The organism is Streptomyces sp. NPDC059255, from assembly GCF_042752355.1.
Classification (GTDB): Bacteria; Actinomycetota; Actinomycetes; order Streptomycetales; family Streptomycetaceae; genus Streptomyces.
In genome coordinates this window covers 1-42216 of sequence record NZ_JBHYZP010000058.1, presented here as the reverse complement: position 1 = coordinate 42216, position 42216 = coordinate 1, and the positions used below count along the sequence as shown (strand labels likewise).

General features: G+C 70.8%; 31 protein-coding genes, 1 tRNA gene and 1 pseudogene. 13 read left to right on the top strand and 20 right to left on the bottom strand.

Annotated elements, in window-relative coordinates; translation table 11 throughout:
* Nucleotides 1-86: 86 nt before the first annotated feature.
* Nucleotides 87-329, top strand: a complete 243-nt coding sequence (locus tag ACFXKG_RS39075) for an antitoxin (protein ID WP_365817747.1) — start codon at nt 87-89, stop codon at nt 327-329.
* A 72-nt stretch (nt 330-401) separates the two neighbouring features.
* Here ACFXKG_RS39075 and ACFXKG_RS39070 read toward each other — a convergent pair whose 3' ends face one another.
* Both ACFXKG_RS39070 and miaB read right to left on the bottom strand, forming a co-directional pair.
* The gene (locus ACFXKG_RS39070; protein WP_384849684.1) at nt 402-1124 is read right to left on the bottom strand and encodes a hypothetical protein; all 723 of its coding nucleotides are present in this window, start codon (nt 1122-1124) and stop codon (nt 402-404) included.
* Between the two features lie 129 nt (nt 1125-1253).
* Entirely contained in the window at nt 1254-2771 is a 1518-nt protein-coding gene (gene miaB, locus ACFXKG_RS39065) for a tRNA (N6-isopentenyl adenosine(37)-C2)-methylthiotransferase MiaB (RefSeq protein WP_384849681.1), read from the bottom strand.
* A gap of 92 nt (nt 2772-2863) precedes the next feature.
* Between miaB and ACFXKG_RS39060 the strand changes: the two genes are divergently transcribed.
* Nucleotides 2864-3862 carry a TAXI family TRAP transporter solute-binding subunit gene (locus tag ACFXKG_RS39060; protein WP_384849678.1) on the top strand — a complete coding sequence of 333 codons (999 nt, stop codon included), beginning with the start codon at nt 2864-2866 and terminating at the stop codon, nt 3860-3862.
* Nucleotides 3863-3872: 10 nt separating this feature from the next.
* Here ACFXKG_RS39060 and ACFXKG_RS39055 read toward each other — a convergent pair whose 3' ends face one another.
* Nucleotides 3873-5276, bottom strand: a complete 1404-nt coding sequence (locus ACFXKG_RS39055) for a sensor histidine kinase (RefSeq protein ID WP_384849675.1) — start codon at nt 5274-5276, stop codon at nt 3873-3875.
* Nucleotides 5273-5980, bottom strand: coding sequence for a response regulator transcription factor (locus ACFXKG_RS39050; RefSeq protein ID WP_365817737.1), 708 nt, complete (start codon nt 5978-5980; stop codon nt 5273-5275). Before ACFXKG_RS39050 ends, ACFXKG_RS39055 begins: the two co-directional genes overlap by 4 nt.
* A 278-nt stretch (nt 5981-6258) precedes the next feature.
* Between ACFXKG_RS39050 and ACFXKG_RS39045 the strand changes: the two genes are divergently transcribed.
* The 8 genes from ACFXKG_RS39045 (at nt 6259) to ACFXKG_RS39010 (ending at nt 12827) form a co-directional block, all read left to right on the top strand.
* Complete coding sequence (locus ACFXKG_RS39045; protein ID WP_382893601.1) at nt 6259-7044, top strand: amino acid ABC transporter ATP-binding protein; 786 nt, start codon at nt 6259-6261, stop codon at nt 7042-7044.
* 242 nt (nt 7045-7286) lie between these two features.
* Nucleotides 7287-8126 (top strand): glutamate ABC transporter substrate-binding protein, encoded by an 840-nt coding sequence (locus ACFXKG_RS39040; RefSeq protein ID WP_384849671.1) that lies wholly within the window; start codon nt 7287-7289, stop codon nt 8124-8126.
* A gap of 75 nt (nt 8127-8201) precedes the next feature.
* Nucleotides 8202-8876, top strand: coding sequence for an amino acid ABC transporter permease (locus ACFXKG_RS39035; protein WP_384849668.1), 675 nt, complete (start codon nt 8202-8204; stop codon nt 8874-8876).
* Nucleotides 8873-9784, top strand: coding sequence for an amino acid ABC transporter permease (locus ACFXKG_RS39030; RefSeq protein WP_384849665.1), 912 nt, complete (start codon nt 8873-8875; stop codon nt 9782-9784). The genes ACFXKG_RS39035 and ACFXKG_RS39030 overlap by 4 nt, the downstream gene beginning before the upstream one ends.
* 149 nt (nt 9785-9933) lie before the next feature.
* Nucleotides 9934-11646, top strand: a complete 1713-nt coding sequence (locus tag ACFXKG_RS39025) for an FAD-dependent monooxygenase (RefSeq protein WP_384849662.1) — start codon at nt 9934-9936, stop codon at nt 11644-11646.
* A 32-nt stretch (nt 11647-11678) separates the two neighbouring features.
* Entirely contained in the window at nt 11679-11765 is an 87-nt protein-coding gene (locus ACFXKG_RS39020; protein WP_311605579.1) for a putative leader peptide, read from the top strand.
* 61 nt (nt 11766-11826) lie between these two features.
* Nucleotides 11827-12384: a cysteine dioxygenase gene (locus ACFXKG_RS39015; RefSeq protein ID WP_384849659.1), complete on the top strand. Its 558-nt coding sequence runs from the start codon at nt 11827-11829 to the stop codon at nt 12382-12384.
* Between the two features lie 2 nt (nt 12385-12386).
* Entirely contained in the window at nt 12387-12827 is a 441-nt protein-coding gene (locus ACFXKG_RS39010; RefSeq protein WP_384849656.1) for a rhodanese-like domain-containing protein, read from the top strand.
* Between the two features lie 387 nt (nt 12828-13214).
* On the opposite strand, the pseudogene recX reads toward ACFXKG_RS39010, so the two are convergent.
* The 6 genes and pseudogenes from recX to ACFXKG_RS38980 all read right to left on the bottom strand — a co-directional run.
* Nucleotides 13215-13886 (bottom strand): annotated as a pseudogene (gene recX, locus ACFXKG_RS39005) (recombination regulator RecX); the annotation flags it as partial.
* Nucleotides 13805-14932, bottom strand: coding sequence for a recombinase RecA (recA, locus tag ACFXKG_RS39000; protein ID WP_384849653.1), 1128 nt, complete (start codon nt 14930-14932; stop codon nt 13805-13807). The pseudogene recX and the gene recA, both read right to left, overlap by 82 nt.
* Nucleotides 14933-15468: 536 nt before the next feature.
* Nucleotides 15469-16752: an AI-2E family transporter gene (locus ACFXKG_RS38995; protein ID WP_384849650.1), complete on the bottom strand. Its 1284-nt coding sequence runs from the start codon at nt 16750-16752 to the stop codon at nt 15469-15471.
* A gap of 145 nt (nt 16753-16897) precedes the next feature.
* Entirely contained in the window at nt 16898-17092 is a 195-nt protein-coding gene (locus tag ACFXKG_RS38990; protein ID WP_384849647.1) for a DUF3046 domain-containing protein, read from the bottom strand.
* A gap of 51 nt (nt 17093-17143) precedes the next feature.
* On the bottom strand, nt 17144-17452 hold the full coding sequence (locus ACFXKG_RS38985; RefSeq protein WP_384849645.1) for an AzlD domain-containing protein: 309 nt from the start codon (nt 17450-17452) through the stop codon (nt 17144-17146).
* On the bottom strand, nt 17449-18312 hold the full coding sequence (locus ACFXKG_RS38980; RefSeq protein WP_384849690.1) for an AzlC family ABC transporter permease: 864 nt from the start codon (nt 18310-18312) through the stop codon (nt 17449-17451). Before ACFXKG_RS38980 ends, ACFXKG_RS38985 begins: the two co-directional genes overlap by 4 nt.
* 231 nt (nt 18313-18543) lie before the next feature.
* On the opposite strand from ACFXKG_RS38980, the gene ACFXKG_RS38975 reads away from it, so the two are divergent.
* Both ACFXKG_RS38975 and ACFXKG_RS38970 read left to right on the top strand, forming a co-directional pair.
* Nucleotides 18544-23175 carry an ATP-dependent helicase gene (locus tag ACFXKG_RS38975; RefSeq protein WP_384849642.1) on the top strand — a complete coding sequence of 1544 codons (4632 nt, stop codon included), beginning with the start codon at nt 18544-18546 and terminating at the stop codon, nt 23173-23175.
* A 93-nt stretch (nt 23176-23268) separates the two neighbouring features.
* The gene (locus tag ACFXKG_RS38970) at nt 23269-24027 is read left to right on the top strand and encodes an Fpg/Nei family DNA glycosylase (RefSeq protein ID WP_384849639.1); all 759 of its coding nucleotides are present in this window, start codon (nt 23269-23271) and stop codon (nt 24025-24027) included.
* Nucleotides 24028-24097: 70 nt separating this feature from the next.
* On the opposite strand, the gene ACFXKG_RS38965 is transcribed toward ACFXKG_RS38970, so the two are convergent.
* The 9 genes from ACFXKG_RS38965 to ACFXKG_RS38925 form a co-directional block, all read right to left on the bottom strand.
* The gene (locus tag ACFXKG_RS38965) at nt 24098-24568 is read right to left on the bottom strand and encodes a Dps family protein (protein ID WP_384849636.1); all 471 of its coding nucleotides are present in this window, start codon (nt 24566-24568) and stop codon (nt 24098-24100) included.
* Nucleotides 24569-24820: 252 nt separating this feature from the next.
* Nucleotides 24821-25204 carry a helix-turn-helix transcriptional regulator gene (locus ACFXKG_RS38960; protein ID WP_365817698.1) on the bottom strand — a complete coding sequence of 128 codons (384 nt, stop codon included), beginning with the start codon at nt 25202-25204 and terminating at the stop codon, nt 24821-24823.
* Between the two features lie 109 nt (nt 25205-25313).
* Complete coding sequence (locus ACFXKG_RS38955) at nt 25314-25835, bottom strand: CinA family protein (RefSeq protein ID WP_384849633.1); 522 nt, start codon at nt 25833-25835, stop codon at nt 25314-25316.
* 32 nt (nt 25836-25867) lie between these two features.
* Nucleotides 25868-26536 carry a CDP-diacylglycerol--glycerol-3-phosphate 3-phosphatidyltransferase gene (gene pgsA, locus ACFXKG_RS38950; protein ID WP_382893634.1) on the bottom strand — a complete coding sequence of 223 codons (669 nt, stop codon included), beginning with the start codon at nt 26534-26536 and terminating at the stop codon, nt 25868-25870.
* Complete coding sequence (gene rimO / locus ACFXKG_RS38945) at nt 26533-28050, bottom strand: 30S ribosomal protein S12 methylthiotransferase RimO (protein WP_384849630.1); 1518 nt, start codon at nt 28048-28050, stop codon at nt 26533-26535. The genes pgsA and rimO overlap by 4 nt, the downstream gene beginning before the upstream one ends.
* A gap of 49 nt (nt 28051-28099) precedes the next feature.
* Nucleotides 28100-28858, bottom strand: a complete 759-nt coding sequence (locus ACFXKG_RS38940; RefSeq protein WP_384849687.1) for a helix-turn-helix domain-containing protein — start codon at nt 28856-28858, stop codon at nt 28100-28102.
* Nucleotides 28859-29290: 432 nt separating this feature from the next.
* Nucleotides 29291-32146 (bottom strand): DNA translocase FtsK, encoded by a 2856-nt coding sequence (locus ACFXKG_RS38935; RefSeq protein ID WP_384849627.1) that lies wholly within the window; start codon nt 32144-32146, stop codon nt 29291-29293.
* A 191-nt stretch (nt 32147-32337) separates the two neighbouring features.
* On the bottom strand, nt 32338-33006 hold the full coding sequence (locus ACFXKG_RS38930; protein WP_384849624.1) for a two-component system response regulator: 669 nt from the start codon (nt 33004-33006) through the stop codon (nt 32338-32340).
* Nucleotides 33007-33283: 277 nt separating this feature from the next.
* Nucleotides 33284-38827, bottom strand: coding sequence for a HAMP domain-containing protein (locus ACFXKG_RS38925; RefSeq protein WP_384849621.1), 5544 nt, complete (start codon nt 38825-38827; stop codon nt 33284-33286).
* A gap of 420 nt (nt 38828-39247) precedes the next feature.
* Here ACFXKG_RS38925 and ACFXKG_RS38920 point away from each other — a divergent pair, with 420 nt between their 5' ends.
* Nucleotides 39248-41872: a SpoIIE family protein phosphatase gene (locus ACFXKG_RS38920; RefSeq protein ID WP_384849617.1), complete on the top strand. Its 2625-nt coding sequence runs from the start codon at nt 39248-39250 to the stop codon at nt 41870-41872.
* Nucleotides 41873-41935: 63 nt separating this feature from the next.
* Here the strand turns inward: ACFXKG_RS38920 and ACFXKG_RS38915 are convergent.
* Nucleotides 41936-42008 (bottom strand) — tRNA-Thr (locus ACFXKG_RS38915).
* Nucleotides 42009-42216 lie beyond the last annotated feature (208 nt).

Below are 42216 nucleotides of genomic sequence, written 5' to 3'. Positions count from 1 at the left end.
CGTCAGGACGGAGCCGACTGCGGACGGTGAGGCGGGGAAAAAGCACCCACAAGTAGGCTGTTGTCTCCTCCGAGGGAAGGTGGCCCATGGGCTTCCTGGATTCATTGAAGGCCAAGATCGGTCCGGCCAAGGAAAAGGTCGCCGACCTCGCGCAGCAGCACGGGGGCAAGATCGAACACGGGCTGGACAAGGCCGCCCGCACGGTCGACGAGAAGACCAAGGGCAAGTACAGCGACAAGATCGACGCGGGTACGGGCAAGGCCAAGGACGCGCTCGGCAAGCTCTCCCACAAGGACGACGGCACTCCCCCGCCACCGGCCGCTTCCTGATCGTCACACGGGGACGGCGACGGGGCGGTACGGGGCCGTGGCGCTCCGTACCGCCCCGTCGCTCCGTGTCCGCTACGACCAGGCCGCCACGAGGTAGCCGACCCCGTACGGCGCGTCCTCGTACAGCAGCGCGCCGCCCAGCCCCGCGCCCCCGGCCGCGCCGGCGAGCACCTGCCAGGGGGCCCGGCCCGCCGCCTTGAGCGCGGACGCCAGCTCCGTGTCGAGCGCCGTGAGCGCCGCCACGTCCGCCGCCGACAGGGCCGCCGCCACCGCCGCGTCGAAGCCGGCCGCCCGGTCGTCCAGATAGCCGGGCGCCTTGAGCGTGCGGCACGCGCTGGCGTCACCCATCACCAGCAGCGCCACCCGGTCGTCCCCCGCCGCGATCTCCTGTCCGGCCGCGACGCAGCGGCCGGTGGCGAGCCGCTCGTCCACACCCAGCGCGGACACCGGGGCGGCGGACCAGTGGACGTGCTCCAGCAGCCACGCCGCGACGGCGAGGGAGGGCGGCAGCGCCCGTCCGGGGGCCCCGGCGCCGCCCGGCGCGGCCCCGCCGAGGACGACGTCCACCTCCACCCCGAAGCCGCGGAACGACCCCGCGGCGCCCTGCGGGTGCTCTCCCGCGGCCGCCGGCTCCGCCGGGCCGACGACGACCAGCCGGTCGGGCCGGGCGGCGGCGAGCACCCCCAGCGCGTCCGCGCAGGCGGCGCGCGCCGCGTCGAGCTCGGGCGCGGCGCCGGCCGCCACGGCGGGCACCAGCAGCGGCGGACTGGGACATACGGCAGCGGATACGAGCATGATCAGCAGCCTACCCAGGCCACGTTCCGGGCCGGTCCGCCGATCGCCGGTCCGCCGATCGCTGGGGCGCCGGTCACGGGGCGCCGACCGATCGCCGCGTCGCCGCGTCGCCGGTCAACGGAGCGCCGGTCACGGGGCGGCGCAGCCTCCCGTCACTGCGGGAAGCGGGGCAGGGACGCCCACCGTGGGCAGGCCCAGCAGGACCCCGGCAGGCTTCGCCGCCTCCGCGGCGTGCCGCTTCTCCCAGGCGTCGCCGGCCCGCGTGCGCCGTACCCGCGTCGTCGGGCCCTCGGCGAGCAGGTGGTGCGGGGCGGCGTAGGTGATCCCGACGGTCACCACGTCGCCCGGCCGCACCTCCTCGTCCGGCTTGGTGAAGTGGACGAGCCGGTTGTCGGGCGCGCGCCCCGAGAGCCGGTGCGTGGCGCCGTCCTTGCGCCCCTCGCCCTCCGCGACCATGATCTCCAGCGTCCGGCCCACCTGCTTCTTGTTCTCCTCCCAGGAGATCTCCTCCTGAAGGGCGGACAGCCGCATGTAGCGCTCCTGGACGACCTCCTTGGGGATCTGGCCGTCCATCTCCGCGGCCGGGGTCCCGGGGCGCTTCGAGTACTGGAAGGTGAACGCCTGCGCGAAACGCGCCTCACGCACCACGTGCATGGTCTGCTCGAAGTCCTCCTCGGTCTCGCCGGGGAAGCCCACGATGATGTCGGTGGAGATGGCGGCGTGCGGGATCGCGGCCCGCACCTTGCCGATGATGCCGAGGTAGCGGTCCTGCCGGTACGAGCGCCGCATCGCCTTGAGGACCGGGTCCGAGCCGGACTGGAGCGGCATGTGGAGCTGCGGCATCACGTTCGGCGTCTCGGCCATCGCCGCGATCACGTCGTCCGTGAAGTCGCGCGGGTGCGGCGAGGTGAAGCGGACGCGCTCCAGCCCTTCGATCGCCCCGCAGGCGCGCAGCAGCTTGGAGAACGCCTCGCGGTCTCCGATGTCGGAGCCGTACGCGTTGACGTTCTGGCCCAGCAGCGTGATCTCGGAGACGCCCTCGGCGACCAGGGCCTCGATCTCGGCCAGGATGTCGCCGGGGCGGCGGTCCTTCTCCTTGCCGCGCAGGGCGGGGACGATGCAGAAGGTGCAGGTGTTGTTGCAGCCGACCGAGATGGAGACCCAGGCGGCGTACGCGGACTCGCGCCGGGTCGGCAGCGTGGAGGGGAACGCCTCCAGCGATTCGGCGATCTCGACCTGCGCCTCCTCCTGGACGCGGGCGCGCTCCAGGAGGACCGGCAGTCTGCCGATGTTGTGCGTGCCGAAGACCACATCGACCCAGGGCGCGCGCCGCACGATGGTGTCACGGTCCTTCTGGGCCAGACAGCCGCCGACGGCGATCTGCATGCCCGGGCGCCTGGTCTTCATCGGCGCGAGCCGGCCGAGGTTGCCGTACAGCTTGTTGTCGGCGTTCTCCCGGACGGCGCAGGTGTTGAAGACGACGACATCGGCGTCCCCGTCGGAGCCCTCGGGCGCCCGGACGTACCCCGCGTCCTCCAGGAGGCCGGAGAGCCGTTCGGAGTCGTGGACATTCATCTGGCACCCGTAGGTGCGCACCTCGTAACTTCTCGTACCGCCCACTGCCTGACTCCGGTCGCCGCTGCTCATGCCCACCAGAGTAGGCGGAAGAGGCGCGTGGTAAGTGGCGGGTGCCGGACAGGGCCTGGCCATCACGGGGAGTGAGCTGACAGGATCGGCCCATGTTCACCGTTCCGCCCCGGATCAGCCGTGGCCGCGCCCTGGGGGCCGCCGCGGGGCTGGTGGTGCTCGGGCTGCTCGTGTGGTGGCTGGCACCGCTCCGCGCGGCCACGCCGAGCGGTTCGGTCACCTTCAGCACGGGGGTGACCACCGGGGTGTACCAGCGGTACGGGACGCTGCTCAAGGAGGACCTCGCCCGCGATCTGCCGCGGGTGTCGGTCGATCTGCGGGACAGCGAGGGCTCCCAGCAGAACCTCGCGCGGGTGGCGACGGGCGACGCCGACTTCACGATCGCCACGGCCGACGCCGTCGCCAAGTACCAGAAGGACCGGCGTCCCGGCGCGGACGGGCTGCGCGGCTGCGCGCGGCTCTACGACGACTACGTGCAGCTCATCGCCGCCAAGAGCGCAGGCATCAGCTCCGTCGCGGGGCTGCGGGGCAAGAAGGTCGGCGTGGGCCAGGAGGGATCGGGGGTCCGGCTCCTGGCGGAGCGGATCCTGACGGCCGCGGGGCTCGACCCCGCCCAGGACGTCAGCCCGGTCCTGGCCGGGATAGACACCATGCCGCGGCTGCTCGAAGCGGGTGACCTGGACGCCTTCTTCTGGTCGGGCGGGCTCCCCACCACCGCCGTGGAGAAGCTGTCCGAGCGCTACGACATACGGCTGGTACCGCTGGACGCCGCCCTGGTCGAGAAGCTGCACACCTCCGGCGGGGCCTCCGCGCGCTACTACCGCTCCGCCGAGATACCGGCCGACGCGTACGGGAAGATACGGAACAGCACCCCCGTCCCCACCGTGGCGGTGGCGAATCTGCTCGTCACCGACGACCGGATCGATCCGGACCTGGTGGAGGGGTTCACCCGCACGGTGATCAAGAGCCGCGACCGCATCGGCCACCAGGTGCACCCGGCCCAGCTGGTGGATCTGCGGACCGCCATCTACACGGCCCCGCTCCCGCTCCACGAGGGCGCCCAGCGGTACTACCAGTCGGTCAAGCCGTGACGCCGCGGGGTCAGGGTGCCGTGCGCGGCACGGTCACCGTGACCCGCAGACCGCGCGGTTCGCCGTGCGCGTACGTGATGGTGCCGTCGCCCGCCGCGAGCAGTGCCCGCGTGATGGAGAGGCCGAGCCCCGATCCCTTGATGTTCTGATGACGGTTGCTGCGCCAGAAGCGGTCGCCGATCCGGGACAGCTCCTCGTCGGTGAGCCCGGGACCGCCGTCGTCGACGACGACGGTGGACGTCGTGCCGTTACGGGCGACCGCGACCGTGACCTCCCCACCGGCCGGGGTGAACTTGAGGGCGTTGTCGATCACGGCGTCCAGGGCGCTGGAGAGCGCGATGGGATCGGCCCAGCCGGTGACCGCGGCGCGGTGCTCGGTCAGCCGTACGCCCTTCTCCTCGGCGACGGCCCGCCATGCCGCGACCCGTTCGGCGGCCACCTCCCCGATGTCGGTGATCCGCAGGTCGGCGGCGGTGTGCTCGGCCAGCGCCAGGTCGAGCAGGTCGTCGAGGACCTGGGCCAGCCGCCTGCCCTCGGTGCGTACGGAGGCGATCTCCTCGTTCCCCTCGGGCAGTTCGAGGCTCAGCAGCTCGATCCGCAGCAGCAGTGCGGAGAGCGGGTTGCGCAACTGGTGGGAGGCGTCGGCGACAAAGGCGCGCTGCTGCTCCAGCACGTCCTCGACGTTGTCGGCCATCTCGTTGAACGAGCCGGCCAGCCGCCGCAGTTCCGGCGGTCCGCCGGCCGCGGCGACCCGCGACTTCATCCGTCCGGTGGCGATGTCGTGGGTGACGGCGTCGAGGACCCGTACGGGCCGCAGCACCCACCCGGTCAGCCGGATGGCGGCCCCGACCGCCACGAGCATGGCCACCGCCTCGCCCGCCGCGATGACCAGCCAGCTCCGCAGGGTGCGCGAACGCATCTGGCCGGTCGGTGAGTCCGTCACCACGACGGCGACGACGTCCCCGTCCCGTACGACCGGCGAGTCCACGATGAGCCGGCCGTTCTGCCAGGGCCAGACCTGCTCGGGGTCGTCGCTGCGGCGGCCCAGCAGAGCCTCCTGGAAGGACTGGCGCCCCTTGCCGCCCGCCGGCACGCGCCAGTTCCCCGGGGCGCTGGCCATGGCCCTGCCGTCGCGGTGGAAGACGCCGACCCTGATCCCGTACACCTCGTGGTAGCGGGTCAGCTCCTCCTCCAGCAGGTCGCGCCGTTCCTCGCTGCCCGCGCGGCCCTCCGTACCGGTGCGGCCCTCGGAGACGAACTGCGCGAGGGCCGCGACGCGGGCCGTGTCGTCGATCCGGTCGATGACGACGTCCTGCTGTTCGGCCGCGGCCCTGCTGACGGCGAGGGGAAAGCCCAGGGCGAGGAGCACGGCCGCCATGAGAATGATCAGCAGCGGCAGAAGCCGGGTGCTCACCGGTGCGGGTGCCCGGCCGGCACGACCAGCCGGTAGCCGACCCCCCGTACGGTCTCGATCAGCGCGGGCATGCCGAGCTTGGAACGCAGCGACGCCACATGAACCTCCAGGGTGCGCCCCGTCCCCTCCCAACTCGTGCGCCACACCTCGCTGATGATCTGTTCCCGGCCGAAGACGACCCCGGGGCGCTGCGCGAGCAGGGCCAGCAGGTCGAACTCCTTGCGGGTGAGCTGTACGGCCGTACCGTCCACGGTGACGCGGCGGGTGGGCAGTTCGAGCGTGAGCCGCCCGAGCCGCTGGACCGCCTCCTCCGGGTGCCCCGGCTCGTCCCCGCTCACGGTGCGCCGGCTCACGGCGTGGATGCGGGCGAGGAGTTCACCGGTGTCGTACGGCTTGACCACGTAGTCGTCGGCCCCCAGATTGAGGCCGTGGATCCGGGACCGTACGTCGGCCCGGGCCGTCACCATGATCACCGGGGTCGAGGTGATCTTCCGGATCTTGCCGCAGACCTGGTAGCCGTCCTGGTCGGGCAGGCCGAGGTCGAGCAGCACCACCGCGAAGGGCGGCTTGCCGGCGGCGGGCAGCACGGCCTGCAGCGCCTCCTCGCCGCTGCGGGCATGGACGACCTGGAATCCGTGCTTGGCGAGCACGGCGGACAGGGCGGCGGCGACATGGTCGTCGTCCTCCACGAGCAAAAGCCTCACGGGCCCCCTTTTCGGTCACTTTCCTGCATGTCGTGATCTTGAGTCATGTCCGAAGTACGTAAATGGCATCCACGCCGATGACGGGGCGCCAGTCAAGAGCCTTCCCGTTACACCAACGTTTCCGTTACCCACCCGGTACTCCCCGCGCTGCCCAGTTCACACGGAGTGTCCGGTTGCGGCCGGATCGTTATGCTCAATTTCAGCTCAGATGTAATGACGCTGATCGCAGCGCGTGACTAAGGTCCTCCCCAACCGAGTGAGGACGGAGCAAAAAGCCGATGAGCGGAGTGTCAGTGACCAAGGACACCGGGGGCGCCGGGCAGGCGACGGGCGACCTGGTCGTACTGAGCAACGTGAACAAGCACTTCGGCGCGCTGCATGTGCTCCAGGACATCGACCTGACCATCGCCCGTGGCGAGGTCGTGGTCGTCATCGGGCCTTCCGGGTCCGGCAAGTCCACACTGTGTCGCACCATCAACCGCCTGGAAACGATCGATTCGGGTTCGATCTCGATCGACGCCAAACCCCTGCCCGACGAGGGCAAGGAACTGGCGAGGCTGCGTGCCGATGTCGGCATGGTCTTCCAGTCGTTCAACCTCTTCGCACACAAGACGGTGCTGGAGAACGTCACGCTGGGCCAGATCAAGGTCCGCAAGACGGACAAGAAGAAGGCCGAGGAGACCGCGCGCACGCTGCTCGACCGCGTGGGTGTGGGCTCGCAGGCCGACAAGTACCCCGCCCAACTCTCGGGCGGACAGCAGCAGCGCGTGGCCATCGCGCGGGCGCTGGCGATGAACCCGAAGGTCATGCTCTTCGACGAGCCCACCTCGGCGCTCGACCCGGAGATGATCAATGAAGTGCTCGAAGTCATGCAGCAACTGGCCCGTGACGGAATGACGATGGTCGTCGTCACGCACGAAATGGGCTTCGCCCGGTCGGCCGCGAACCGGGTCGTCTTCATGGCCGACGGCCGGATCATCGAGCAGGCCACGCCCGACGAGTTCTTCAGCAATCCGCGCAGCGACCGCGCCAAGGACTTCCTCTCGAAGATCCTGCACCACTGATCCGCGATCCCGCACCACACCGGTCCGTCGATGTCCTGATCCGCCGATTCGCTGGTCAGTGGATCCACTGATCCACCCATCAGCTGATCCGCCGACCCGCTGATCAGCGCCACCGACTCCGCTTGACGGCTTACAGCTCTACGTACGCCACGGCTTACGGCTCTACGGCTTATGGCTCTACGGGCACCACCGCGTTCCGCAGAACCTGATTCGTTCACGTCTCACCCGAGGGAAGTTCACGCATGAAGCTCCACAAGGCAAGCGCGGCCGCGGCCGCCGCCCTGGTCCTCTCCCTGACCGCCACCGCCTGCGGCGGCGAGAGCAACGAGGGCGGCAGCGGTTCCGGCGGCGGCGACAAGATCACCATCGGTATCAAGTTCGACCAGCCCGGCCTCGGCCTGAAGAAGCCGGACGGCACGTACGCGGGCTTCGACGTCGACGTCGCCACGTACGTCGCCAAGGAACTGGGCTACGACGCCAAGAACATCGTCTGGAAAGAGGCGCCCAGCGCCGAGCGCGAGAACCTGATCTCCAACGGCGACGTGAAGTTCGTCGCCGCGAGCTACACGATCAACGACGAGCGCAAGAAGAAGGTCGACTTCGCCGGCCCCTACTTCCTCGCCCACCAGGACCTGCTGGTCCGCGCGGACGACAGTTCCATCACCAAGGCCGCGGACCTGAACTCCAAGAAGCTCTGCTCCGTCACCGGTTCCACCTCGGCGCAGAACGTCAAGGAGAAGCTGGCCCCCAAGGCGGACCTCCAGGAGTTCGGCGGCTACTCCGAGTGCCTGACCGGCCTGGAGAACAAGGCTGTTGACGCCCTGACCACGGACGACTCCATTCTCGCGGGGTACGCCTCGCAGCAGGAGCACCAGGGCAAGTTCAAGCTCCTGAGCCTCAAGCTCAGCGACGAGCCCTACGGCATCGGCCTCAAGAAGGGCGACACCGAACTCCAGAAGAAGATCAACGACGCGATCACCAAGATGGAGTCGGACGGTTCCTGGGAGAAGGCCGTGAAGGACAACTTCGGTCCGGCCAACTACAAGAACGAGCCCGCCCCGAAGATCGACGCGACGAGCTGAGAGAAGCAGTGACGCGCCGCCGGCCGGGCCGGCGGCGCGTACCGACCAGCAAACCAGGGGAGAGCGCGGGGCATCGTGTTCGACTTTCTTGATTCCGGGCAGTACGACCTGCTCGGCGCCTTCTGGGTGACGGTGCAGCTCACCCTCTATTCCGCAGTGGGTTCCCTGATATGGGGAACGCTGCTGGCCGGGATGCGTGTCAGTCCCGTACCGCTCATGCGTACCTTCGGCACCACCTACGTCAACTTCGTGCGCAACACCCCGTTGACCGTGGTACTCGTGGGCTGTTCGCTGGCGCTCGGCCAGACCCTCCAGATCACGCTCGGCGGCGAGGACTTCAAGTCCATCGGCTTCCGGCTCGCCGTACTGGGCCTGGTCGCCTACACCGGCACCTTCGTCTGCGAGTCCCTGCGCTCCGGCATCAACACCGTGCCCGTCGGGCAGGCGGAGGCCGCCCGCGCGCTGGGGCTGAGCTTTTTCCAGGTGCTGACGCTGATCGTGCTGCCCCAGGCGTTCCGCTCCGTGGTGGCGCCGCTGGCCAACGTGCTGATCGCGCTGACGAAGAACACGACGGTCGCCGCGGCCATCGGGGTCGCGGAAGCGTCGGCGCTGATGAAGACAATGATCGAGAACGAGACCAGCGCGCTCTTCACCGTCTTCGCGGTGTTCGCCTTCGGCTTCGTCGTTCTCACCCTCCCGACCGGCCTGATTCTGGGCTGGGTCAGCAAGCGCGTGGCGGTGAAGCGATGAGTGGCACGTCCGTCCTGTACGACGCCCCGGGGGCCCGCGCCAAGCGGCGCAACATCCTCTACACGGTCGTGTTCCTGGTGGTCTTCGCGCTCGTCGCCTGGTGGGTACTGGCCGCCATGGCCGAGAAGGAGCAGCTCGCCTCGGAGAAATGGAGCCCGTTCGTCACGGACTCCGCGGTCTGGACGACGTATCTGCTGCCTGGCCTCTGGGAGACCATCAAGGCTGCGACCCTCTCCATCGTGATCGCCCTGCCGTTCGGCGCGCTGCTCGGCATCGGGCGCCTCTCCGACCACGTGTGGATCCGGGTTCCGGTCGGCGTGGTGGTGGAGTTCTTCCGCTCCATCCCGGTCCTGCTCATGATGGTGTTCGCCTCCGCGCTGTACGTACAGTTCAGCAATGTCTCCTCGGACCTGAGGCCGCTGTACGCCGTGGTGACGGGTCTGGTGCTCTACAACGCCTCGGTCATCGCCGAGATCCTCCGGGCCGGCATCCTCACCCTGCCGAACGGGCAGACCGACGCCGCGAAGGCGATCGGGATGCGCAAGGGCCAGACCATGTCGTTCGTCCTGCTGCCGCAGGCCGTGACCGCGATGCTGCCGGCTCTGGTCAGCCAGCTCGTGGTGGTCGTCAAGGACACGGCGCTGGGCGGCGCGATGCTCGGCTTCTCCGAACTGCTCGCGCAGAACCGTTCGATCACCGCCAACTACGGCGCGAACACCATCGCCGCGCTCGTCGTCATCGCTCTGATCTACATCGCGCTGAACTCCGCGCTCACCGCTTTCGCCGGCTGGCTGGAGCGGCGGCTGCGGCGCGGCAAGAAGAGCACCGGAGAGGTCCTCGGGGCCGGGGAACCTCATCTGGCCTACGGCCCGGGGCACACCATGGACGGCGGCAACAACTCTGCCTGATGAGGCGGGCGGGGCGGGGGGTGTACGCGCCGCCCCGCCCGTCGCTTGACGCGAGCACCCCCAGTAGGTTGCATACGTTCTGTGATCACACACCGGGCTCCTGCCGCCGCCCCTGACCGTATGACCGCACGGGCCCGAAGGGGCGCGCCGTGGACCCGGTGATCGTCGTGGGCGCGGGCCCGGTCGGGCTCGCGCTCTCGCTGGCCCTCGCCGTGCAGGGTGTCCCCTCCGTCGTGCTGGACGAGGGCACCAGCACGGACGATCCGCGCCCCGCGCGGACCGCCGTACTGCGGCCGGACACCGTCGCGCTGCTGGCCCGGCTCGGCTGCACCACCCTCGGTGACGAGGGAGCGCGCTGGGCCGGCTGGCGTCTGATGCGGCGCAAGCAGCTCATGCGGGAACTCCCGCTCGGCCGGACCGATGACGGCTCCCCGGCCCCCCTGCACATCCCGCAGCATGCCCTGACGCGCGGACTGCGCGCCTCCATCGCCGAGGAGGGCCTGATCCGGGTGGTCCCCGGCAGCCGGCTCGACGCCCTGGAGCAGGACGGCCACGGGATCACCGCGCACACCCGCGGCCCCGGCGCGACCTGGTGGCGAGGCAGCCACCTCGTGGGGTGCGACGGCGCCCGCTCCACGGTCCGCAAGCTGCTCGGCATCCGCTTCCCGGGTCGTACGGCGGTGGAGCGGCACGCCGTCGCCGCGATCCGCGCGGAGCTGCCGTGGCCGGACGAGGCACTGCTGCACCGCAGGCCACCGTGGCCGGGCGGCGGCGAGGAGGTCTCCGCCAGGCCGCTCGGGGGCGGCGTGTGGCGGCTCGACTGGCTGCTGCCGGCCCGCGGCGACTTGGTGACGCCCGACGCGCTGGTGTCGCGTTTACGGGACACCCTGGCCGGCTGGTGCGGTGAGACGCCGCCGTACGAACTGCTCGACACGGGCGTCTACACCTTGCACCACCGGCTCGCCCGACGCTGGCGCGCGGGCCGGGCCTTTCTCGCCGGGGACGCCGCGCATCTGCTGGGCGCCGTCGGCACGCAGGGGCTCGACGAGGGGCTCCGCGACATCGGCAATCTCGCCTGGAAGCTCGGCGAGGACTGGCACCACGGGGCTTCGGAGACCCTCCTGGACAGCTACCAGGCCGAGCGCCGCACCGCCGTGGCCGCGCGGCTACGAGCGGCCGACCAGTCGCTGCCGATACTGCGGGGCGGCGGCGGGCTGCGTACGTACATGCCGGGGGCGACCCGCGGGCACGACACCCTGCTCGCCGACGGGCACCTCGGGCACGGTCCGCTGGGCGCGCCGCCCTCCTATCCGCACTCCCCCCTCACGCCCCCGCGCACCGAGACGCAGACGGCGGTGGGCACGCCCCCCGGCGCCCAGGTCGACGACGTGCGGGTGACGGCGCCGGACGGCACGACCACCCGCCTCGGCGAGCGGCTGGGGCAGGGCCGGCTGCTGGTGGTGCTGGTTGCCCCGGGCACCGGGGTCTGGGACCGGCGGCACTGGCTGACGGCGGGAGTGATGCCGCGACTGGCCGAGGCCGTGTCGGCCCTGCCGGTACGGGCTGAGCTGCTGGTCACGGAGGCATATCCGGGGGCCTCCGCGCACAGTGTGCTGCTGGTGCGGCCGGACGGGCACCTCGTGACGGCCTTCGGCGGGGTACGGCCGGGGGACCTCTACGCGGCGGCGGACGCAGCGCGCGGCGGTGCGCCGGACGCGGCTTCCGGGAGTGCCGGGGGTCCGGGGGCCGGCAGTCCGTCGGGCGGCGCCCAGGCTCCGAGCGGCGCCGATCAACCGACGGCGCACACCGTTCCGAAGCCGAACGCTCCGGTAACTCCTGACCGCACCGCGAACATCAATTGACCGCCGCGGGCTCACATGGTGTACTCCGAATCGTGACTGACACCGATGTGCGCCTGTGGCGGAGGGTCCATATGGACCTGGTCCGCTATGCGGGCTGCGTGTGTCGCCCGTCCTGTTGATTCGCCCCTTCCGCTCCGCGCCACGGCGGCGTACCCCCGCGAACCTCTCAGGACGGTCACCGTGTCTCTTGTTCCCGTACCCACCTCCGCACCCGCCGCCGGGGCCGTCGTGTCCGGCCCGGCGGCCGGTCCCACCCCCGCCGAGCTGCTGGACTTCGTCCGCGGCGCCGCCGCCGACCGCGCGCTTATCGACTCCCTGCCGCTCGACCCCGAGGGGCGTACGTGGATCAGGCTGGAGGGGCCCGGGGGCAGCGAGGCGTGGCTGATCGGCTGGCCGCCCGGCACGGGCACCGGCTGGCACGACCACGGTGGCTCGCACGGCGCGTTCGCCACGGCGGCGGGCACGCTCAAGGAGGACTCGCTGGCGGCGCGGCTGCCCACCGAGGGGTGGAAGACCCTGGAGCTGGCCGAGGACGTGGACCGCGAGCGGCAGCTGACGGCGGGCGAGGGCCGGGCGTTCGGCAGGCACCATGTCCACGAGGTGCGCAACGAGTCCGGGACCGCGCATGCCGTGTCCGTCCACGCGTACTACCCGCCGCTGCCGCTGATGCGGCGCTACAGCCGCACCGGGCAGGTGCTCCGTCTCGAACAGGTCGAGCGTCCCGAGGAGTGGCAGTGAGCGTGCGAGAGACCGATGAGCGGCCGGGCGGCGAGCGGGGGACCGACGAGCATGCGGGCGACGAGCCGGCGGGCATAGACGAGCTGCTGGAAAAGGTCCGTGCGGACCTGGACCGACTGGAGCCCAGGGAGGCGTTCGAGGCCGCGGCGGACGGCGCGCTGCTGGTGGACATCCGTTACGCGGCGCTGCGCGAGCGCGACGGACTGATCCCGGGAGCACTGGTCGTGGAGCGCAACGAGCTGGAGTGGCGGCTCGACCCACGGGGCAGCCACCGGGCCCCGGAGGCGACCAGCCATGAGCTGCGGGTCGTGGTCGTCTGCAACGAGGGGTACGCGTCGAGCCTGGCGGCGGTGTCCCTGCGCCAGTTGGGACTGCACCGCGCGACCGACCTCGTCGGAGGCTTCCAGGCGTGGAAGGCCGAGGGGCTGCCCGTCACACGGTGACCGTACGCGCGCTGCGCTGATCCCTTCCGTACGAAGCCGGACCGGCTACGGCGGCAGACCGGCCGTAACCCCCGGCTCCGGCCCCCGGTTCCGTCCGGGCCCTTGAGCCCAGCTCCGCCCCCGGTCCGGGCCCTGAGTCCGGGGCCGGTCCCAGGTCCGTAAACGGTCCGGCCCACAGTCCGGGCCGATCCCAGGTCCGTGTACCGGCCCGGCCCACGGTCCGTGCCCGCGCCCGTGTCCAGGTCCGGCCCCCGATCCGGGGCCCGGGCCTCGTGTCCGTCTCCGGTCTCATGCCCGCCTGAGTCGGGGGCCGGTCCCAGGTCCGTGTGCCGGTCCCGAGTTCGGGTCCGAGTCTGTGTGTCCAGGTCCTGGCCCGGAGACCGCCCCTCAATGGACGCCCTCCTCCAGCCCCTCGGTGTCCTCGCCCTCCTCCTCCAGCGCCCGTTTGACCACCCGGAGCGCCATGCCCTCCGGATACCCCTTGCGCGCCAGCATCCCCGCGAGCCGGCGCACCCGTCTGTCCCGCTCCAGGCCACGGGTGGCGCGGAGCTTGCGGGCGACCAGCTCGCGGGCGGTCTCCTCCTCCCGCTCGGAGTCGAGCTGCCCGACCGCCTCGTCGATCAGCGCGGACTCCACGCCCTTCGTTCGCAGCTCCCGCGCGAGGGCGCGCCGGGCCAGGCCGCGGCCGTGGTGCCGCGACTCAACCCAGGCGTCCGCGAACGCCGCGTCGTTGATCAGTCCCACGTCCTCGAAGCGGGAGAGCACCTCCTCCGCGATCTCCTCCGGGATCTCCCGCTTCTCCAGGGCGTCCGCGAGCTGTTTGCGTGTACGGGGCGTGCCGGTGAGCAGGCGCAGACAGATCGCCCGCGCCCGCTCGGCCGGGTCCTGGGGCGACAGCTCCTGCTCGGCCCTCGACGAGTCGGAGCTGCCGCCCGGCTTTTCGGTCCGTCGCCTCTTCGCGTAAGGCACGGCAGGAGCTAACTCTTGGCCGCTGCCGACTTGGCCGACTTGGCCTTGGATGCAGTGGCGGTGGCCGGCTTCACCGGCTCGGCACCGGAGGCGGGTGCGCCCGCGGCGTCCGCTCCGGGCTCGGCCGTAGGCGCCTGCGGCTGGACCCCGACCCCGAGCTTCTCCAGGATCTTCTTCTCGATCTCATTGGCGAGATCGGGGTTGTCCTTGAGGAAGTTGCGGGAGTTCTCCTTGCCCTGGCCGAGCTGGTCGCCCTCGTACGTGTACCAGGCACCGGCCTTGCGGACGAAGCCGTGCTCCACGCCCATGTCGATCAGACCGCCCTCGCGGCTGATGCCCTGGCCGTAGAGGATGTCGAACTCGGCCTGCTTGAAGGGCGGTGAGACCTTGTTCTTGACGACCTTGACCCGGGTGCGGTTGCCGACGGCCTCGGTGCCGTCCTTCAGGGTCTCGATACGGCGGATGTCGAGCCGGACCGACGCGTAGAACTTGAGTGCCCGGCCACCGGTCGTGGTCTCCGGCGAGCCGAACATCACGCCGATCTTCTCGCGGAGCTGGTTGATGAAGATCGCGGTGGTCTTGGACTGGTTGAGCGCACTGGTGATCTTCCGAAGCGCTTGGCTCATCAGCCGCGCCTGGAGTCCGACGTGCGAGTCGCCCATCTCGCCCTCGATCTCCGCGCGGGGCACCAGCGCGGCGACGGAGTCGATGACGATGAGGTCGAGCGCGCCGGAGCGGACCAGCATGTCCACGATCTCGAGGGCCTGCTCACCGTTGTCCGGCTGGGAGAGGAGCAGATTGTCGACGTCGACGCCGAGCTTCCTCGCGTACTCCGGGTCGAGGGCGTGCTCGGCGTCCACGAAGGCCACCGCGCCACCCATCCGCTGCGCGTTCGCCACGGCGTGCAGCGTCAGCGTCGTCTTACCGGAGGACTCGGGGCCGTACACCTCCACCACACGGCCGCGCGGCAGGCCGCCGACGCCGAGCGCGACGTCGAGCGCGGTCGATCCGGTGGGGATGACCTCGATGGGGTCGTTCGGCCGGTCGCCCATGCGCATCACTGCGCCCTTGCCGAATTGTCGTTCAATTTGTGCGAGAGCGGCGTCGAGCGCCTTCTCGCGGTCGGTTCCTGCCATGGGTTCCACCCGATTTGCTTGAGTCGATCGCTTCACGTCAACGACGCTATCCCCTGCCACTGACAACGCGCCCCCGGCGCCTCCCCGCCTGTGGACAACTGCGGACAACCCGGCCGGACCACCCGCCGGCCGACGCCCCCTGCAACCACGCCACCACACACTCCGCCGACCGGACCGGGGAAACACCGGCAGCCCTTCCATAAGAATGGATGTTCGATTTTGATGTCAAGCGACACGTGACGGACCCCACCTATCCCTTCCTCGCATGGTGCTCACCGCCCCCGCCCGCCGCCTATGGCTGTCCGTACGGGAGACCGACCTCGCCGTGGCACTCCACAACGACTTCGCGCTGCCGGGAACGGACTCGCAGCGCGCCCGGAGCGTGTTGGAGCGACACGACTCGGTCCAGGCCGACGCGACCGCGCAGATCGTGGTGCGGAGCGCGGCCGGGGGAGGCGCCGCCTGGTGGCTGCCGAAGCCGCTCGGCCGCATCCTGTCGAGGGTGGAGCTGGAACGTCACCGAGGCCGGCCGGCTCCTACGCCCGCGTACGGCCGGTGTCGTTCCCGTCCATCCGCAGCACCCGCCGTATCTGCCCCAGCAGCGGGGAGCCGGGACGTCGCGGCCGGCCACCCACCCGCGGGGTGTCCATCACGTCGTACCGCTTCACGTACGCGCCGAGAAACGCCTGCAGCGTCGCGATGGCGGGGATCGCGATCAGCGCGCCGACGGCGCCCAGCAGCGCCGTACCCGCGATGACCGAGCCGAAGGCGACCGCCGGGTGGATGTCCACGGACCGGGCGGTGAGCTTGGGCTGGAGCATGTAGTTCTCGAACTGCTGGTAGATGACGACGAAACCGAGGACCCACAGCGCGTACCAGGGGTCCACGGTGAAGGCGATCAGCATGGGCAGGGCGCCCGCCAGGTAGGTGCCGATGGTCGGGATGAACTGGGAGACCAGTCCCACCCACATCGCGAGGGCCGGCGCGTACGGAACGCCGAGGATCTCCAGCAGGATGTAGTGCGCGACACCCGATATGAGGGCCATCAGTCCGCGCGAGTAGAGATAGCCGCCGGTCTTCACCACCGCGATCTCCCAGGCGCGCAGCACCTCGGCCTGCCGGGCGGGCGGCAGGACGGAGCAGAGCGCGCGGCGCAGCCGGGGCCCGTCGGCGGCGAAGTAGAAGGAGAAAAGGAAGATCGTCAGGAGCCTGAACAGTCCGCCCAGCACAGTGGCGGAGATGTCCAGGACGCCACTCGCGCTGTTCTGCACGTACCTCTGGAGCCAGTCGGAGTGCAACAGGCTGTCCTGGACGGCGACCCGGGACAGCTCGGTGTGGAACGTCAGGTTGATCCAGTTGATCACCGAGTCGAGGTACTGGGGGAAGGAGTCGACGATGTCGATGATCTGGCCCGCCAGTATGGAGCCGAGCATCACCACGAAACCGGCGCTCGCCACCAGCACCGCGAAGAAGACGAGGAACGTGGCGAGTCCGCGCCGCATTCCGCGGTCCGCCATGCGGCTGACAGCCGGCTCCACGGCCAGCGCCAGGAAAAAGGCGATCAGCACATTGATCAGCAGCCCGATGAGCTGATGGAACGCCCAGTTGCCGAGTTGGAAGCAGGCGATGAGGCCCAGCGCGAGGACCATGGCACGCGGCAGCCAGCGGGGCATACGGTCGTCGCGCTCACCCCCGGCGTCCGGGCGCGGAAGGGCCCCCGCGGGCGTCCCGGGGGACGCGGCGTGCGGGGTCTCCGGCGGGGAGGCCGGCGGAGGGATCGGCGGTTCTGCGTCCGATGCGGTGTTGTCGTTCGGTGCCACGGAGTAAGTCTGGACTACGGCTGTGACATCCGACCCCGCGGTCCGGACTTCCGCGGGGTCCCGTACGCGTCCCGTACGGATCCCGGACCGGCCCCCGGAGCCGAATCCCGCCGGCGGATCCCGTTCCGGTCCGGCGGACGGCGCGTCAGCGCTTCTCTGCCGGAACACCCATGGCGTCGCAGACCGCGCGCCAGACGTCCTTGGTCTCCCAGCCCGCTTCGAGCGCCTCGTGCACCGTACGGCCGCCCAGTTCGGCCATCACATGATCACGGGCGAAGGATTCGGCGTAGGCGGCGCCGAAGTGGTCCGCCATACGCTCCCAGAAAATCGTCAGCCGCATGCCCTCAGTATCCCGCCCCCGGGAGTGCGGTCCGGCCCGAGGCCGGAACAGTCAGGCGGCCACCGCCCGTACGAGCGCCGTAACCACCACCGCGGCGCCGACGACCACCAGGAACGGGGCGCGCAGCACCAGCGCGAGGGCCGCCGCCGCGACCCCCGCGCCCCGGGCGTCCAGGGCGAGCGCGCCGTTCGCACTGAAGGTCTGCTGCGCGGTGAGCGCGGCGAGCAGGGCGACGGGGAGCAGGGCGGACAGCCGCTGGACGAGCGGGCGCTCCAGCGCACCGGCGGGGACGAGCAGTCCGAGCAGCTTGACGAGGTAGCAGCCGACGGCGGTCGCGCCGATCGCGATCCAGACGGTCAACGGTCCGTTCCCCTCGTGCGTCCCGTGCCCTTCGCGGAACCCGTGCCCTTCGCGGAACCTGTGCCCTTCGCGGGACCTGTGCCCTTCGCGTGTTCTGAGTCCTCCGCGTGTTCCCAGTCCTCCGCTCCATCGGAATTCCGGCGGGCCCCGAGCCGACGGCCCTGGAGCCAGAGCACGGCCGGTGCGGCGAGCGCCGCGACGAGTACCGGCACCCCGCCGGGCAGCACCGGCAGCAGCCCCAGCCCCAGCACGACGGCGAGGCCCGCGGTGGCCCGCTCCGTCGTGGTGCGGAGCATCGGCGCGAGCAGCGCGAGGAAGACGGCGGGGCCCGCGGCGTCGAGCCCCCACGCGTCGGTGTCGCCGAGGGCCTCCGCGCCCAGCGCCCCGGCCAGAGTGGTCAGGTTCCACAGCACGTAGAGCGTGAGCCCGGTCACCGTGAAGCCGATCCTGGCGGCGCGCCGGGTCGGTTGGGCGAGCGCGACGGCGGTCGTCTCGTCGATCACCCACTGCGCGGCGAACGGGCGTACGGGGCCCGGCAGCCGCAGCAACTGGGAGAGCCTGAGGCCGTAGAAGGCGTTCCGTACCCCCAGGAAAAACGCGCCCGCCGTGGCGGTGAGCGGGTTCCCGCCGGCCGCGAGGGCGCCGACGAGCGCGAACTGCGAGGCGCCGGTGAAGACCAGCAGGCTGAGCGCGCAGCTCTGCGCCACCGTGAGCCCGGCGCCCGCCGAGGTGACGCCGAAGGCGAAGCCCGAGAGCCCGACGGCGATGCCGACGCCGAGGGCGTCGCGCACCACGGCGGAGTCGGGTACGGGTTCGGGGCCGGGTCGCGGAGTGCTTTCCCCAGGACCGTCCACCGGTATGCCGGCCGGTATGTCCGCGGAAGCGGACGCTGTCTGTTCTTCCACGTCGCGCACGCTACGCGGGACGGGGCCCTCAGGTCTTGTACATGTGTGCGCCTCGCGTCTGCGGCGCCTCGCTCCTCGTATCCACCCCGACCCCGCGCCACGCGGTCAGCGGGCCGGCAGCCGCGAGTCCGGGGCCGTTCTCCCAGGTCCGGGCGATTGTCAGTGGGCGGGTGCACGATGGGGGGCATGGCACGTACCGCGCTCGACTCCTTCTCCCCCGCGACCCGCGGCTGGTTCACGGGGGCATTCTCCGCGCCCACCGCGGCACAGGAGGGGGCCTGGCGCGCCATCCAGGAGGGCGCGGACGTGCTGGTGGTGGCGCCTACCGGGTCCGGCAAGACCCTGGCCGCGTTCCTCGCCGCGCTGGACCAGCTCGCCTCGGCGCCGCCGCCCGCCGAGGCGAAGAAGCGCTGCCGGGTGCTTTATGTGTCACCGCTGAAGGCGCTCGCCGTTGACGTGGAGCGCAATCTGCGCAGCCCGCTCACGGGGATCCGGCAGGAGTCCGTACGGCGCGGGCTGCCCGAGCCGCAGGTGCGGGTCGGTATCCGCTCGGGCGACACTCCGCCCGCCGACCGCCGGTCGATGGCGACACGGCCGCCGGACATCCTGATCACCACTCCCGAGTCGCTGTTCCTGATGCTCACGTCCTCCGCGCGCGACGCGCTGGCCGGTGTCGAGACGGTGATCCTGGACGAGGTGCACGCCGTGGCGGGGACGAAGCGCGGGGCCCATCTCGCCCTCTCCCTGGAGCGGCTCGACGAACTGCTGCCGCGCCCGGCCCGGCGCATCGGCCTGTCCGCGACGGTCCGCCCGGTGGAGGAAGTGGCCCGCTACCTGTCGCCGCAGCGCAGGGTGGAGATCGTCCAGCCGCCCTCCGGCAAGGAGTTCGACCTCTCCGTCGTCGTCCCTGTCGAGGACCTGGGTGAGCTGGGCGGCTCCCCCGCGTCGGAGACGGACGGCGGGGAGAAGCCGTCGATCTGGCCGCATGTGGAGGAGCGGATCGCCGATCTCGTCCAGGCCCACCGCTCCACGATCGTGTTCGCCAACTCCCGGCGGCTGGCCGAGCGGCTGTGCAACCGGCTCAACGAGATCGCGTACGAACGCGCGACGGGGCGGACGATGCCCGAGGAGCACGCACCGGCCGAGGTGATGGCCCAGTCGGGCGCGGCGAAGGGCGCTCCTCCTCTGCTGGCCCGGGCGCACCACGGCTCGGTCTCCAAGGAGCAGCGCTCCCAGGTCGAGGAGGACCTCAAGGCGGGTCGGCTGCCCGCCGTCGTGGCCACCTCCAGCCTGGAGCTGGGTATCGACATGGGCGCGGTGGACCTGGTCGTCCAGGTCGAGTCGCCGCCCTCGGTCGCCTCCGGACTCCAGCGGGTGGGCCGGGCCGGCCATCAGGTGGGCGCGGTCTCCACCGGCGTCGTCTTCCCGAAGTACCGCGGCGATCTGGTGCAGGCCGCCGTGGTCACGGAGCGGATGCGCGGCGGGTCCATCGAGGCGCTGCGCGTGCCCGCCAACCCGCTGGACGTGCTGGCGCAGCAGCTCGTCGCCATGGTCGCGCTGGACACCCGGCAGGTGGACGATCTGCTCGCCGTGGTCCGCAGGGCCGCGCCGTTCGCCGCCCTGCCCGATTCCGCGTTCCACGCCGTGCTGGACATGCTCGCCGGACGCTACCCCTCCGACGCCTTCGCGGAGCTGCGGCCCCGCGTCGTGTGGGACCGCGTCGCGGGTACGGTCACGGGCCGTCCGGGCGCGCAGCGCCTCGCCGTCACCTCCGGTGGCACGATCCCCGACCGCGGCCTCTTCGGGGTCTTCCTCGTCGGAGCGGACCCGAAGAAGGGCGGTGGCCGGGTCGGTGAGCTGGACGAGGAGATGGTGTACGAGTCCCGGGTGGGCGATGTCTTCACCCTGGGAACGACCTCATGGCGGATCGAGGACATCACCCGCGACCGGGTCCTGGTCACCCCGGCCCCCGGCGCCCCGGGACGGCTGCCCTTCTGGAAGGGCGACCAGCTCGGCCGCCCGCTGGAGCTGGGCCGCGCGGTGGGCGCCTTCCTGCGCGAGGTCGGCTCGCTCCCGGAGGACGACGCGCGGCTGCGCCTGATGACGGCGGGCCTGGACGACTGGGCGGCCGGCAATCTCCTCTCGTACCTGGACGAGCAGCGCCGCGCCTGCGGACATGTCCCCGACGACCGGACGATCCTGGTCGAGCGGTTCCGTGACGAGCTCGGCGACTGGCGGGTGGTGATCCACTCTCCGTTCGGCGCGCAGGTGCACGCCCCGTGGGCGCTGGCGCTCGGGGCCCGGCTCTCCGAGCGGTACGGCATGGACGCGCAGGTCATGCACGCCGACGACGGCATCGTGCTGCGGCTGCCGGACGCCGATCTGATGGGCCTGGACCTCCTGGACGTCGAGGACAGTGACGAACCGGACCGCCTCGGCACCGCCTTCGACGGCGAACAGGCCCCGCTGGGCGCCGCGGACGTCGCCTTCGATCCGGGCGAGATCCGCGGGATCGTGACCGAACAGGTCGGCGGCTCCGCCCTGTTCGCCTCCCGGTTCCGGGAGTGCGCCGCGCGGGCGCTGCTGCTGCCGCGCCGCAGCCCCGGCCGACGCACCCCCCTGTGGCAGCAGCGGCAGCGCGCCGCGCAACTGCTCCAGGTCGCGAGCGAGTTCGGTTCGTTCCCCATCGTGCTGGAGGCGGTGCGCGAGTGCCTTCAGGACGTCTTCGACGTCCCCGGCCTCACCGAACTCATGGGCGACCTCGAATCCCGCAGGGTCCGGCTCGTCGAGGTCACCACCCCCGAACCCTCGCCCTTCGCCCGGTCGTTGCTCTTCGGGTACGTCGCCCAGTTCCTGTACGAGGGCGACTCGCCCCTCGCCGAGCGGCGCGCCGCCGCGCTGTCGCTGGACTCGCGGCTGCTCGCCGAGCTGCTGGGCCAGGCCGAGCTGCGGGAGCTGCTCGACCCCGAGGTCCTGACGGAGCTGGAGCGGGAGCTTCAGTGGCTGACGGAGGACCGGCGTGTCAAGGACGCCGAGGGCGTCGCCGACCTGCTGCGGGTCCTCGGCCCGCTCACCGACGGCGAGTTGGCCGAGCGCGGCGCACGGCCGTCCTGGGCGGAGGAGCTGGCCGCCGCGCGCCGCGCCATCAAGGTCCGTATCGCCGGGGCGGACCACTGGGCGGCGGTCGAGGACGCCGGCCGGCTGCGGGACGCCCTGGGCACGGCACTGCCGGTCGGGGTACCGGAGGCGTTCACCGAACCGGTCAAGGATCCACTCGGCGACCTGCTCGCCCGGCACGCCCGTACGCACGGCCCGTTCACCTCGTCCTCGGCGGCCGGGCGCTTCGGTCTGGGGACGGCGGTCACGGACGGCGCGCTCCAGCGGCTCGCCGCGAGCGCCCGGGTCGTCCAGGGCGAATTCCATCCGTCCGGCATCGGCCAGGAGTGGTGCGACGCCACGGTGCTCCGCCGGCTGCGCCGCCGCTCGCTGGCCGCGCTGCGCCAGGAGCTGGAGCCGGTCGCGCCCGCCGCGCTCGCCACGTTCCTCCCCCAGTGGCAGCATATGAGCGGCGACAGCCTGCGCGGCATCGACGGACTCGCCCGCGCCGTCGAGCAGTTGCAGGGCGCCCCCGTCCCCGCCTCCGCGCTGGAGAAGCTGATCCTGCCGTCCCGGGTCGCCGGCTACACCCCGGCGCTGCTGGACGAGCTGACCACCACGGGCGAGGTCCTGTGGGCCGGCGCCGGCGCCCTGCCCGGCAAGGACGGCTGGGTGTCGCTCTATCTCGCCGACGCCGCGCCGCTGCTGCTCCCCGCCCCGCACCCGCTGGAGCAGACCGCCCTGCACGCCTCGGTGCTGACCACCCTCTCCGGCGGTTACGGGCTGTTCTTCCGGCAGATCGCCGACCAGGTGCGCGCGACCACCCACCCCGAGGCGACCGATCCCCAACTGGCCGACGCCCTCTGGGACCTGGCCTGGTCGGGGCGGCTCACCAACGACACCCTGGCCCCGCTGCGCTCACTGCTCGGCTCCGGCCGTACGGCGGGCTCCACGGCCCACCGCGCCCGCCGCCCGGTGCCCCGGGGGCGGTACGGCACTCTGACGGCCGCCGCCAGACCCGCCTCCCGTACGGGCCCGCCGACCGTGAGCGGGCGATGGTCGCTCCTTCCCGACCAGGAACCCGACCCGACGCACCGCGCCCACGCGCTGGCCCGCACCCTCCTCGACCGTCACGGCGTGGTGACCCGCGGTGCGGTCGCGGCCGAGGGCGTGGCGGGCGGCTTCTCCGCCACGTACCGCGTGCTGTCGGCCTTCGAGGACAGCGGCCAGGCCCGCCGCGGCTATGTCGTGGAGGGCCTGGGCGCCGCCCAGTTCGCGATGGACGGTGCGGTGGACCGGCTACGGGCCGCGGCGACGGCCCGCGACCGCGCCGCCGGGCAGCCCGCGCCCCGCGCAGTCGTGCTCGCGGCGGCCGATCCCGCCAATGCCTACGGAGCCGCGCTGCCCTGGCCGGAGCCGCCGGACGGCGCGGGCCACAAACCGGGGCGCAAGGCCGGCTCCCTGGTCGTCCTGGTAGACGGCGAGCTGACCCTCTACCTGGAGCGCGGCGGAAAGACCCTGCTGGCCTGGACCACGGACCCGGCGGACCCCGCGCTGCCGGCCGCCGCGGGGGCGCTCGCGGACGCCGCCCGCGCGGGCACGCTCGGTACGGTCACGGTCGAGCGGGCCAACGGCATACCCGCGCTCACCTCACCGCTGGGCCGGACCCTGGAGTCGGCGGGCTTCCACGCCACCCCCAGGGGCCTGCGCCTGCGCGCCTGACCAGACACCCGGCCCCCGCAGGCACCGGGAACCACGCCCGGCCCGCACCGCACCCGCACGCCCGCAGCCACACCGAAGCGCATCATGGAAGACATGCCCGAAGGAGACACCGTCCTGCAGACCGCCCAGCGCCTCCACAGGGCTCTGGCCGGACAGCTGCTGACCCGCTCCGACCTGCGCGTCCCCCGCTACGCGACCGCCGATCTCACCGGCAGGACCGTCCTCGACGTCACACCGCGCGGAAAACACCTGCTCACCCGGATCGAGGGCGGGCTCACCCTCCACTCGCATCTGCGGATGGACGGCGCATGGCAGGTCTACGCCCCGGGCGAGCGCTGGCGCGGCGGTGCGGCACATCAGATACGGGCGATCCTCGGCACCGCCGGACAGACCGCCGTCGGGTACCGGCTGCCCGTCCTGGAACTCCTCCGTACCCACGACGAGGAACGGGTGGTCGGCCATCTGGGACCCGATCTGCTCGGCCCCGACTGGGACCCCGCCGTCGCGCTGCGGCGTCTTCTCGCCGACCCCGCCCGCCCCGTCGGAGAAGCCCTGCTCGACCAGCGCAATCTCGCCGGGGTGGGCAACATCTTCAAGTCCGAGACCTGCTTCCTCGTGCGCGCGACACCGTGGCTTCCGGTGGGGGAACTCCCCTCGCCCGAGCGCCTGGTGACGGCGGCCAAGAGACTGCTCGAAGCCAACCGGGAGCGCCCGGGCCACCGCAGGGAGCTGTCCGTGTACGGCCGCGCCCACCGGCCCTGCCCCCGCTGCGCCGCCCCGATCCGTACAGCCGACCAGGACGGACGTCCCGCCTACTGGTGCCCCCGCTGCCAGTCCGGCCCCACTCCCTGACGGCCCGCCGGTCCCTGTTGGCCCGCCGGCCCGGGCGCATCGGTGGCACACGCGCGCCGTGCGCCGCGCCTTACGCGCTCTCCGCCTGGAACATCCAGGCGTGCTTCTCAAGATCGGCCGTGACCTGGATCAGAATGTCCTGCGTCACCGGATCCGGCTTGTCCGTCACCCCGACGCGCTCACGCATCCGCGTGACCACCGCGCCGAGCGCGTCCACGAGGGTCCGCACCGCGTCCCCGTCCTTGATCCAGCCGTTGGGAACCGGGCCGATCGCGCTGGTCCCCGCCACCGTCGCGGCCCGCCCGTCCGGGGTCACACCGATCGCGGAGGCGCGCTCGGCGACCGTGTCCGAATGCTGCCGCGCCGTGGTCACGACTTCGTCGAGCTGGAGATGGACGGAGCGGAAGCGCGGCCCGACGATGTTCCAGTGCACCTGCTTCGCGACCAGCGAGAGGTCCACCAGATCCACGAGCGCGCCCTGCAGCGCCTCGCCGACCAGCTTCAGGTCCTCCTCGGGCAGGGAACTCTTCACGACAGACATACGGGCCCTCCAGTGTTCCGTCGATTCCACCGGCCCGACCGGCCTCACCAGCCCTGTCCGGCTCCGTGTCCACCATGACACAGGTGCGACAAAACGGTCATTCGAGCCAGAGATGTCCCCACATCACAGCCCCGGGCCGTCACCGAATCGGAGACCCTCCCCCGCAGGACCCGCAGGACACCCCGGACACACCGAAGCCCCGGCCTGTATCGCTACCGACCGGGGCCCGGTCACAGCCTCAAAGCCGCACCCTCAGGCGGCGACGACGTCCGCCACCTCCGCGGGTGCCTTGATCGTCACCCGCTCCGTCGGCACACCGGCCACCGACGTCACGGAGACGGAATTGAGCATGGGTCGTACTGCTGCGGGCACCGGCTCGCTCGCCGCCGCCGACGCGGCCAGCTCCGCCAACGACAGTTCGTCGCTCACTTCGCGCATGAGCTCGGACATCCGTACGTCCAGCGCGTCGCAGATCGCGGAGAGCAGCTCGGAGGAAGCCTCCTTCTGCCCCCGCTCAACCTCGGAAAGATAGCCGAGCGAGACTCGGGCGGACGAGGAGACTTCGCGCAGAGTACGGCCCTGGCGCTGGCGCTGCCGACGCAGCACGTCACCCAGCAGGCGACGGAGCAGAATCATCGGTGGCTCCCTCCTCGGACCGCGTAGCCGCATCCTTCACGCCCCACCGTACCGCCTCGCGCGGCGGCCGTGCGGGGAGCGATGTCGTGTTCACTCAGGGCTGTAAACATCAAATCCCCCCGTTCTCTTCCGTATCCTGTGCCCGCCCGTTCCCGGAGAGTTCGCCGAGGAGCAGTCCCAGTACGCTCCGTACACTCTCTTTACGGATGTCCGCCCGGTCGCCGTTCAACCGCAGCGCGGCCACTTTCCCCACACCTTCCGGTCCCGCGACCGCCACATACACCGTGCCGACCGGCTGCCCGTCCTGCGGGTCCGGGCCCGCCACCCCGGTGGTCGCGACGCCCCAGTCGGCGCCCAGGACCCGCCGTACCCCGGCCGCCATCTGGCGCGCGACCTCGGGGTCCACGGCGCCCCGCTCGTCGAGAAGGGCGGAGTCCACGCCCAGGACGTCCCGCTTGAGATCCGTCGCGTAGGCCGTCAGGGCCCCGCGGAAGGCCCGGGAGGCTCCGGGGACCCCGGTCAGCTCCGCGGCCACCAGACCGCCGGTCAGGGACTCCGCCACGGCCAGCGTCCCGCCGCCGGCGACCAGCAGCTCCAGAACCCGCGCGGCGCGGGCCGCGGTCCCGGTCACCGGACCACTCCCCGCCCCGGCCCCCGCTTCACTCACCGAGCGGACTCCGCCTCGGCGCGCTCCGCCGCCAGTCCCTGGCGGCGCAGTACGACCGCCTGCCGTACGTAGTCGAGCCCCGTGAGCACCGTCAGGAGCACCGCCACCGTCATCACCCAGAACCGCAGCGTGGCCAGCGGCCCGGTCAGCGCGAGGACGTACATCCCCACGGCCACCCCTTGGGCCAGCGTCTTCATCTTGCCGCCGCGGCTGGCCGGGATCACCCCGTGCCTGATCACCCAGAACCGCATCAGCGTGATGCCCAGCTCCCGGAAGAGGATGATGCCCGTCACCCACCAGGGCAGATCCCCCAGCGCGGAGAGACAGAGCAGCGCGGCGCCCATGATCGCCTTGTCCGCGATCGGGTCGGCGATCTTCCCGAAGTCGGTGACCAGGTTGTACGTACGGGCCAGGTGGCCGTCGAAGATGTCCGTGATCATCGCCACGGCGAAGGCGGCCCACGCCCACGCGCGCCAGACGGGGTCGTACCCGCCGTCCTGGAGCAGCAGATACACGAAAGCGGGCACGAGCACCAGCCGCACCATGGTGAGGATATTGGCGATGTTCCACAGACTGGCCTGATTGACCACCACCGCCGCCAGCTTGGCGCCGGGCGCCGGCTTCGCGCCGGTACCGCCCGCCGCGGACGCCGGGACTCCGGTCATCTGGCCGCCTCCTCACCCGGGATCCGGATGCCGTCCCCCGGAAGCTCGTAGCACTCGGCGACCAGGTCCACACCTTCGGTCCCGACCACCTTCGCCTCGACCATACGGCCGGGGCGCAGCCCCTCGCGCGAGGTGAAGATCACCTGGCCGTCCGTCTCCGGCGCCTGGTGGGCCGCGCGGCCGACGGCCGGCTCGTCGCCGTCGCCCGTCTCGTCGACCGACTCGACGAGCACCTGGAGGCTCTCGCCGAGCCGCTCCTCGGCCCGCTGGGCGGTCAGCTCCTCGGCCAGCCGGGAGAGGTGCGCCAGCCGCTCGGCGACGACGTCCTCGTCCAGTTTGTTCTCGTACGTGGCGGCCTCCGTGCCGTCCTCGTCCGAGTAGCCGAAGACGCCGATGGCATCGAGGCGCGCCCCGTTGAGGAAGCGTTCCAGCTCGGCGAAGTCGGCCTCGCTCTCCCCGGGGAAGCCGACGATGAAGTTGGAGCGCACCCCGGCCTGCGGCGCCTTGCCGCGGATGGTCTCCAGCAGTTCCAGGAAGCGGTCCGTGTCCCCGAAGCGGCGCATCGCGCGCAGCACACCGGGCGCGGAGTGCTGGAAGGACAGGTCGAAGTAGGGGGCGACCTTGGGCGTCGAGGTCAGGACGTCGATCAGGCCCGGCCGCATCTCGGCGGGCTGGAGGTAGCTGACCCGTACCCGCTCGATGCCGTCCACCGCCGCCAGCTCCGGCAGCAGGGTCTCCAGCAGCCGGATGTCGCCGAGGTCCTTGCCGTACGACGTGTTGTTCTCGGAGACGAGCATGACCTCCTTGACGCCCTGCTCGGCCAGCCAGCGCGTCTCGCCGAGCACGTCGGAGGGGCGGCGCGAGACGAAGGAGCCGCGGAACGAAGGGATGGCGCAGAAGGAGCAGCGGCGGTCGCAGCCGGAGGCGAGCTTGACGGAGGCGACGGGGCTGGTGTCGAGACGTCTGCGCAGGGGCGCCCGCGGCCCGGAGGCCGGTGCGACGCCCTCGGGCAGGTCCGCGGGGGCCGGCGCGATCTCCTCGCGGTCCTGTGCGTGACCGGGGAGCGCGACCCCGGCGCCCTGCCGCTCGACGGGGCTGAGCGGCAGCAGCTTCCGGCGGTCGCGGGGGGTGTGGGAGGCGTGGACGCCGCCGCTGAGGATGGTCTGGAGGCGGTCCGAGATGTCGGCGTAGTCGTCGAAGCCGAGGACTCCGTCCGCCTCGGGCAGGGCCTCGGCGAGTTCCTTGCCGTACCGCTCGGCCATACAGCCGACGGCGACGACGGCCTGGGTTCTGCCCTGATCCTTGAGATCGTTGGCTTCCAGCAGGGCGTCGACGGAGTCCTTCTTGGCGGCTTCGACGAATCCACAGGTGTTGACGACGGCGACATCCGCCCCTGAGGCGTCCTGGACGAGCTCCCAGCCATCCGCCGCCAAGCGGCCTGCGAGCTCCTCCGAGTCCACCTCGTTACGGGCGCAGCCAAGCGTGACAAGGGCGACGGTACGGCGTTCGGGCATGGGCCCAAGAGTACTTTGTCCCGGCCCCGCCCCTGCCGTGCAGGGTTGGTCAGCCGACCTCGGGGTCACCCTGCGTGTACGAGAGCCGCTCGACCTGGCCGGGCTCGAACTCGTCCGCGACCTTCTTGCCGTTCACGAAGAGCTCGATCGCCCCGGCGTTGCCGAGGATCAGGTCGATCTGCTCGTCGTCCTGGAAGGTCTTGGAATCACCCTTGAGAAGGATTCCGTCGAAAAGGAGTTTGCCGTTGTGCGCCTTGGCGGAGATCCAGCTCTTGTCGTCTATGGCCGACAGTTTCACCGTCACCTTGTCCCGGGGTGCGGCGGCGATGGCGCTTTCGGAGGGCTCCGGCTTGGTCTCGGTCTTCTTGGTGGGAGAAGGCTTGGTGCCGCTGTCGGGCGTCGAGCCCTCGGCGACCTCATTGGTCTTCGAGCCCTTCTCCGCACCGTTCAGCGCCGTGAAGCCGACGAAACCGACCACCGCGACGATCGCGGCGACCATGGCGGCGGTCCAGTTGGGGCGGCGGCGCTCCGGCCGGATCCGCTCCGCCTCGAACATCGGCGCCGCGGGTGTGGGCGCGGGGCGTCCGCCGCGCTCGGCGTCGAACTGCTCGATGAGGGGCTGGGGGTCGAGTCCGACCTCGCGCGCGAGCATCCGGATGTGGCCGCGGGCGTATACGTCGCCACCGCAGCGCGAGAAGTCGTCCTCCTCGATCGCGTGCACGATGGGGACGCGCACCCGGGTGGAGCCGCTCAGCTCCTCCACCGTACGGTGCGCGGCGATACGGGCCTGCTGGAGCGTCCGGCCGATCGAAGGCCGTTCGTCCTCAGGGGAGTTGCCGTCGGGAGCACCGGGATCGGGGACGCGGTCGTCGGGGGCGTTGGCGTCGGGGGAATTGCCGTCGGAAGAGTTGCCGATGGACACGGGGGCGCCTTTCGAGCGTGTAGCCACCTGCTGGACACTCAGTCTAGGGGTGGTACGAAAGGGTGGGGCAACCGGGCGGATGCACTTTGTACGCCATCAGAAGGGCCGGACGGCGCGCGAGAGGAACATCATGCCCTTCCCCTCCCCAACTTGACGTCTGCCCATGGGAAACGGTTGCCCTTCGACTTCCCCCGAAATCAGATTGAAATCACGGCGCACGCGGGCGCGTCCGGGTGACTCCCCGCCCATCCGGGCGAACCGATGGGGTCATCACACCGGAATCGGCCGGAATGAGACGTCACCCCGCCGGGCGGGCCGCTACGGCGCGGACTCCCCGCGGATGACGGCGAGCACCCCGTCCACTTCGTCCGCCTTGACCAGCACGTCGCGCGCCTTGGAGCCCTCGCTCGGTCCGACGATGTTCCGCGACTCCATCAGGTCCATGAGCCGGCCGGCCTTGGCGAAGCCGACGCGCAGCTTGCGCTGGAGCATCGAGGTCGAGCCGAACTGGGTGGAGACGACCAGTTCGACCGCCTGGCAGAGCAGGTCGAGATCGTCACCGATGTCCTCGTCGATGTCCTTCTTCTTCTGCGTGCCGACGACGACGTCGTCCCGGAAGACGGGGGTCATCTGGTCCTTGCAGTGCTGGACGACGGCCTGGATCTCCTCCTCGGTGACGAAGGCGCCCTGCATACGGGTCGGCTTGTTGGCCCCCATGGGGAGGAAGAGGCCGTCGCCCTTGCCGATCAGTTTCTCCGCGCCCGGCTGGTCGAGGATGACCCGGCTGTCCGCGAGGGAGGAGGTCGCGAAGGCGAGCCGCGACGGCACGTTCGCCTTGATCAGCCCGGTGACGACGTCGACCGAGGGCCGCTGGGTGGCGAGCACGAGGTGGATGCCGGCGGCGCGGGCGAGCTGGGTGATCCGGACGATGGCGTCCTCGACGTCACGCGGCGCGACCATCATCAGGTCGGCCAGCTCGTCCACGACGACCAGCAGGTACGGATACGGCGACAGCTCGCGCTCGCTGCCTTCGGGACTCGTGACCTTGCCCTCGCGCACGGCCTTGTTGAAGTCGTCGATGTGCCGGTAGCCGTAGGCGGCCAGGTCGTCGTAGCGCAGGTCCATCTCGCGCACGACCCACTGGAGCGCCTCGGCGGCCCGCTTGGGGTTGGTGATGATCGGGGTGATCAGGTGCGGAATGCCCTCGTACGCGGTCAGCTCGACCCGCTTGGGGTCGACGAGGACCATCCGGACGTCCTCCGGGGTCGCCCGCACCATCAACGAGGTGATCAGGCAGTTGATGCAGGACGACTTGCCCGAGCCGGTGGCGCCCGCGACGAGCAGGTGGGGCATCTTCGCGAGGTTGGCCATCTCGTAGCCGCCCTCGACGTCCTTGCCGAGGGCGACGAGCATCGGGTGGTCGTCCTCCGCCGCGGCGGCGAGCCGCAGTACGTCGCCGAGGTTGACCATCTCGCGGTCGGTGTTCGGGATCTCGATGCCGACGGCGGACTTGCCGGGGATCGGCGAGATGATCCGTACGTCGGGGCTGGCCACGGCGTACGCGATGTTCTTGGTGAGCGCGGTGATCCGCTCGACCTTCACTGCCGGGCCCAGTTCCACCTCGTACCGCGTGACCGTCGGGCCCCGGGTGAATCCGGTGACGGCGGCGTCGACCTTGAACTCCTGGAAGACGTTGCTGAGCGAGGCCACGACGGCATCGTTGGCGGCGCTGCGGGTCTTGCCCGGGCCGCCGCGCTCCAGCAGGTCGAGCGACGGCAGCGCGTAGGTGATGTCGCCGCGGAGCTGGAGCTGTTCGGCCCGCGGTGGCAGCGGCCGGTCCAGTTCGGGCGCTGGCTTGGTCAGATCGGCCACGGCCGCCACGCCCGGCGTCCGCCGCCCGGGCTCGCGCGCCGACGGCACGGACACGGGGCTCTCGGCCGCGGCGTCCGTGCGCTCCCCGGGGCGGGCCGGGGCCTGTTCGTCCGTACGCTCCCCGGCGCGCCCGCCGGCGCCGCGCTTACGGTCCACGGAGACGCCCTGCGTGAGGTCCGCGACGATCGGCGAGGGCGGCATCCCGTTGAGCACGGCGCCGTCCAGCGCGGCCGCCGCGGCGGCCGCCACGTCCACGGCGTCCATCTGGCGGTCCATCGCCGGCTGGGCGGAGGAGCGGCGCGGCCGGCGCCGCTTGGCGAGCGCGTCGGCCTCGGCCTGGTCGGGGTCGGGCGCCCCCGCCGCGCCCCGGCGCCCCGGGGAGCGCCGCCGCCCGCCGACGGGCAGGGCCTGGCGCCACTGGTCGTCGTACCGTTCGTCGTCGCCGGGGTACTCGTCGTACTCGTCGCCGAAGTGCTCCGCCTCGTAGGGCGGTTCGACGATGCCCAGTCTGACGCCGAGCAGCCGCAGCCGCTGCGGGATCGCGTTGACCGGGGTGGCGGTGACCACCAGCAGCCCGAAGACGGTGACCAGCAGGAGCAGCGGTACGGCCAGCACCTCGCCCGTGGTGAAGATCAGCGGGGTGGCGGCGCCCCAGCCGATGAGGCCGCCCGCGTCCTGCATCGCCTCCGTGCCGTCACTGCGCCCCGGGGAGCCGCAGGCGATGTGGACGAGTCCGAGGACCCCGATGACGAGGGCGGAGAGGCCGATGACGATCCGGCCGTTGGCCTCGGGCTTCTCGGGGTAGAGGATCAGCCGGACGGCGATGGCGCCGATCAGTATCGGTACGAGGAGATCGAGCCGGCCGAAGGCACCGGTGATCAGCATCTCGACCAGGTCACCGACCGGGCCGTGCAGGTTGGACCAGGTGCCCGCGGCGACGACCAGCGCCAGGCCGAGCAGGAGCAGGGCGATGCCGTCCTTGCGGTGCGCGGGGTCGAGTCCCTTCGCGCCGCGTCCTATGCCGCGGAACATCGCTCCGACGCCGTGCGCCGCGCCGAGCCAGACGGTGCGTACGACCCAGAGCACGCCCCCGGTGGGGTTGGGGGCGGGTTTCGGCGCCGGCTTGGCCGCCGCCTTCTTGGCGGGGGCCTTCTTGGCCGGTGCCTTCTTCGCGGGGGCGGTCTTCTTCGCCGCCGTCTTCTTGGCGGGCGCCGCTTTCGCGGCACCGGTCGTACGGCCGGCCCGCGGCTTCGCGGCGCCCGCCGTGCCCTGGGAACCATTGCCGGACGTACGTGAGGCCATGGTGGTGAGGTTACCGGTGTGAACGGCCGGGGACACGTGTGCCTACCGCTTCACCCGTTCGTGTCGCCCACAACTCCACAGGAAAATGACCCGGCTTCAGCGGTCGGAACGTTCCCCCGTCACAACCGGGACGTACCGACCGGAACCGCGCCTTCCGTACGGAACGGCGTTCTCGCGCGCCTCTGATGCCGTCAGTTCTGGGACGGGAGCGCGGCCGGTCCGTTCCCCGTGCCCGGCTCCAGCGCGTCGAGGGCGCGCCGCAATCCGGTGAGTTTGCGCTCCAGGTGCGCGGCGGTCGCCACGGCCGAGGCGTCGGCGGCATCGTCGTCGAGCTGCTTGGAGAGGGCCTCCGCCTGCTCCTCAACTGCCGCGAGGCGCGCGGAGAGTTCGGCCAGCAGCCCGGCCGGCTCCCGCGCCTCGCCCGCCCCGGCGAGCTGCAGCCTGAGCAGCTCGGCCTGCTCCTTGAGCTGACAGTTCTTCATGTACAGCTCGACGAAGACGGAGACCTTGGCGCGGAGCACCCAGGGGTCGAACGGCTTCGAGATGTAGTCCACCGCACCCGCCGCGTACCCGCGGAAGGTGTGGTGCGGGCCATGATTGATGGCCGTCAGAAAGATGATCGGGATGTCACGGGTCCGCTCGCGCCGCTTGATGTGGGCGGCGGTCTCGAATCCATCCATCCCCGGCATCTGGACATCCAGCAAAATGACCGCGAAGTCGTCCGTCAGCAGCGCCTTGAGCGCTTCCTCCCCTGACGATGCCCGCACCAGCGTCTGATCGAGCGCGGAGAGAATGGCCTCCAACGCCAGCAGATTCTCCGGCCGGTCATCGACCAGGAGGATCTTGGCCTTCTGCACCATGGCAGCCCGCCCTCCTCGCCCCGGCATGGGGCGCCCCCTGCTCACGGACCCGGAAGTTACGCCGGGCGCCGTTCCAGGGGACGACTCCCTTACGCCGTCCGTCCTTGTGCCGGTCATGGTAGCCGCACCCCACCCGTCGCCACACCCTGTCACCGTGATGTCACTGCGCTCGAAGCGGAAACGCGACGGGAGACCAGAAGGTTCCCCGAATACCAGCGGCTCACACGCCTCTGGGCACAGCCGGTCAGCGCACCGTACTGATTCACTCGCCCATCGTTCACTCCTCGCGCATCCACCGCTCCATCACGGACAGCAAGTGATCGGGATCGACCGGCTTGGTGACATAGTCGGAAGCACCGGAGTCGAGGGCCTTCTCCCGGTCGCCCTTCATGGCCTTCGCGGTAAGGGCGATGATGGGCAGCCCGGCGAACTGCGGCATCCTTCGGATCGCCGTCGTCGTCGCGTACCCGTCCATCTCCGGCATCATGATGTCCATCAGAACGACCGTCACGTCGTCGTGCTGTTCCAGCACCTCGATGCCCTCACGGCCGTTCTCCGCGTACAGCACCGACAGACCGTGCTGCTCCAGCACGCTCGTCAGCGCGAACACATTACGGATGTCGTCGTCGACGATGAGCACCTTCTCACCGGCGAAGGAGAAGACACGGCCCTCCACGGCGGCCTCCTGACGGCCCGTGGAGGCCGTGTCCGCCCCCCAGAACTCCGGCCGCCCCGACGGACCACCGGTCCCGCCGGACCCCGCCGACGCCCCTCCAGAGGCCCCTGACGCCCCACCCGCGGTCCCCCGGGGCTGCGCCGAACCCCGCTCCGGTCCGCCCGCGTTCTTGCGGGGGCGCCGGAACAGGGCGGCGGGACCCGGCCGCTCCGCCGGCGCCGGCGACTCCGGCACCGCCGGCCCCGGCGACTCCGCCGTTCCCGTCTTCGCCACGGGCGGCAGTTGCCGCATGCCCGCGGGCGTGAGCTGCGGATAGCCGTGCGGCGGCAGTTCACTCGGGTGGAGCGGCAGATACAGCGTGAAGGTCGAGCCACGGCCCGGCTCGCTCGCCGCGTGGATCTCACCGCCCAGCAGCCGCGCGATCTCCCGGCTGATGGAGAGCCCGAGCCCCGTACCGCCGTACTTCCGGCTGGTCGTACCGTCCGCCTGCTTGAACGCCTCGAAGATCACCCGCATCTTGCTCGACGCGATCCCGATCCCCGTGTCCGTCACCGAGAAGGCGATCAGGTCGCCGTCCGCCTCCCGCAGCGAACCCGCCTCCAGCAACTGCTCCCTGATGGCGTCCGGCACGTCGGAGCCCGCAGGCCTGATCACCAGCTCCACCGCCCCGCCGTCGGTGAACTTGACCGCGTTCGACAGCAGGTTGCGCAGCACCTGCAGCAGCCGCTGCTCATCGGTGTGCAGCGTCGCGGGCAGCTCCGGCGACACCCGTACGGAGAAGTCGAGCCCCTTCTCCGCCGTCAGCGGCCGGAACGTCGCCTCCACATAGTCGACGAGCTGCACCAGAGCGATACGGGTCGGACTCACGTCCATCTTGCCCGCCTCGACCTTCGACAGGTCGAGGATGTCGTTGATCAGCTGGAGCAGGTCGGAGCCCGCCCCGTGGATCGTCTCCGCGAACTCCACCTGCTTCGGCGACAGGTTCGACTCCGCGTTGTCAGCGAGCAGCTTGGCGAGGATCAGCAGCGAGTTGAGCGGCGTACGCAGCTCGTGCGACATGTTCGCCAGGAACTCCGACTTGTAGCGCATGGAGACGGCGAGCTGCTCGGCCCGCTCCTCCAGCACCTGCCGCGCCTCCTCGATCTCGGTGTTCTTCACCTCGATGTCGCGGTTCTGCTGCGCCAGCAGCTCGGCCTTGTCCTCCAGCTCCGCGTTGGACTCCTGAAGGGCCTTCTGCCGGTTCTCCAGCTCCGCCGAACGCTCCCTGAGCTGCTCGGTCAGCTCCTGCGACTGCTTCAGCAGCACCTCGGTCTTCGAGTTGACGCTGATCGTGTTGACGCTTGTCGCGATCATCTCGGCGATCTGGTTGAGGAAGTCCCGCTGGATCTGTGTGAACGGCTGGAACGACGCCAGCTCGATCACCCCGAGCACCTTCCCCTCGAAGAGCACCGGCAACACGATCACATGCGCCGGAGACGCCTCCCCGAGCCCGGACGAGATCTTCAGATACCCCGGCGGCACATTGACCTGGATGGTCCGCTTCTCCTCCGCCGCCGTCCCGATCAGGGTCTCACCGGGACGGAACGCGGTGGGCATCGAGCCCGCCGAGTAGCCGTAACTGCCGCGCATGCACAGCTCGTACGAACCGTCGCGGCCCACATCCGTACCGACCTGCGGCACCGTCCCGGTCTGCATCGCCAGGAAGAACGCGCCGTGCTGCGCCGAGACGACCGGCGTCAGCTCGCTCATGATGAGCGACGCCACGTCGTCGAGATCGCGGCGCCCCTGCATCAGCCCGGAGATCCGGGCGAGGTTGCCCTTCAGCCAGTCCTGCTCCTCGTTGGCGAGGGTGGTGTCCCGCAGGTTGGCGATCATCGTATTGATGTTGTCCTGGAGGACCTGGATCTCACCGGCGGCGTCCACATCGATCTTGAGGTTCAGATCGCCCCGGGTCACCGCGGTGGCGACGGCGGCGATCGCCCGCACCTGACGGGTCAGATTGCCGGCCATCTCGTTCACCGACTCCGTCAGGTCCCGCCAGGTGCCGTCGACGTCCCGGACCCGCGCCTGACCGCCGAGCTGACCGTCCGTACCCACCTCACGGGCCACCCGGGTCACCTCCTGCGCGAAGGAGGAGAGCTGGTCGACCATGGTGTTGATGGTGTTCTTGAGCTCCTGGATCTCGCCGCGCGCGTCGATGTCGATCTTCTTGGTGAGATCGCCCTTCGCGATGGCGGTGGTGACCGTGGCGATCTGGCGCACCTGCCCCGTCAGGTTGGACGCCATCGAGTTCACCGACTCGGTGAGGTCCTTCCAGGTGCCGGAGACACCGGGAACCCGGGCCTGACCGCCCAGTTCGCCCTCGGTGCCCACCTCGCGCGCCACGCGCGTCACCTCGTCGGCGAAGGACGACAGCGTCGTCACCATCGTGTTGACGGTGTCGGCCAGTTCCGCGACCTCGCCGCGCGCCTCCACCGTCACCTTCTTGGTCAGATCACCATTGGCCACCGCCGACGAGACCCGCGAGATGTTCCGCACCTGACTGGTCAGGTTGTTGGCCATGGTGTTGACGTTGTCGCTGAGGTCCTTCCAGATCCCGGTGACGCCCCGGACCCTGGCCTGACCGCCGAGGATGCCCTCCGTACCCACCTCACGCGCGACACGCGTCACCTCGTCGGCGAAGTTCAGGAGCTGGTCGACCATCGTGTTGACCGTCGTCACCAGATCGAGGATCTCGCCCCGCGCGTCGACGGTGATCTTCTTCGACAGATCGCCCTTGGCGACCGCCGTGGTCACCTCCGCGATGTTGCGCACCTGGGAAGTGAGGTTGTTCGCCATGAAGTTGACGGACTGCGTGAGGTCCTTCCACGTACCGGACACACCCTGAACCTCGGCCTGACCGCCCAGGATGCCTTCCGTACCCACCTCGCGGGCGACCCGCGTCACCTGCTCGGCGAAGTTGGAGAGCTGGTCCACCATGGTGTTGAGGGTGTTCTTCAGCTCCAGGATCTCGCCGCGCGCGTCCACGTCGATCTTCTGCGACAGATCACCGCGCGCCACCGCCGTCGCGACACCCGCGATGTTGCGCACCTGCGCCGTCAGGTTCCCCGCCATGCCGTTCACGGAGTCCGTCAGATCCCGCCAGACCCCCGCCACGCCGGGCACCTGCGCCTGACCACCCAGCCGGCCGTCCGTACCCACCTCACGCGCGACCCTGGTCACCTGGTCGGCGAAGGCGGAGAGCTGGTCGACCATCGTGTTGATCGTGTTCTTCAGCTCCAGGATCTCGCCGCGCGCGTCCACGTCGATCTTCTGGGACAGATCACCGCGCGCCACCGCCGTGGTCACCTGGGCGATCTGCCGCACCTGATCGGTCAGATTGCCGGCCATGGAGTTGACGGAGTCGGTCAGCTCCTTCCACGTACCGCTGACACCGTCCACCCGAGCCTGGCCGCCCAGTCGGCCCTCCGTACCCACGTCGCGGGCCATCACCGTGACCTGGTCGGCGAACGAGGAGAGCTGCGCCACCATCGTGTTGACGGTGTTCTTGAGCTCCAGCATCTCGCCGGCCACGTCGACCGTGACCTTCTGGGTGAGATCGCCGTTGGCGACCGCCGTCGTCACCTGCGCGATGTCCCTCACCTGACCGGTGAGGTTACGGAACGCCGTGTTGACCGAGTCGGTCAGGTCCTTCCACGTCCCCGCCGCACCCGGCACCTCGGCCTGACCGCCCAGCCGGCCCTCGACGCCCACTTCCCGGGCGACCCGCGTCACCTCGGAGCCGAACGACTTCAACTGCCCCACCATCGTGTTGACGGTGTTCTTCAACTCCAGCATCTCGCCCGCGACATCCACGGTGACCTTCTGGGACAGATCGCCGTTGGCGACCGCAGTGGTCACCTGCGCGATGTCCCTCACCTGAGTGGTCAGGTTCCGGAAGACCGTGTTGACCGAGTCCGTCAGGTCCTTCCATGTCCCCGCCGCACCCGGCACCTGCGCCTGACCGCCCAGCAGCCCCTCGGCGCCGACCTCGCTCGCCACCCGGGTCACTTCGTCCGCGAAGGTACGGAGCGTCTCCGTCATCTGGTTGATCGTCTCGGCGAGCTGCGCCACCTCGCCGCGCGCGCTCACCGTGACCTTCTGCGACAGGTCACCACTGGCGACGGCCGTGGTCACCTCGGCGATACCGCGCACCTGGTTGGTCAGGTTCCCGGCCATGGTGTTCACCGAATCGGTGAGGTCCTTCCAGACCCCGGCCACCCCGGGCACGGTCGCCTGACCGCCCAGCTCACCCTCCGTACCGACCTCCCGGGCCACCCGCGTGACCTCGGAGGAGAACGACGACAGCTGGTCCACCATCGTGTTGACGGTGTTCTTGAGCTGCAGCATCTCGCCCGCCACATGCACCGTCACCTTGCGCGACAGATCGCCCTTGGCGACCGCCGTGGTCACCAGGGCGATGTCCCGCACCTGCGCGGTCAGCCGGTACGCCATGGTGTTGACGGAGTCCGTCAGGTCCTTCCAGGAGCCCGACATGCCCCGCACCTTGGCCTGGCCCCCGAGCTTCCCCTCGGTACCGACCTCCAGCGCTACCCGCGTCACCTCGTCGGTGAACGCCGACAGCTGGTCGACCAGACTGTTGACGGTACGGGCCACCTTCAGGAATTCACCCCTCAGTGGACGCTCCGCGCCCTCCACCGTCTGGGAGCGCAGATCCATGCGCTGCTCCAGGTCGCCCTCCGCGACCGCGGTGAGCACCCGGCCGACCTCGGAGACGGGCCGGGCCAGATCGTCCACCAGTGCGTTCGAGGCATCGATCGCGGCGGCCCAGGAGCCCTCGCAGGCGCCGGTCTCCAGCCGCTCCGTGAGTTTCCCCTCACGCCCGACCACGCGGCGTACGCGCGCCAACTCCCCGGTGAGATGGATGTTACGGTCGGCGACCTCGTTGAAGACTGCGGCGATCTCCGCCATCACGTCGTCCCCGGAGACCGTCAGGCGTTTGCGGAAGTTGCCGTCCCGCATCGACACCAAGGCCGTCAGCAGTCTGTTCAGCTCAGCCGCGTCCACCTCGACCGTCCCGTTGCTGCGGGCCCGTCCGCCTTTCGCGCGCGTACTCGTGCCACGCGCCGCCGTGCCAGACTCCACCGTGTCCCTCCCGCAGGGGTTGACCGTACTGCCCGAGCTGTCTCCGGAAGCCTGCCCAGTGTTTCACTGCGGCTCACTGCCACAACCAACCCTTGAGGCGTGACGGCACAAGCGTCAAATCGTTGAAGCCTACAAGGGCGGGAACGCCCTTGTAGCACACCCGCCCTCATGGTCATCGAAGTCTCACGAACACGTCACGGCGCCTGACGGCGCCCCACGACCACGAATTCCACCGTTCCACCGGACGAAGGCCTTTGCCTCCGGCTCCGTGCCCGCAGTGCGCGCGCGTGGCCGCCGGACCATAGCAGCTTCACCGAGTCGGGACTCCGTCACACGAGGCACCCGACGACCGTCTAGCCTGGCAGGCGAATCGAAGCGACAAGAAACGGGCACAGGACTCTGGGGAGAGACGAAACACCAATGGGGAGTGCTGTGATCACCGCGCGTGCGGCTGCCACCTTCGATCCGGTAGGGCGGTCCGTCGCGACCGCCCGTGCCTTTGTCCGCGACACGCTCCAGGGGTGGGGTTATTCGGATGTCGTGGACGACGCGGTCGTTCTCACCAGCGAGCTGGTCACCAACGCCGTCATCCACGCCGGCACGTCCGCCGACGTCCTCTGCCTCCGTACGGAAGAGGGCGTACGCGTCGAGGTCGCCGACCGCTATCCGGAGCGCGAGGTCCCCATCCAGGGCAGTACGCGCTCCTTCGCCAACGCGGAGCAGGAGAACGGCCGGGGACTGCTCCTCTGCGCCGCGCTCGCGTCACGCTGGGGAGTCGAGTACTCCCCCACGTTCAAACAGGTGTGGTTCCAGCTCGAACTGCCACAGCGCCCGGTGGGCACCCGCTCCGCGGGCCCCGTACTCCCCACCGACCTGCTGCCCGTGGCCGACGAGCGCGTACGGGTAGCCGTCATCCAGATCGACCGCGCGAGCGCCGTCGTCAACTGGAACGAGGACGCCGAGCACATTTTCGGTTACGCGGACGAACAGGTCATCGGGAAACCCCTCACCGACATCGCCGCCTGGCCCCACACACCGGGCATCGGAACCGGCATCGTCGAAGCACTCCAGCTCTCCCGCTGGGAGGGCAGTTACGGCATCCGGGCCGCGGACGGCCGCGTCATCCCCGTCTACGCCTCCCACCTCCGCGTCCGCGACACCCACGGCGAGCCGTCCACGGTCTGCCTCCTCGTACGCGATTACGAACGCGCCGTGATCCAGACCCCGCTGCGCACCCCGGCAGCCGAGGTGGGCACCGAGAGCCGCATCGTGGACCCCTTCGAGGTCTTCATCGGTTCCCCCGCCCCCGACGACCTCGACGGGCTTCTCCAGCGCACGGTGGAGCGCGCCCGCGACATGCTCGACGGCGACTCGGCCTTCCTCCTCCTCGCCACGGACGACGAGACGGAGCTGGAGGTACGCGCCTCCACCGGCCTCCCCTCCGCCCGCCAGCGCTTCGCCCGCGTCCCGGTGGAGGCCGGCGCGGGGCGCTTCGGCTCGGCGCGAATGCCCGCCGTCCACGAGGACCTCGCCGCCGTCCCCGGCGCCGTTCCGCTCCTCAACGGCACAGGGATGCGCTCCGTCGTCACGGTCCCGCTCAAGGTCGAGGGCCGGCTCACGGGCTCCCTGGGCGTCGCCGCGGAAGGCTCCGGGCGCTACACCAACGAGGAGGCCCTGCGTCTGCAGTTCGCCGCGGACCGGATCGCCCTCGCCGTCGAATCGGCCCGCCTGGGCGAGCTGGAACGGCTGCGCCGCGGCTCCCTCTCCTTCCTCGTCGAGGCGTCGGACCTGCTGGCGGGCACCCTGGACCGGGACCAGACGCTGGCCCTGATGGCCCAGATGACCGTCCCCACGCTCGCCACCTGGTGCGCGGTCTACACGATCGCCGACCAGGCCTCCGACCCGTACCTCTCGTACGTGCTCCACGAGGACGAGGACCGCATCGACGGCCTCAAAGCACTCCTCTCCAAGATCTCCCCGCCGGACCCTGTGCCCACCCCGGGCGCCCGCATCTGGACCGCCCCGGCGGAGGCGGCCCACCAGGCGGCGCTGCGCACCTCGATGCGCGACGTCAGCAGAAGCAACCGGCCGCCCGCCCTCGGGATCGGCACCACCCTGGCGACCGCGGCGGCCGTGGGCGGCGAGACGGTCGTCCTGCCCCTGGTGGCCCGTAACCGTGTCATCGGCATGCTGACCCTGGGCAAGCCCTCGGGCGACCACTTCCGCCAGGAGATCCTGGAGCTGGCCGAGGACCTCTCACGCAGGGCGGCCCTCGCGCTCGACAACGCCCGCCTCTACTCGGAACGCACGGCCATCAGCCAGGCCCTCCAACGCAGCCTGCTGCCACCGGGGCTCCCGCAGGTCCCCGGCGTGGAGGTGGACGTCATCTACCGCGCGGCGGGCGAGGGCAACGAGGTCGGGGGCGACTTCTACGACCTGTTCCCGATCCGGGACGGTGCCTACGGCTTCGCCATCGGTGATGTCTGCGGTACGGGCCCGGAGGCCGCGGCCGTGACCGGCCTGGCCCGCCACGCTCTGCGGCTGCTCGCCCGCGAGGGCTTCGGCGGCCCCGCGGTCCTGGAACGCCTGAACGCGGCGATCCTCGACGAGGGCGCCCGAAGCCGCTTCCTGACCCTCCTCTACGGCGAGCTGTGGCCGCAGGAGGACGGCAGCGCGGTCCTGAAGGTGGTCTGCGCCGGGCACCCCCTGCCGCTGCGTCTGCGCCAGGACGGCACGGTCGAACCGGCAGCGGAACCACAGCCGTTGCTGGGCGTCATGGAGGACCTGGAGCTGTACGAACAGGTGATCACCCTGGACCCGGGCGACGTCCTCCTCTGCGTCACCGACGGCGTCACGGAACGCCGGGAGGGCACGCGCATGCTGGGCGACGACGGTCTCACCGACGTCCTCACGACCTGTACGGGCCTGACCGCCGGTGCGGTCGCCGCGCGCGTCCTGCGCGCCGTGGAACGCTTCGCCGCCGAGCCGGCCTCGGACGACATGGCCATCCTCGCGATGCGCGTCCCTGAGCCGCACACCACCTGAGCCGCACACCGGCTCAATGAGAAAGGCCCCCGCCGAGAGGCGGGGGCCTTTTCCTTTTACTTGAGCCCCAATACGGAATCGAACCGTAGACCTTCTCCTTACCATGGAGACGCTCTACCGACTGAGCTATTGGGGCGCAGCAACGAGGTAAAGCATACCCGATGATCAGAGGTGCGCAAGACCATCGAGAACACAGCCGGCGACGCCCGACAGGAACCGGGCAGCACCGCCGGAAAGAAACGGTGCCTGAACGGCTCCTGCATGACCCCTGAACGCAGAAATGCCCCGCACCATACGGTGCGGGGCATTCCCACAATAATTGTTCGGCGGCGTCCTACTCTCCC

Coding starts and splice junctions, on each gene's coding strand:
- ACFXKG_RS39060 (WP_384849678.1), top strand. CDS start 2,864: ATGTTCACCGTTCCGCCCCGGATCAGCCGTGGCCGCGCCCTGGGGGCC.
- miaB (WP_384849681.1), bottom strand. CDS start 2,771: ATGAGCAGCGGCGACCGGAGTCAGGCAGTGGGCGGTACGAGAAGTTAC.
- ACFXKG_RS38960 (WP_365817698.1), bottom strand. CDS start 25,204: ATGATTCTGCTCCGTCGCCTGCTGGGTGACGTGCTGCGTCGGCAGCGC.
- ACFXKG_RS38990 (WP_384849647.1), bottom strand. CDS start 17,092: ATGCGGCTGACGATTTTCTGGGAGCGTATGGCGGACCACTTCGGCGCC.
- ACFXKG_RS38935 (WP_384849627.1), bottom strand. CDS start 32,146: ATGGCCTCACGTACGTCCGGCAATGGTTCCCAGGGCACGGCGGGCGCC.
- ACFXKG_RS38965 (WP_384849636.1), bottom strand. CDS start 24,568: ATGTCTGTCGTGAAGAGTTCCCTGCCCGAGGAGGACCTGAAGCTGGTC.
- ACFXKG_RS38970 (WP_384849639.1), top strand. CDS start 23,269: ATGCCCGAAGGAGACACCGTCCTGCAGACCGCCCAGCGCCTCCACAGG.
- ACFXKG_RS39030 (WP_384849665.1), top strand. CDS start 8,873: ATGAGTGGCACGTCCGTCCTGTACGACGCCCCGGGGGCCCGCGCCAAG.
- pgsA (WP_382893634.1), bottom strand. CDS start 26,536: ATGACCGGAGTCCCGGCGTCCGCGGCGGGCGGTACCGGCGCGAAGCCG.
- ACFXKG_RS39075 (WP_365817747.1), top strand. CDS start 87: ATGGGCTTCCTGGATTCATTGAAGGCCAAGATCGGTCCGGCCAAGGAA.
- ACFXKG_RS39045 (WP_382893601.1), top strand. CDS start 6,259: ATGAGCGGAGTGTCAGTGACCAAGGACACCGGGGGCGCCGGGCAGGCG.
- rimO (WP_384849630.1), bottom strand. CDS start 28,050: ATGCCCGAACGCCGTACCGTCGCCCTTGTCACGCTTGGCTGCGCCCGT.
- recA (WP_384849653.1), bottom strand. CDS start 14,932: ATGGCAGGAACCGACCGCGAGAAGGCGCTCGACGCCGCTCTCGCACAA.
- ACFXKG_RS39040 (WP_384849671.1), top strand. CDS start 7,287: ATGAAGCTCCACAAGGCAAGCGCGGCCGCGGCCGCCGCCCTGGTCCTC.
- ACFXKG_RS38975 (WP_384849642.1), top strand. CDS start 18,544: ATGGCACGTACCGCGCTCGACTCCTTCTCCCCCGCGACCCGCGGCTGG.
- ACFXKG_RS38920 (WP_384849617.1), top strand. CDS start 39,248: ATGGGGAGTGCTGTGATCACCGCGCGTGCGGCTGCCACCTTCGATCCG.
- ACFXKG_RS39070 (WP_384849684.1), bottom strand. CDS start 1,124: ATGCTCGTATCCGCTGCCGTATGTCCCAGTCCGCCGCTGCTGGTGCCC.
- ACFXKG_RS38930 (WP_384849624.1), bottom strand. CDS start 33,006: ATGGTGCAGAAGGCCAAGATCCTCCTGGTCGATGACCGGCCGGAGAAT.